The organism is Mesorhizobium quangtriensis (genome assembly GCF_040081925.1).
Classification (GTDB): Bacteria; Pseudomonadota; Alphaproteobacteria; order Rhizobiales; family Rhizobiaceae; genus Mesorhizobium_K; species Mesorhizobium_K quangtriensis.
Genome location: NZ_JBEBMF010000002.1, coordinates 1 through 54,744, shown reverse-complemented (window position 1 = coordinate 54,744; position 54,744 = coordinate 1). Strand labels below are relative to the sequence as shown.

Sequence of the window (54,744 nt, the reverse complement as noted above, 5' to 3'; positions counted from 1 at the left end):
GCCGCGCCGCAAGAGGGGGCTGCTCCGGAGGGCGAGGCGGCGCCCGGACTCGAGGGACTGGACCAGATCCAATAGCGGTTTTCCGCCGAGGTGGTACAAGAAGCCCGGCGCATGCCGGGCTTTTCTTTTGGGGCCGCGAGACTTAACTGTCCGTCTGAAGCGCCGCCGGGAATCCAACCATGCCGAACTACGACTACGACCTTTTCGTCATAGGCGGCGGTTCGGGCGGGGTGAGGGCGGCTCGCGTCTCGGCTGCGCTCGGCAAACGCGTCGCGATCGCCGAGGAATACCGGTACGGCGGCACCTGCGTTATCAGGGGCTGCGTGCCAAAGAAGCTCTTTGTCTATGCGTCGCAGTTTCCGGAGCATTTCGCGGATGCGGCCGGCTATGGCTGGACTGTTCCAGAGACAAGCTTCGACTGGCCGACGCTGATCGCCAACAAGGACAGGGAGATCGGCAGACTTTCCGGTCTCTACCAGAAGGGCGTCGAGGGCGCCGGCGGGGAGGCATTCCATAGCCGTGCAACGCTGGTCGATGCCCATACGGTGCGGATCGAAAGTGAGAACCGGACGGTGACGGCGGAGCACATCCTCGTTGCCACAGGCGGACGCCCGAATCCGCACGCGGCATTGCCCGGCCACGAGCACTGCATCTTCTCCAACGAAGCCTTCGACCTACCCGAGCTTCCGAAGTCCATCGTCATTGCCGGCGGTGGCTACATCGCGGTCGAATTCGCCAACATCTTCCACGGGCTCGGGGTGGACACGACGCTGGTCTACCGGGGCAAGGAAATACTCCAGAGGTTCGACATCGACCTTCGCCACAGGCTGCACGAGGAGATGGCGGCAAAGGGTGTACGCATACGCTGCCACACCATGTTCGAGGAAATCGAGAAGCGGTCGGACGGGCGCCTTGCTGCCATTGTGAACGGCGGAGAGGTGCTGGTGGCCGACCAGATCCTGTTGGCCATCGGGCGCATTCCCAATACGGAGAATCTCGGTCTCGAGACGGCCGGCGTGAAGACCGGGGTGAAGGGCGAAATCCTCGTCGATTCTTATTCGCGTACCAACGTCGAGAGTATCTGGGCGATCGGCGACGTCACAGATCGGGTCCAACTGACGCCGGTCGCGATCCACGAGGCGATGTGTTTCGTGGAAACCGCGTTCAAGGACAATCCGACAGAGCCGGACCATGACTGCATCGCGACCGCAGTGTTCTCCCAGCCGGAACTTGGCACCGTCGGGCTATCCGAGGACGAGGCGGGCAGGCGTTTTGCGAATGTCGAAGTTTACAGCGCAAGCTTCCGGCCGATGCGCCACACGCTATCCGGCCGGCAGGAACGCATGCTGACCAAGCTTGTGGTCGATGCTGACAGCCGGCTCGTGCTCGGCGCGCACATCCTTGGGCCGGATGCGGGTGAGATGGCGCAGTTGTTGGGGATCGCGCTCAAGGCCGGGCTGACCAAGGACGATTTCGACCGCACGATGGCGGTGCATCCGACAGCGGCCGAAGAAATCGTCACGATGTACAAGCCGACCTATCTGGTGAAGGACGGCGTGCGCCAGGCATAGTTGCCGTCAGGACGTCTGAGGCGTTCGCTTGAGCGCGGCCCGGCGCGAAATCTGCTGGTCGGCAAGCACGCCGATCAGGATGACCGAACCCATCACGGCGAAGTTCAGCGAACTCGGGATGCCAAGCAGGTTGACCAGGTTCTGCAAGACCTGAAGCAGTACCGTTCCAAGCACGACGCCGAGGATCGAGCCCTCGCCACCTCGCAGCGAACAGCCGCCGAGCACGGCGGCGGCGATCGCGTAGAGCTCATAAAAATTGCCATGCGACGAGGGCGAGATCGAGCGGGTATACATCGCGATGAAGATTGCTGCGATGGCGGTCAGGCCGGCACAGATGACATAGGCGGCGATGATGACGCGCGATGTGTTGATACCACTGTAGCGCGCCGCCTCCTCGTTCTTGCCAACCGCGAACAGATAGCGGCCGAACACCGACTTGTGCAGCACGATCCCCATGATGACCGTGATGATGATGAAGGCGATCAGGCTGTGCGGGATGCCATAGAAGCGGCCGGCCGTCAGCCATTCGAGCGTCGGGAAGCTGGCGCCGAACGGGAAGCCGGCGGTCGCGTCCTCCGTGTAATAGCGAGCGATGCCCCGGTAGATTAGCAGGCCGCAGAGGGTCACAACGAACGGCTGCAGGCCGAGCTTGGCGACGAGCACGCCGTGCAGCAGGCCGATGAGGCAGCCGATCGCGATCACGATGATGCAGGCGAGCGCCGGATTGACGGTTTCGGCGGCGACGAGGTCGATGAAGATGACGCCAAGGAGGGCGATGACGGAACCGACCGAAAGCTCGATACCGCCGGAGATGATGACGAAAGCCTGCGCGACGGCGAAGATTCCGAAGAGCCCGATCAGGTTGGCTGTGTTGGACAGGTTGATCGGCGAGAGGAAGCGCGGGTTGATGATCGCCACCACCGTGCCGACGACGATAATGAGTATCAGCAGCCAGAGGTCTTTTCGGTTGATCATCTGCCACGCTTTCCGTTGAAGGGCTTCATGCTGCGATCCTGCCGACGGCCAGCGACAGGATCGCCTTCTCGCTGAGTTCGCTGCGCTCGAGGAAGCCGGAAATCCTGCCCTCGTGCATGACGGCGACGCGGTCGCTGACGCCGATCACCTCCTCCATGTCGGAGGAGATCATGAGGATCGCGACCCCGTGGTCGGAGAGTTCGCGCATCAGTCGGTATATTTCGCTCTTTGCGCCGACATCGACGCCGCGCGTCGGTTCGTCGAAAATCAGCACACGCGGCGCCATCGAGAGCCATTTGGCCAGCACGACCTTCTGCTGGTTTCCACCTGACAGGGCTCCGGCCGCGGTTGTCATGCGCTTGGCACGGATGTCGAGGCGCTCGCGCTGCCGCAGCGCCTCAGCCTCTTCCGAGCCGACATCGATCAGACCGCGCCTTGCATGCGTGTCGAGATTGGGCAGCGTGATGTTGTCGCGGATGGGGAAGTCGAGGATCAGGCCGGAACGCTTCCGGTCCTCCGGTACAAGGTAGAGGCCCTGCCTGATCGCCACGCCTGGGGTGGACATCGCGGTTGCCGCGCCGTTAATCCTGATTTCGCCACCGCGCAGCCGGTCGAGGCCGAATATGGTACGCGCAAGCTCGGTGCGTCCCGAGCCGACAAGGCCGGCAAGGCCGAGAATCTCGCCCTGCCTGACGGCGAGGTTTACGGACTGCTCCGGCCGATAAGCGGTCCGGACGTCGATGAGTTCGAGGACGGGCTTGCCGGGTGGGTTTTGCGGGGGACGATAAAGCGTCTTCAGGTCGCGCCCAATCATGTGGCGGATCATCGTCTCGGCGTGGATGTCCTGCTTGGCAAGCTCAGCCACCCGCTTGCCATCGCGCAGGACAACGACCCTGTCAGCCGAACGCTCGATCTCTGCCAGCCGGTGCGAGATGAGGATGACGGCAACGCCATCTGCCTTCAGCCGCTCTATGATGATCAGCAGCCGCTCGGTCTCGGACGCGGTCAGGCTCGATGTCGGCTCGTCCATGATGACAAGCCGCGCATTGAGGGAGAGCGCTTTGGCGATCTCCACCAGCTGCATCTGGGCAAGCGAAAGCGTACTGACCGGCGTGCCCGGTTCGAAGTCCGCGCCGAGCTGTTTCAGATAGGGAGCGGCACGGCGGTTCAGTTCGGGCTCGTCGATCAGCCGCAAAGGCCCACCTTTCAGCGGCTCGCGGCCGATGAAGATGTTGGCAGCGACGGTGAGGTTCTCGAACAGGTTGAGTTCCTGATGCACGAAGGCGATGCCGCCGCGCATCGAGGCGCCGACCGTCAGCCGATCGGTCGCTATGCCGTCCAGTTCGATGGAACCGGCGCTTGGCGCGATGACGCCGCCGAGGATCTTCATCAGTGTCGACTTGCCGGCACCGTTCTCTCCCACGAGGCCGATGACCTCGCCGGCGCCGACGGAAAAGCTGACGTCGTCCAAGGCCCTGATGCCGGGGTAATCCTTGGAGATTCCCGTCACTTTCAGGAAAGCGTCTGCCATCTATGAACTTGCTGATGTGATTTTTCGGATGTTCGCTGCGCCGAACAGGCCGGCTGGGAGATCAGGCCGGCCTGTCCGCTTCAAGGCGTCAGCCGCCGCTGATGCGCGACTTCAATTCCGCCTCGAACGCGTCGACGTTGCCCTTGTCGATCATCTTCGTGGGAACGATGATCAGCTTGTTCTCGGGAATGACTGATTTGTCGCCCTCCAGGTAGCTGGCCATCAGCTTCATGCCCTGGTAGCCCCATTCGAAGGGATCCTGCACGACGGTCCCGGCGATGGTCCCTTCCTTGACGCCGCCCAGCGTGATCGGGTCTTCGTCGAAGGCGATGACGGTAACCTGGCCGAGCTTCCCGGACTCCTTCAGCACCTCGTAGATGCGCGGTGGGTTGTAGGAATAGAAGCCGACCATGCAGTCAATGTCCGGGTTGGCGGCGAGTGCATCCTCGACGTTGCGCTTGGCGCGCGTCATGTCGATGTCGTCGCCGCGCACGTCGATCAGTTCGACCTTCGAGCCTGCGATGGCGGACTTCATGCCTTCGATGCGCTCGCGGGCGTTGTCCGCACCTGGCAGTCCGACGAAGCCGACGCACTTGCCACCGTCCGGCAGCGCCTTGAGCGCGATTTCGCCCGCCTGTTTGCCGGCCTCGGTGTTGGAGGAGCCGATATAGGCGATGCGGTTGGTGTCAGGAGCATCTGAGTCCGTGGTGAAGAGCGGAACCTGCGAGCCGATCTTGTTCAGAGAATCCGTAGACGACTTGGGATCAACAGCGCTGACCATGATGGCGGAAACGCCGCCAGCGACGAGATCTTCCATCAACCGCTGCTGCACCGCGGCCGCGGCCTGCTCTGGATACTTCAGCGCCAGGTCGTAGTTCGGCAGTTCGGCCTGTGCCTTCTCGACGCCGGCCTCGGCCAGCTTCCAGAAGTCGGACGCTCCGTTGACGACGAAGGCAAGCTGCTTCTTTTCCTGCGCCATGGCGCCGGTCGCAAACAATGCGGCGGTGACCAACAATGCGCTTGCAAGACGAAGTTTCATGAATTTCCTCCCATGAAAGCGTTTGAGTTACGGAAACATGGCGGCAGCAGAGGACTGGGTCCGACGGGACGATGCTGAGAAGTATCCCCGCCTAAAGCCCGTCGCGCGCCCTCCAACGCGCAACCTCCAACTTCCGGCAGAATTCGAGTTTCCGGCTGCAAGCTAAGCGGACCTCCGAAGCAGAGTCAATCTATTGTCTGACAAATCCTATAATTCAGTCCTAAGGCTCTGAAAAAACAAAGCGTTCCCAAGCTGCACGGAAACATGCACCCGTTAGTTGTCAACAATGGGAGGCAGGCTTGAGGGGGACTTAGACGTAGATACCCCTGCCGTGGCAGGCACTTTGCACGGCGATCGTCTGTTCGGCTGTTCCGCCGAGATTGGAGACCGTAAAGCTGCCTCCGCCCAACGTGCCGATGAAGGGCGTGTCTCCCGAGCCGGCGTTGAAGTAGCCGCAGACGGTCACGACGCCAGTGGCATCGCGCTGCCCGATCATGGTTCGGAAGCTTGCGGAGGGCTGTCCGAGGCTGGCGCGGACGGATGTCTCGACGGCGGTGCGATCGGAGGGGGAGAGGGTTACTTCTCCGGCCGGGCCGCGGGAGCTTGCCGGGGCAGGGGTGTTCTGGGACTGGCCGGTGGATGAACAGGCAGTGGATATGGCGGCGGTAACCAGCAGTGCGAGCAGCGGAACCTTCTTCATGTCTTCCTCCCCCAAAGCAGATGGACCTGCGCCGTGCAGAACAAATTGAAGAAAACTACATGGACGAAAGCAACTGTATCACAGTGGAATGCCAGTGACAGTCTCGACGATCGCGAGACCCCAGACGATGAGGGCCAGGACGATCGAGATCAGGACAGCGAGCGACCCGCAGTCCTTGGCGAGCTGGATGTCGATGTCGAATTCGCGCGAGACGGCGTCGCAGGCTGCCTCGATTCCGGTGTTTAGAACCTCGACCACGATGAGAAACAATATCGAGCCGACCAGAAGCCAGTAGCCACGCCATGAGCTGGACAGGAACCACGCCAGAGGCGACGCCACTGCAAGCAGCGCGAGTTCCTGCTGGAAGGCTTTTTCGGATGTCGCCAGGCGGCGGAAGGCGCGCAGGGAATTCTGCCAGGCCTTGATCAGGCGTTCCATAAGGTCTCCGCAAGAAATGAAAGCGCGCGACGCTTAGCCCAAAATTCAAAGGAAAGCGATGCGCTTTTAGGATGCAGGCACGTTGCTAGTCGTCCGCGACCTTGATGTCGGGCGTCGAGCGAACGTATTGGGGAAGGCCGTCCGTGATATCATAGTAGTCGCCCTTGTCTGCGACAAAAATGTGGACTTCGCCCCGAAGCCCGCTCGGCGAGTCGAAGGCGCCGGCCATGACGGATGTTTCGTCGGATTCGTTGTGTTTCCAGAACAGCACGGACCCGCATACGGAACAAAATCCGCGCTTCGCGTAGGGTGAGGCCGTGAACCAGGTCAGTTTTTCGCCTCCCTCGACGGACAGATCGGCATCGACGACATTCGTGGCGGCATAATAATGGCCGCTCTGTTTGCGGCATTGCGAGCAGTGGCAATAGACAACGCCGCGCAAGGGGCCGGTCGCGGTGAAACGTACCGCGCCACAGAGACAAGAACCACTATTGGTTTTCTTCATCGATTACTCCCGCTCAACCTTTGCTGCCTAACGTATCTGCTTATCGTGGCAGGTCTTTTTTGATCTCTGCGCATCAATTTGCCGAAGCTATTTTAGCGCGCTCGAAGACACAGGTGCCATGGCCCAGCGCCTGCGTCCATCGGCTCGCAAGCCACTCGCAATTAAGGAAAATTTAGCGCGATATTCCCTATAGTCACTATGGCGAGGGAGTGCATGGGGGCACGCAGTTCCACGCAGCATATAATATTCCGACGCTATGCGTCCGCCGACAGCCTGTGCCTTAACCTGGTTCACGGACGATCCTGTCCGCGCATGATATGCAAGGTGGAACAAGAATGCAGACTGCTAGCGCTCCGGCCGACCGGGCAACAGATCTGGCCAGTTCCGTCCTTCTTACCATGCGCCAGATGGGTGTTGTCGCGCTTCCCCGGAACTACGAGATTTTCTACGAAGCCCTGTCTGGGTCGAACCATGAGTTGAGCCTCGAGGTGGTCGGACTGAGCAAGCGCCCAACACAGGACGACCTCGATCGTATTGCGCGAAAATACTTCGACAGCAGCAACGACAGCGCTGCGGTCGAGCACGCGCGCGAAACCGTTGCCAAGGAACTTGAGGAGATTGCCTCGATCCTGCGCAAGGAACGCAGCCATGTCGAGAAATTCGGCCGGGTTTTGGACCAGACCGCCGAGGGGTTGAACGGGCGTCTGGTGAGCAAGGATCTGTTGCAGAAGATCGTAGAAGTGATGGCCGTCGCTACCAGTTCGACAATCGACCACGGCAAGCAGGTGGCCAATCAGCTATCGGAAAAGTCGAACGAGTTGGAAACGGTCAAGTCGAAGCTTGAGGAATACAAGCGTCTGGCCAACACGGACCAGCTAACACAAATCTGGAACAGGCGGGCCTTCGACCGCGAGATTGCGGACATCTACAACAGCAATCGCGGCATTCTGTTCAAGGCGCTTATCCTTGCTGACATCGACCGGTTCAAGGAGATCAACGACCGCTTCGGACATCCCGTTGGCGACAGGGTGCTGCAGAGCATCGCGGACATCTTCCGCTCCTCGATCCGAGCCGACATGTTCGTGGCGCGCACCGGTGGCGAGGAGTTCGCGCTGATCGTGGACGGCGCCAGCGAGGAGGCTACGTTCGAGATCGCGGACCGCATCCGGATGCTGATCGAGCAGACGCCGTTCGTGAACCCACAGACCAACGCGAGCTACGGGTCGGTGACGATTTCGATGGGCATATGCATGGCTTCGGAGGCGGAAAGTCCCGAAGATCTCTATTCCAAATGCGATCGTACCCTTTACCGCTCGAAGGTGACCGGCCGGAACCGGGTGACGCGCTTCTCGACGCTTTCGGAGCGCGCCGGCAAGAGCTGGATGCTTTACCGCAAGGACTGACCTTCACCGGGATATGGGCTATAAAAAGGCGTCGCAAGCGACGCCTTTTTTATTATCCGAAGCTGGGTCGCTACTCCGCGGCCACCGTATGCACCTGGTTCGAGTTCTTCTTCAGAAGCTCGGAAACCAGGAAGGCAAGCTCGATCGCCTGGTCGGCGTTGAGGCGCGGGTCGCAATGGGTATGGTAGCGATCCTGCAGTTCATCGTCGCGGATGGCGCGGGCGCCGCCCGTGCATTCGGTGACGTTCTTGCCGGTCATCTCGATGTGGATGCCGCCCGGATGCGTTCCTTCGGCGCGGTGTACCTCGAAGAAGGTCTGTACCTCCTTGAGGATACGGTCGAAGGGCCGCGTCTTGTAGCCGGCCGCCGTGATCGTGTTGCCGTGCATGGGATCTGACGACCAGACGACCTCGCGGCCTTCCTTCTTCACGGCGCGCACCAGCTTGGGCAGGTGCTCGGCCACCTTGTCGGAGCCGAAGCGGGCGATCAGGGTCAGCCGGCCCGGCTCGTTCTCCGGGTTCAGCGTGTCGATCAACTCCAGCAGGCCGTCCGCCGTCATCGACGGGCCGCACTTCAGGCCGAGCGGGTTCTTGATGCCGCGGCAGTATTCGACATGGCCATGGTCGGGCTGGCGCGTGCGATCGCCGATCCAGATCATGTGGCCCGACGTCGCGTACCAGTCGCCCGAGGTGGAATCGACGCGCGTCAGCGCCTCCTCGTAGCCGAGCAGAAGCGCCTCGTGGCTGGTATAGAAATCCGTCTCGCGTAGCGCGTAGTTGGTTTCCGACGTGATGCCGACGGCCTTCATGAAGTCCATCGTCTCGGAAATCTTGCTGGCGAGCGCCTCATAACGGTCGCCCTGAGGGCTGTCGGCGACGAAGCCGAGCATCCAGCGATGCACGTTTTCGAGGCTTGCGTAACCGCCCTGCGCGAAGGCGCGCAGCAGGTTCAGCGTGGCTGCCGACTGGCGGTAGGCCATCTCCTGACGCGCCGGATCGGGCACGCGCGACTTTTCATCGAACTCGATGCCGTTGATGATGTCGCCCCGGTAGGAGGGCAGGGTGACACCGTCCTTGGTTTCGTTGTCGGACGAGCGCGGCTTGGCGAACTGGCCGGCGACGCGGCCGATCTTCACCACGGGCTGGGCGCCGGCATAGGTCAGCACGACTGCCATCTGCAGGAAGACACGGAAGAAGTCGCGGATGTTGTCCGCGCCATGTTCGGCGAAGCTCTCGGCGCAATCACCGCCCTGAAGAAGGAATGCATTACCTGCGGCGACCTGGGCGAGCTGCTTCTTCAGCTTGCGCGCCTCACCTGCAAAAACCAGCGGCGGAAAGGTCGCAAGGCGGGCCTCGACATCACCCAGCGCGGCGGCGTCCGGATAAGCCGGGACCTGCTGGATTGGCTTTGCTCTCCAAGAATTCGGCGACCATTTCGTCATTGTTCTGGTTCCAGTAGCTAGCCGGCATCACCACGCGCCGGCATTTTTGCTCTCCCGATATGGGGATCGCGGCTCCTAACACAAACATTGCCCGCTATTCTAGCCGGAATCCCGCGGAAAACGAACCGCCGAATCCGTCGGGGAGTGCCGGGAGGGAGTCGCAATCCGCCGATCCAAGGTGCCGTGGCATGCGTCCACGCTAACCGCCTGAAAGGCTTGATTAACCTTATGTGACTACCACTCGTTAACGGTATATATTGTTTAACGAGGCGGCCGGGACGAGCCTCCCGGCGCACGGACAAGCGAAGCGAAGGCACCATGATGGTTCCAACTGCAGGACGGAAAGGCAATTCTGGCGGCTTTTTCGCGATTGTTGGCGCGCTTCTGGTTCTGGCAGGCCTGCTGTTAGTTCCGACGCATGCCTTCGCGCTCGATGCACATGACTTCAAGATGGCCGGCGATGCGACGCACACGCGGATCGTCGCCAATTTCGACAAGGAGCCCGAGCCGCGCTGGTTCATGCTGCGCGGACCACACAGGCTCGTCATCGACCTGCCCAAGACACGGTTTGCCATCGATCCCAAGGAACTCAAAGCGAGCGGGCTTGTCACCAACGTGCGCTATGGCGATCTTAGCGGTCAGGCCTCCCGTTTGATATTGGAGGCGAAAGGCCCTTTCCTCATAGACCGCCTTGAGATCATGAAGAATGAAAAGGCGCCAGGCTATCGTCTCGTCGCCGATCTCTCGGCGTCGTCGCAGCAGGCATTCGACGATGCGCTGGCCGAGCAGGCCGCCACAACCGGTTCGACCGAGGCGACGCCCAAAAGCGAACGCCTCGGCCTGCGGACCGGGCGCGAGGGACAGCGGTTCACTGTCGTGATCGACGCTGGGCATGGTGGCGTGGATGGTGGGGCGGCTGGTCCGAGCGGCACGGCGGAAAAGGATATCACGCTGACATTCGCCACCGAATTGCGCGACAAGCTAAAGGCTGACGGCCGCTATAGCGTCTTCATGACGCGCGATAAGGACGAGTTTTTGCGGCTCGACGATCGCGTCAGGATCGCCCGTGAACATGACGCGGACCTTTTTATCTCGATCCACGCCGACACGATCCGCCTCAAAGGCATTCGTGGAGCGACGGTCTATACCGTGTCCGAAAAGGCCTCGGATGCTGACGCCCAAGCGCTCGCGGACCGTGAAAACCTGTCCGACCAGCTCGCTGGCATCGTGGTCGAAGAAGAAAACCACGAGGTGGCGGATATCCTTGTCGATCTCATCAAGCGCGAGACCCACAGCTTTTCGATCCGCTTCGCCCGTAAGCTGGTGGGCGAACTGTCGCCGACGATCGGGCTGATCAACAATCCTCACCGCTTCGCGGGCTTCAAGGTGCTGAAGGCGCCCGACGTTCCTTCGGTGCTGCTGGAGCTTGGCTACCTGTCCAACGTCAAGGATGAGGAGCAGTTGATGAGCGCGGAGTGGCGCGACAAGGCCGCGACGAGCATCGCAAGGGCTATAGAGATGTTCGCAACCTCGACCGACAACGCAGGCGGCTGAACTGCCGGGGCGACGTGAAGCGGCCGTCCAGTGGTATCGCGCCGCCAAATCACGTATTATTTTCGCGCAACGGGATGAATGATGTCATGCCGCCGCAATTTGTACACATCGGCGGACCAAGGCTTCGCGAAGTCGGGATGGACCTTTCCATGCGCCGGGAGCACGCGTTTGGTGTTGTGCAACGGTCCTCCGATCTGGCATTGGAGCGGGTATGATTCGACTTATCGGCTATTTCTTCGGCATAGGGACGGCACTTGCGCTGCTGGCCGCGGCGGGCGTGTGGATCGTCATCGGCAGTATCACCAAGGATCTGCCGGACTACGAGGTGCTGTCGAAGTACGAGCCGCCGGTCACGACCCGCGTCCATGCATCGGACGGAGCGCTGATGGGCGAGTTCGCGCGCCAGCGCCGTCTCTATCTGCCGATCCAGGCCGTCCCTGATCGCGTCAAGGCCGCATTCCTGTCGGCTGAAGACAAGAACTTCTATAAGCATCCAGGCATCGACATCCAGGGACTGATCCGCGCCGTCGTCAACAATATCCAGACGGGTGGCCGCCAGGGTGCTTCGACGATCACGCAGCAGGTGGCAAAGAATTTCCTGCTGTCCAAGGACCAGACGATCGAGCGCAAGATCCGGGAAGCCATCCTGTCGTTCCGTATCGAGCAGGCCTTTTCCAAGGACCGCATCCTCGAGCTATACCTCAACGAAATCTTCTTCGGCCTGAACGCCTATGGTGTGGCGGGCGCGGCTCTGACCTATTTCGACAAGTCGGTGAACGAGCTGACTGTTGCAGAAGCTGCTTATCTGGCCGCGCTGCCAAAAGGCCCGTCGAACTATCATCCGTTCCGCAACACCGAGCGCGCCATCGAGCGGCGCAACTGGGTGATCGACCAGATGGTCGAGAACGGCTACGTCTCGCGCGAGGAAGGCGACAGGGCAAAGGCCGAGCCGCTCGGCGTCAAGCCGCGCCGGTCTGGCAACTATCTGTTCGCGGGCGAGTATTTCACCGAAGAGGTGCGCCGCGAGATCATCTCCCGCTACGGCGAGAATGCGCTTTACGAAGGCGGTCTGTCGGTTCGCACGACGCTGGACCCGAAGCTGCAGCTCATCGCCCGCAAGGCAATGCAGAACGGGCTGCTCAAGTACGATACCCTGCGCGGTTTCCGTGGACCTGTGACGACTATCGACGTCGGCTCCGACTGGGGGGTGGCGCTGGGCGCGGTCAAGGCGCTGGACGACATTCCCGAGTGGCGGCTGGCAGTCGTGCTGGAAAGCTCCGCGGAAGGCCTCTCGATCGGGCTGCAGCCGAAGCGTGAAGTCTCGGGCGCGCTGTCTGCCGACCGCGAGACCGGGACGGTCGCCTTGGACGACATGAGCTTCGCGATGCGCCATATCGTCAATGGCGAGCGCGTCCGCGCCAAGTCTCCAGCCGATGTGCTGAAGCCCGGCGACGTGGTCTATGTCGAGCAGAAGGAAGGCAGCGCCTATCAGCTGCGCCAGGTGCCCGGCGTTTCGGGCGGTCTGGTCGCGATGGACCCGCATACGGGCCGCGTGCTCGCCATGGTCGGCGGGTTCTCGTTCGCGCAGTCCGAATTCAACCGCGCGACGCAGGCGATGCGCCAGCCGGGCTCGTCGTTCAAGCCCATCGTCTATGCAGCCGCTCTCGACAACGGGTACACGCCGGCCTCCGTGATCATGGACGGGCCGATCACCATCACCTCGGGCAACACGACCTGGACGCCGAAGAACTATGACGGCAAGCCGGCCGGCCCCTCGACGCTTAGGGCTGGCATCGAGCGGTCTCGCAACCTGATGACCGTGCGCCTGGCGCACGACATGGGCATGAAGATCGTCTCCGAATACGCCGAGCGCTTCGGTGTCTACGATCATCTCATGCCCTACCTGCCGATGGCTCTGGGCTCGGGTGAAACGACCGTGATGCGCATGGTCTCGGCCTATTCGGTGATGGCCAATGGCGGACGCCAGATCAAGCCGTCGATGATCGACCGCATCCAGGACCGCTACGGCAAGACCGTCTACAAGCATGATGAGCGGGGCTGCGAAGGCTGTGTAGCGACGGACTGGAGCAACCAGGCGGAGCCGGAACTGATCGACAATGCCGATCAGGTTCTCGATCCGATGACCGCCTACCAGATCACCTCGATGATGGAAGGCGTTGTCCAGCGCGGTACCGCGACCACGCTGCTGGAGCTTGGCCGCCCGATCGCCGGCAAGACTGGCACGACCAATGACGAGAAGGACGCCTGGTTCATCGGCTTCACGCCGAATCTGGTTGTCGGCCTCTATGTCGGCTTCGATCAGCCGCGGACGCTCGGCAAGGGTACGACCGGCGGCGGCCTGGCCGCGCCGATCTTCAAGGAGTTCATGGCCGAGGCGCTGAAGGACACGCCTCCGACTGAATTCCAGGTGCCCGAGGGCATGACGCTGATCGCGATCAACCGCAAGACAGGCATGCGCGCCAACGAAGGCGAAGCCGGCACGATCATGGAAGCTTTCAAGCCGGGCACCGGTCCCGCCGACAGCTATTGGGTCATCGGCATGGACGGCGGCGGTGCGGTGGGCGGCGACCTGTCGCCATCTGCCAGCAGGGCAATCGAGACCGGCGGCGGCGGGCTCTACTGATCCTGACAATCCTCTTTCGACACTGATACCCGGAAGCCGTTCGGCGGCTTTCGCGCCGGTGTCGACACGTTCTCAGGCAGCGGGGATGGGCGGACCTCAGGGTTCGCCCATTTCTCCTTTTTCGTAGCTTTACAGGCGGGGGCCGCATGCCTATGGTCCGCGCCGATTCAAAGGCCCATCACAGGAAGTCCGATCCAGCCATGCGCGCGGAAACCGAAAAGCTCGTCGACGAAATCAGGCAGGCCATAAGCCTGCTGAGGAGGCATCTTTGACTGGGATCAGGCGCTGAAGCGACTTGATTACCTGAACATGCGCGCGGAAGATTCCTCCCTCTGGAACGACGCGCAGGAAGCCCAGAAACTGATGCGGGAGCGGCAGTCGCTGGAAGACGGGGTGAAGGCCGTTCGTGGTGTCACTCAGGCGCTCGAAGACAATATCGGCCTGATCGAACTCGGCGAAGAAGAGGGCGACCAGTCGGTCGTCAACGAGGCCGAGGCGTCGATCCGTTCGCTTGCAGGCGAGGTGAGGGCGCGGCAGATCGAGACGATGCTGTCGGGTGAGGCCGACGCAAACGACACTTATCTCGAAATCCATGCCGGCGCGGGCGGCACCGAAAGCCAGGACTGGGCCAACATGCTTTTGCGCATGTACACGCGCTGGGCCGAGCGGCGGAAATTCAAGGTCGAAGTGCTGGAAATGCATGACGGCGAAGAAGCCGGCATCAAGTCCGCCACGCTCCTGATCAAGGGCCACAACGCCTACGGCTGGCTGAAGACGGAATCCGGCGTGCACCGGCTGGTGCGGATTTCGCCCTATGACAGCAATGCGCGGCGTCACACATCGTTCTCGAGCGTCTGGGTCTATCCTGTCGTCGACGATTCGATCGAGATCCAGGTTAGCGAATCCGATGTGCGCATCGACACCTACCGGTCGTCCGGCTCGGGCGGACAGCACGTCAACACGACCGATTCCGCTGTTCGCATCACCCACCTCGCAACCGGCATAGCGGTCGCGTGCCAGGCCGAGCGTTCGCAGCACAAAAACCGGGCCAAGGCCTGGGAAATGCTGCGCTCAAGGCTCTACGAGGAGGAGCTGAAGAAGCGCGAGGCCGTCGCCAACGCGACCGAGTCGGCGAAGTCCGACATCGGCTGGGGCCACCAGATACGGTCCTATGTGCTTCAGCCCTACCAGCTCGTGAAGGATCTGCGCACGGGCGTCGAAAGCACCAGCCCGTCCGATGTGCTGGACGGCGATCTCGACGGCTTCATGGAAGCGTCGTTGTCGCAGCGCATCGAGGGTGGAGCAGGGCAGCCGATCGCGGACATCGAGTAGGGCCGTTTGCCTTACCGGCCATCGTTAAGAAATCGTTAACCATGTGGGCGCAGCATTTTTTGCACGCGGACCACTGGTGCGGCTGCGACATTGTGCACTGCAGCATAAATCTTGCGCCAGCGAAAGAATCGCTCCAGAGTTGTGGGTATCGGAGGACGAAAAGCATTCAGGCCGGACGCGGCGTATCTGCGGCTGACGAGCCGGCGAACGGGAAGACAACGTTCCTTGGACGGGCAAGCGAAAGCTTGAATAAACCCGTTTTGACAGGAATGAGCCATGTCTTACTCAGCAAGTACCGCAAAACCGGCTACACATTTCCTCCGCATCGCTTCTGCGGCTTCCCTCGCTTTGACGCTAGGGGGAGCGTCGGGTCTTTCCACACCGGCTGCCGCGCATGACGCGAAGCCAACGTCGGCCAAGCCGCAGGGATGGAAGTATCCCTTCTCCTGCTGCTCGGGCTACGACTGCCGGGAGGTCTCGTCGGCCAAGATCAGCGAAAAGCCGGAAGGCTATGTGATCAAGGGGACGGGCGAGGTCGTTGCCTATTCAGACACGCGACTGAAGGATTCACCTGACGGCGAATATCACTGGTGCTCAGTCGCGGGCGCGGATGATTCCCGGACGATCTGCCTGTTCGTTCCGCCTCGTTCCTACTGAAACCAGACGCGCGTTCCACCAGGAACGCGAGCGCCGGGCTACGATACTTCCCTTTGACGACGTCGAAGGAAACGGTGATCGTCCGCACCCTCCGGACCATCGGAGCCCCGCGGGCGGGCAACATCGCGCCGTGACATTTCCATCGCCGCAGCGTCGGCTTTTTGCCGCATTTCGTGGTACAAGGAACCAACGAAGGCGGGATTACCGGAATGTCGCCGCGACGTGTGAGAGGGAACACCTGATGATGAAACGAATTGTCGCCGTTGTGGCGGCCGTGGCGTTTGTGAGCGCCTGTTCGACCGATCCTTTCACCGGTGAGCAAAAGGTTTCCAACACGGCGGGAGGGGCCGCTCTTGGCGCTGGCCTTGGTGCTTTGGCGGGAATGGCGGTCGGCGGCAGCAGAAACGCGCAGCGCAACGCGGTTCTCATCGGCGCCGGCGTCGGTGCGCTGACTGGCGGCGCGATCGGCGCGACCATGGACCGGAACGAAGCCGACCTTCGCCGCCAGTTGCAGGGTACGGGCGTCAGCGTCACGCGCGTCGGCGACCAGGTTGTTCTGAATATGCCGTCCGACATTACCTTCGACACCGACAAATACGCGATCAAGCCTAGCTTCCGCGAGACGCTGAACTCAGTGGCCATCGTGCTCAACCGCTACCAGCAGACGGTTGTCGATATCTTCGGCCACACCGACTCGACCGGCAGCCTTGCCCACAACATGGACCTCTCCGAAAGGCGCGCTCTTTCGGTCGCGAACTATCTTGCGCAGCAGGGAGTCGATTCACGCCGCTTCGCGGTTACCGGTTTTGGACCGAACAGGCCGATAGCCACGAACTCGACCGCCGAGGGCCGCGCGCTCAACCGGCGCGTCGAAATCCAGCTTTCGCCGCTCACCTGAGGGACGAAGGCTCCGTAAAAGCAAAACGGCCCCAGGCGGGCCGTTTTTCGTTTCAGGAGGCTGGCTAAAAGGTCGCTCAGACCTTCACGGCGATCTTCATGAAGGCCGGCATGTCGTCGCCGAAACCGACGGTGCCGTCGTTCAGGTCGTCGTTGGAGCGGTTGTGCCGCCTGTCATCGCGGCGGGATTGATTGCCGGTGTTACCAGAACGGGTGCCTCGGCTTGCGTTGTCCGACTTGATTGCATCCTTGCGGGTGCGCCGCTCCTCGGCGATATCGGTCACTTCTGCTGGGGCCTCCTGCACTTCGGCAGGTTTGGCCTCGACGACCTCTTCCTTTCGCTCGCGCTTGTGATCGCGCTTCCGCTCGCCATCGCCCTTGCGGCCGGCGCGTTTCGGAGCCCCACGGCCACGACGCGGCGCGTCGTCTTCCTCGGTGGCGGGCGCGAGCGTCGACAGGTCGCCGTCGTGCCATTCGATATTCTGTCCGGTCAGCTTCTCGATCGCGTCTAGGTGCTTCGTGTCGCCACGGGTGACGATGGTGAAGGACTTGCCCGAACGTCCGGCGCGGCCGGTGCGGCCGATGCGGTGTACGTAGTCCTCGGCGTGGATCGGCACGTCGAAGTTGAAGACGTGGCTGACGTCGGGAATGTCGAGGCCGCGCGCTGCGACATCGGACGCCACCAGCAGCTTGAGGCGGCCGGAGCGGAAGTTGTCGAGCATCATCATGCGCGCCCGCTGGTCCATGTCGCCATGCAGCGCGCCAACGTCGAACTCATGCTTCTGCAGCGATTTGAAGAGGTCGGAAACCTCGATCTTGCGATTGCAGAAGATGATCGCATTTTTGAGCGAGTCACCCTCGGCGCGGATCAGGTTACGAAGCGTCTCGCGCTTGTCCCATGGCTTCGAGCCGGACTTCACCAGACGTTGCGTGATGTTGATGCTGGTCGACGCTGCGCGCGAGACCTCTACGCGCACAGGCGCGTGCAGGAACTGCTCGGTCAGCTTGGTGATTTCCGGCGGCATAGTCGCCGAGAAGAACAGCGTCTGACGCGTAAACGGGATCAGCTTGCAGATACGCTCGATGTCGGGGATGAAGCCCATGTCGAGCATGCGATCAGCCTCGTCGATGACAAGAATCTCGACGCCGGTCAGCAGAAGCTTGCCGCGCTCGAAGTGATCCAGCATGCGGCCCGGCGTTGCGATCAACACGTCTGCACCGCGCTCCAGCTTCTTCTCCTGCTCGTCGAAGGAGACGCCTCCTATGAGGAGCGAAATGTTGAGGCGGTGGTTCTTGCCGTACTTGATGAAGTTTTCCTCGACCTGCGCGGCGAGTTCGCGCGTCGGTTCAAGGATCAATGTACGCGGCATACGCGCCCGAGCACGACCCTTTTCAAGACGCGTGATCATCGGCAGCACGAACGCGGCCGTCTTACCGGTGCCGGTCTGGGCGATGCCGAGAACGTCCTTGCCCTGAATGGCGTGGGGAATGGAGCCAGCCTGGATCGGCGTCGGCGTCGTGTAACCGGCGTCGGTTACGGCGGAAAGAACCTTCGGCGAAAGGCCGAGGTCTGCGAAGGTCAACGCTTCTTGGGCGGTCGTGGTGTCTACGGACAATTGCCTGGCTGCTTTTGGATGGTTGCGGCGCCGCTCCCCAGAGAGCTGCGGCAAGCGCCGCGCGCCTGCTATTTTGTGCATTGCGAGATATGCGCAACCCTGCGGAATGTCAACTTAAATGCCCGTAATGTTAAGGGTCGGGCAAGGTTTATGCTTATCGGCTAACGTTAATTTCGCAAGGATCAGTAGCGGAATTGCTCGGCAAGGATGCGCTCGTTCCAAGAATAGCCTGGATCGAAAAGCAGCGTTGCCGTCTTCGATTTGGACTCCCTGACCGTCACCGAGATAACCGACTTGACCTCCACATGGTCGGCCGCCGCGTTGACGGGCCGTTTCTCCGGTTCGAGCATGTCGAAGCGCACGGCGACCTTGTTCGAGACCAGCGCACCGCGCCAGCGACGCGGGCGGAAGGGGCTGACGGGCGTCAAGGCCAGCAGTGGCGCGTCCAGCGGCAGAATCGGACCGTAGGCCGAGAGGTTGTAGGCGGTAGAGCCGGCAGGCGTCGCCACCATGACGCCATCGCAGTTCAATTCGTCGAGGCGCACCTTGCCGTCGATCGAGATCCTGATCTTGGCCGTTTGATACGACTGCCGCCAGAGAGAAACCTCGTTGATTGCGAGCGCGCTCGAGCGTTCGCCATCTGCAGTTACGGTTTCCATCTCGAGCGGCCGGATGGTTTCGGGCTGTGCCGCCGCTATGCGTTCGGCCAGTCCGTCCTCGCGGAACTCATTCATCAGGAAACCCACGGTGCCCCGGTTCATGCCATAGACGAGCTTTCCCGTGCTCATGGTTTCGCGCAGGGTTTCCAGCAGGAACCCGTCGCCTCCGAGCGCGACCACGACATCGGCTTCTTCGACCGGGTTTTGCCCGTAGCGTGACACGAGCGCGTCGGCCGCCTTGCGGGCATCCTCGGCGTCGGAGGACACAAAAGCCAGTTTGCGAGGTTTGCTCATCTTGGGTGTCGGCGTCCGTTGGCGGCGGTGGCACGTAGCACGGCGAGATTGTGCCGCAAAGGGAAGGAGGCCCGCTGGCGGTCAGTCGACGTGGCAGTTCTTCACGTTGCCGTCCATGGTCAGGGTCGCGCCCTGGCCCTTTGTCCAGAACTCGATGTTGTTGGCGGCATACCGGCCGCCGTCGGCGGACATAACCTGCGGCAGGGTCACCTGTCCGGCGTCGGCGAAGACGAGAACCACGCTTCCGGGCGATACGCCGGGATCGGAGAAGGTCGCGTGGACCTTTTTTCCTCCTGAGCAGGTGAAGTTTGCCTCAACGGCGGCCGCTGGCCCGACGACGGCAATCGAGAGGCCAAATGCCGTCGCGGCAGACTTCATCGACTTTTTCATTGGACTTCCTCCGAACCGACCTGCACGCATAACGACCGCGAGAGCGATGCACTATCGTGACAGACCGGTCCTCTGACAAGTCCGGTGATGAACGGAAAGCGCCTGTGGCAGGCATCGGCTGGCCCTTGCCATTCGGCTGCGCCGACGCCATAAGCGAGGAAACGACGCCTTCCGGCGACGAGGAATCGATGAAGAAGTTCTGGACGCAGTTTTTCACCTGGTGGAACAGCCAAACCATCGGCACCCGCTTTTTCACATGGCGGTTCGGCAAGCGCGTAGGCGAAGACGAGTTTGGCAATGTCTACTACGAGGGCGGCACTAACTCGGATGGCCAGACGCGTCGCTGGGTGATCTACAACGGCTATTCTGAAGCTTCGGCCGTGCCGCCGGGCTGGCATGGCTGGATTCACCATCGAACCGATATGCCGCCGTCCGCGGAAACATACAAACCGCGCGACTGGCAGAAGCCGCATATCCCGAACCTGACCGGCTCGCCAGCTGCCTACCGGCCGCCGGGATCTATCCTGAGCGGCAGCCACAGGCCGCAGGTGACCGGCGACTACGACGCGTGGACTCCGGGTAACTGAGTACTGGGCAATCGAGCATTTTGAGAATTGGACATTCCGCGTACGGCGCGCTTCTTTTGTCGCCACAATTGCTGGTTAGTCGCGTGAGAAGTTCCTCAATCTGCGAATGGTCCGCGCGTATCGGGCCAAAAGCAATTTCCGGTGTTTCGCGCATGTCCTTCCACCCGACCCTGGTCAAAGCCTGCTGCGGTGCTGTCGCGGCGCTGACGTTCGGCCTGATGCCGGCGCACGCTGAGCGCATCAGCAATCCCGTCGCGGAGTTCACCGGTGTCGACAAGATCACCGGGCGCATCATCACCTTCGATGTCTATATCGACGAGACGGTGCAGTTCGGCGCGCTGCAGGTCACTCCCCGCGTCTGCTATTCTCGGCCCATCACCGAGGAGCCGAAGACGGACTCCTTCGTCGAGGTCGACGAGATCACGCTGGACCGGAAGATACGCCGCATCTTCACGGGCTGGATGTTCGCCGAAAGCCCGGGCCTTAATGCGGTGGAACACGCGGTCTATGACGTCTGGCTGAAGGCTTGCAAGCAATCGTCCGACGTGCCGGCGCCAGAGACAAATTGAGCGGAATGCCAGTCATTTCCGTGTCGGGGATTTCCGCAGTGGCGCGCGCATTTGCGACCCTGTTCATTCTGGCGCTCGCCGTCGGTCCGGCTCGTGCCGACACGATCTGCACGCTGCTTGCCGATGCATCGACCGGGAAAATTCTTCATCAGGACGGCGAATGCGACTTGGCCATGCCGCCTGCCTCGACCTTCAAGATACCGATCGGCTTGATGGGCTACGATTCCGGTTTCCTAAAGGACGAGACGACCCCACTGCTGCCCTTCAAGGAAGGCTATCCGGATTGGCGCAAGGAGTGGCGCACCGACATCGACCCGACGACATGGATGAAGGAGTCGGTCGTCTGGTATTCGCAACTGATTACGCAGTCGCTGGGCGAGGACAAGTTCAGCGCCTATGTCCGGGCGTTCGACTATGGAAACGAGGACGTATCCGGCGACAAGGGCAAGAACAACGGTCTCACGCGCTCCTGGCTGAGCTCGTCGCTGCGCATCTCGCCCCTTGAACAGATCGCCTTCGTCGGCAAGATCGTGAACCGGCAGTTGCCCGTCAGCGGACATGCCTACGAGATGACCGAAGCCATCCTCGGTCGGTATGACCTGCCGAATGGCTGGGTCGTGCGCGGCAAGACAGGTGCGGGATTTTCGGTGAACGCCGATGGCACGCCAGACCGGCAGCGGCCGTTTGGGTGGTATGTCGGCTGGGCGGACAAGGGCGACCGGACCATCCTGTTTGCGCGTCTCGCCGTGCACGCCAAGCCGCAAAAGATGAGCCCCGGCATGGGAACGCGCGACGAACTGCTGGAACAGTTGCCTGCGCTGCTCGAAGAGAAATCGGCCGTCACGGACTAAAGCGGGCGTCGCCCTTCAAGGCTTCTTCCAGCAACTTTTCATATTTCGCGCGCGGAACGTCGACCGCGCCGAAGCGCTTCAGGTGTTCGGTCGTGAACTGGGTATCCAGAAGCACGAAACCGCGACCGCGAAGCCTTTCGACAAGATGCGCCAGGCAGACCTTGGAGGCATCGGTCTCTCGCGAAAACATGCTTTCGCCGAAGAAGGCGCGGCCGAGCTTCACGCCGTAGAGGCCGCCGACCAGACGCCCTTCTCGCCATGCCTCTACGGAATGGCAGTGCCCGAGGCGAAACAGCTCGATATACGCCTCGCGGATGGGCGCATTGATCCAGGTGGACTGCCGTTCGTCGCGCTCCTCGGCGCAGGCGTCGATAACGCCGGCGAAATCGGTGTCAGTGCGAATGTCAAACAGGCCGTGGCGGATGACCTTCTTCAGGCTTTTGGGGACGTGGAAGGCATCGAGGGGGATGACGCCGCGCATTTCCGGGCGGACCCAGAAGACGTCCGGGTCGCTGGCGCTTTCCGCCATGGGAAAGACGCCTGACGCATAAGCTTTGAGCAGGAGGTCGGTCGGGATGCGATAACCGGGCGCGTAGGGGCGTGTCATCGGCACGCCCCTTCTTGGCTACTCGGCCGTCTCGGCAAGGTATTTTTCCAGCCAGTGAATGTCGTAGTCGCCATTGGCGATATCCGGATTGCCGACGAGGTCGCGGAACAGCGGCAACGTCGTCTTGATACCGTCAACCACGAATTCGTCGAGAGCGCGGCGAAGGCGCATCATGCACTCGACCCGGTTGCGGCCGTGTACGATCAGCTTGCCGATCAGGCTGTCGTAGTAGGGCGGGATCTTGTAGCCGGAATATACACCGGAATCCACGCGAATGCCGAGACCGCCTGGTGTGTGAAAATGCGTGATGGTGCCCGGTGAGGGCGTGAAGGTACGCGGGTCCTCGGCGTTGATGCGGCACTCGATCGCGTGGCCGTGGAAGCGGATGTCTTCCTGCCGCACGGAAAGCCCGCCGCCCGATGCAACACGGATCTGTTCGTGCACGAGGTCGATGCCGGTGATGGCTTCGGTAACCGGGTGCTCGACCTGCAGGCGGGTGTTCATCTCGATGAAATAGAACTCGCCGTTCTCGTAGAGGAACTCGATCGTACCGGCGCCCGAATAGCCGAGATCGGCAATCGCCTTCGCACAGGTCTCGCCGATCTGCGAGCGCTGTGCCGCGTTAAGGGCAGGGGAATTCGCCTCTTCCCAGACCTTCTGGTGCCGGCGCTGCAGCGAGCAGTCGCGCTCGCCAAGATGAACGCCGCGGCCCATGCCGTCGCCGAACACCTGAATCTCGATGTGGCGCGGCTTTTCAAGGTATTTCTCGATGTAGACCGCGTCGTCGCCGAAGGCGGCTCCGGCCTCCGACTTGGCGGTCTTCAGCGCTACGTCGAGGTCTTCCTCATTGCGGGCTACCTTCATGCCGCGCCCACCGCCGCCGGCCGACGCCTTGATGATGACCGGGTAGCCGATCTCGGCGGCGATGCGGCGCGCTTCCTTTTCATCGGAAACAGCCCCATCGGAACCTGGCACGACAGGAATGCCCAGACGTTTGGCGGTGCGCTTGGCCTCGATCTTGTCGCCCATGACACGGATATGGTCGCCGGACGGGCCTATGAAGGTGATGTTGTGGGCCGCCAGGATGTCGGCGAACTTTGCGTTCTCCGACAGGAAGCCGTAGCCGGGATGCACGGCGTCGGCGCCGGTGATCTCGCAGGCAGCGACGATCTGGTGGATGTTAAGGTAGCTGTCGCGTGACGGCGGCGGGCCGATGCAGACGCTTTCATCGGCGAGACGGACATGCATCGCGTCGGCGTCGGCGGTCGAATGCACGACGACCGTCTGGATGCCAAGCTCGCGGCAGGCGCGCAGGACGCGCAGGGCGATCTCGCCACGATTTGCTATGAGGATCTTCTGGAACATGGCGCCTGCTTTCCCGGCGCTATTCGATCACGACCAGCGGCATGCCGTATTCGACAGGCTGCGAATCCTCGATCAGGATCGCCTTTACGGTGCCGGAGCGCGGCGACGGAATCTGGTTCATCGTCTTCATCGCCTCGATGATGAGCAGCGTCTGGCCTTCCTTGACCGACTGGCCGACCGTGATGAAGGGCTGCGCATCTGGAGCGGGCGCGAGATAGGCGGTGCCGACCATCGGCGAGGGCACCGCGTTCTTGGAGACATCGGCCGGAGCGGCAGCGGCTGGCGCTGGAGCAGCGTGCGCGGCAGGAGCCGGCGCAGCGTAAACAGGTGCTGGCGCAGCGACGGCATGCACGGCGGCCGCCTGGCGCGAGACTCGAACCTTGAACGCGTCGAGCTCGACCTCGATCTCGGTCAGGTTCGTGTCGTTGAGGATGCCTGCAAGGTCACGAATGAGCTGCTGGTCGATACCGGTCTTCTTGGTGGTCATTTCAAAGCCTTCTTATTGTCCGGTCTGTCAGATTCTTGCTGCAAGAGCACGCAGCGCCAGCGTGTAGCCGAGAGGTCCGAAGCCGGCGATCATGCCCACCGCATGCGGCGCGACCTTTGACACATGCCTGAACGGCTCGCGTGCATGGATGTTGGAGAGATGCACTTCCACCACCGGCAACGGGGCGATGGCGCGGATGGCATCGTGGATGGCGATGGAGGTGTGCGTGTAGGCGCCTGCGTTCAACACGATACCCTTGGCATTGTCTGCGGCTTCCTGGATCCAGTCGACCAGCACGCCTTCGTGGTTCGACTGGCGGAAATCCACCTTCAATGACAAGGACTTGGCGGCCTTCTTGCAATCGGCCTGAATGCTGTCGAGCGTCGCCGTTCCGTAAATGCCCGGCTCCCGCTTGCCGAGCATATTCAGGTTGGGGCCATTCAGGACGAAGATTGTTGTCACGCAGCGGACCTTGTTTCGCGCCGGCGCTATCGACGCGGCGCAACCTCTATAGTTGGGTTGATCGTCCTCGAAAAGAGCGCAAATACCCGGCTCCGCCATGCCTGTATCATGGCTGGCAAGCCTTCAGCACCCCGGATAACCTGCTTATTTGTGCAAAATTGCAACATCATGCGGGATCGGAGCGACTAGGCGCTTCTTGGCGCGGCCTCGCATTTTCGGTGATGACGCTCGGAATCCGTTGCTAATTTCTAGTTCCGGCGGAATGAACGTCGTCCGTTGCGTCCAAATATTGCGTCAGCGCAGTGACGAGGTGGTAGAAGATGCTGGCAGGAACGTCGGTGGCGATCGAGCGCCCCCGTTCGTCGATCCGGTCGATCCACAGACCTGTGGGAGCCGGGTCGATGTGCCAGCGGAACAGCCTGCCGACCCTCTCCTCGATTTCCGGTTTGAGGTCTGGCCCGCCCGTTCCGTCAAGCGCGATTGCAGCCTTGATGGCCTCCGCCTGTGGCCAGCTTCGGGAAACCCGGTCGAGCGGGATGCCTTCTCTGGACACAGCACCGTAGGCGAGGCCGGTCGCTCGGTTGAGGCCGTTGGCAATAGCCGACGCGTACAGTTTGCGCGCATAGCACATCAGGTCGTGTTGCCGGCCGCTGCTGCTGTCAAAGTCCATCAGCAGCGACGCCCACTCGAAATGATGGCCGGGTTCGGTCCAGCTTCCGGCCTCGCCAGCCTCCGGCTTCCAGGTCTCGTCGAAGAACTCGCCGAGGGTCCAACTGTTCGGGTCAAAGAAGGACGTCCTGAAAAGGTCGATGAGCCGGGATGCCCTTCGCAGGTATGTGCGATCGGCGGTCACCCTGTGCCAGGCAAGGAACGCTTCCAACATGTGCATGTGCGGGTTGGAGCGCCTAGAGCCGACGCCTTGCGCGTTTTCGAGGAAGCCGATCATGCGCTCATCTTCGAGATGAGCGTCCAGAAACGCGAAGGTCTCCTCACCAAGCCGCAGCGCATCCGGGTTGCCGCACGAATGGGCCCATGCCAAGGCAAGCAGCACGCAGCTCTGGTCGTAGGCGTCTTCCACGGGGTCGGCGACGCTGCCGTCAACGTTCAGCGTGCGTACCCAGCCGCCGCGATCCGTGCGACCGGCACGCTGCATGAAGGCCAGTCCGTTTGAGATCAATTCGTCGGCCGGTCCGTCCCAGCCGCGCGCACCTGCGACGGCGAATGCGTAGACCTGCCGCGCCATTGTGCGCATTCGCTTGGGTTTCAGCCGGGGTCTGCCGTCGAACCCAAGCGCTTCGTGGAAGCCGCCATGGACTTGGTCGACGCCCTTCGTCGACCAGAGTGGAAGGGTCTCCTCGAACAGCCAGTGATGAACCCTGCGGCGCCAAGCGCCGCTGGTTAGAACCCTGTCGGGCGCTGGTGTGAAGCGCGTCTCGAGACGGCCGCTCTTCTCAAGCTGTTCGACAATTTTCCTGACGTTCTGGCTATGGCTGACAGGCGCGACGAAGGTCGCGTCAGACGTCGATACGACGGCCATGTTGCGCAGACCGATCGCCGAGACGAGGCCTCCTTCGCTGCGGAAGTACGAATTCTCGCAGTCGATTGCCACGACATCGCCGATGGTCACGTTGCCATTCTGGTCGACGGGTCCAACGTCGAGCAAGGACTGCCAGGAGCCGAGGTCGTTCCACCTGAAGCCGGCCGGCACCATGGCTATCTGCTCGGCCTTTTCCATGATCGCATAGTCGATCGAGGTGGATGGGATGTCCGTGTACTCGTCGAGAGGCAGATAGAGGCCGGACAGGTCGCGCTCGGCGGCTGAGAATGCGAGCTCCGCCGCTTGCCAGATGTCCGGACGATGCTTGCGGAAGGCATCGCGCATCGCGCCTGCGCGAAACAGGAAGATGCCGGTGTTCCAATAGAAGTTTCCGGCCTCGACATAGTGCTGCGCGGTTGCCAGGTCGGGTTTCTCGACGAACCGCGAGACATCGCGAATCGTGTTTCCATCGTAGGCCACTTCGATATAGCCATAGCCGGTTTCCGGCGTTGCCGGGCGCATGCCGAACACCACGATTCGGCCATCCATGGCGGCGGCTAGGCCATCTTCGACGGTGCGCCAGAACTGCGCGTCGGTCGATATCTCGTGGTCGGACGGCACAACCAGCATCACTGAATCGCCGTGCGCGTCCAATGTTTGCATGGTTGCCACAGCCACGGCGGCGGCCGTGTTGCGCCCGACCGGCTCGAAGATCGCGCCGCCTCCCGATACATTGACGGAAGCCAGATCAGCGTGGACACGGCCCGCGTGCTTTTCCGCCGCGATCAGATATATCGGCGTATCGCCTTTCGGCCGCGCAGCCAGACGTCGCAGCGTCTTCGCCAGCATGGAGCCGTCGCCGGAAAAGTCGTGGAACTGCTTGGGATTGTCCTCCCGCGACAATGGCCACAGCCGGGAGCCGACCCCGCCACTTATCACGAAGCCGACGATCTGGCAATCCATCTGCCAATCCGTCTGCGCCGAGGCCCGTTGCATGATGGAAGACAATTTGCCGAACCTCTAGAAGGCCTGCTTGCGGCCCAAAACCTCGACCAGGATCACATCCTTGGACAGAAGCCAGATGAACCGCGGAGAGGTCGTCAGATATCGCTTCCAGAGGCGGCGGGGCTCGCTTGCCAGCCGGTACAACCATTCGAGGCCATAGCGATGAACCCAGGCTGGCGAAGGTCGCACGATGCCGGCGTTGAAGTCGAACGCGGCGCCAACACCGATCATCATCGCGTCGACGCGCTTGACGTGCGAGGCCATCCAGCGCTCCTGCTTGGGACAGCCCAGGCCTACAAACACCAGGGATGCGCCTGACGCGGCGATGTTGCGGACAAGGTCCTCATCTTCCTGTGGAGTAGGGGCCCTGAATGGCGGCGAGAATGAAAACGCGATGCGCAAGGCAGGAATCTGCGCCTTGAGATTGGCCGCCAATGTGTCCAGAACGCCATCATCGCGGCCGCCGATCAAGGCGATGGGGACGTCCGCCGCGGCCGCCCGACGGCAGAGTTCGAGCATCATGTCCGCGCCCTTCATCGTAGGACGGAAGGGCTTTCCGTAACGAAGGCTGCGCGCGCGCTGCAAGATCACGCTGTCGGGAATGACGAAATTGGCGCGATTGACGAGCGTCCTGAACTCAGCGTCGTCGTGAACAAGAACGCACTGATGGACATTCGTTACGCAGCAATAGCCAGCCCTGCGGTTGCTAGCCATATCGATAATGTCGTCCAGATATGCGGAAGGGACAATGTCATCGAGCATCATGCCAAGCATGTTGTCGCGGCGTGAAGAGGCCTCACGCTCAACCACTTGCTCCACAAGAGTCATGCCTTGGATGCCTCGGGAACGTTGCGTCCGATTTGCCGCTCGATCCATTCGTAGGTCTTTTCAAGCCCGGCATAGAGCGACTTCGTCGGCTTCCAGCCGAGCTTCTGCTCGATCAGCCGATTGTCCGAATTGCGTCCCCGGACACCCGTAGGGCCTGAAATATGGTTCTTGTGGATGGTCTTGCCGGCAATCTCGGACACCATGTCAACCAGGCGATTGATGGTGACCATTTCCTGGGAGCCAATGTTCACGGGCCCCTCGAACCCGGATCTCGTCAGCCTGATCGTGCCTTCCAGGCACTCATCGATATAGAGGAACGAACGGGTCTGGAGCCCGTCGCCCCATATCTCGATCTCGCCGCCATTTTTGGCATAGGCCACCTTCCGGCATATCGCGGCAGGAGCCTTTTCCTTGCCCCCGGTCCATGTGCCCTCCGGGCCGAAAATGTTGTGGTAGCGGGCGACCCGGTTGCTCATCCCGTGATTGCGGTTGTAGGCCAGGAACAGCCGCTCGGAAAACAGCTTCTCCCAGCCATATTCGCTGTCCGGGGCGGCCGGGTATGCTGAATCTTCCGAGCACTTCGGATCGTCAGGATTTTCCTGATTGTATGCTGGGTACATGCACGCGGAGGACGAATAGAAGACGCGCTTGATGTTGCGCTTCATACAACGGTCGGCGACGTTCAGATTTATGGTCGCCGAATTGTGCATGATGTCGGCGTCATGCTCGCCGGTGAAAATATAGCCCGCGCCGCCCATGTCCGCCGCCAACTGATAGACTTCGGTGAAGCCCCTATCGATGACGCGGTCGCAAACCTGCTGCTCGCGCAAATCTCCGACCACGAAATCGTCGGCGTGCGTTTCCGAAAATTCCGGAAACTTCATGTCGACCGCGCGGACCCAAAACCCTTCGCTCTTGAGACGCTTGACCAGGTGGCTACCGATAAAGCCGCCCCCACCGCAAACCAATGCTGATTTCATCGTTTCTTATTCCTGTTCAAGAGACGAGCCGGGCAGGGTATTTCGCTGGAATATCCCTTTCAGCAATGCCGTTTTCCGATCTGCCCAGGGAAAGCAGGCGCTCAAAGTACGAGACAGTCCGTTTGAGACCCTGACGGAGATTGATGGTCGGCCCCCAGCCCAGATGGTGCTTGGCAAGCGAGATATCGGGTTTCCTCTGTCGTGGATCGTCTTGCGGAAGCGGACGGAAGTCGATCGTCGATTTGGAGTTGGTAATCTCGATCACGAGGTTGGCCAGTTGCGCAACCGTGAATTCGGAGGGGTTGCCGAGATTGATCGGCCCGGTGATCTCGGCCGGGGTGCGCATCATGCCCAGCAGCCCTTCTACCAGGTCATCCACGTAGCAGAACGAACGCGTCTGGCTCCCGTCGCCGAAAATTGTGATGGGCTGGTTTCTCAGCGCCTGGACTACGAAATTTGAGACGACCCGGCCGTCATTTGGATGCATGCGAGGACCGTAGGTATTGAAAATGCGGACCACTTTGATGGCCAGGGAATGTTGCCGGTGATAGTCAAAGAACAGTGTTTCGGCGCAACGCTTTCCCTCGTCGTAGCAGGAGCGCGGGCCGATGGGGTTGACGTTGCCCCAATAGGCTTCGGTCTGGGGGTGAACCTGCGGGTCTCCGTAGACTTCCGACGTCGATGCCTGAAGGACCGGAATGCGCAAACGCTTGGCCAGCCCGAGGACATTGATGGCGCCCATGACGCTGGTTTTCGTCGTCTGAACGGGGTCGAACTGGTAGTGCACCGGCGATGCCGGGCAGGCCAGGTTGAAAACTTCGTCCACTTCCGCATTGATCGGTATCGTCACGTCGTGACGCAGGAATTCGAAGGCAGGGTTGCCCAGGAGATGAGCAATGTTGGCCTTCCTGCCCGTAAAGAGGTTGTCGAGGCACAAAACCTCGGCACCTTGCTCCAGAAGCCGTTCGCACAAATGGGAGCCGATGAAGCCGGCTCCGCCCGTTACAAGGACCCGCCGGTCGACAAATTTACTAGGCATTCACTCAACTCCAAACGCGGTACAACCAGGATTCAGGATCCCGTGCCGCCCCTGAACTCGATCCAGATCGTTTTCAGGATCAGTTTAATGTCCAGCCAGACGCTGTAGTGCTCGACATAGTATAGGTCAGCTTCTATGCGCTGCACAGCGAGATCGGCGTCCACGGTCGGTCCGCGAAGTCCATTCACTTGCGCGATGCCGGTCAGGCCGGGCCGCACCAGATGCCGATCATGGTATTGGGGAACCAAAGCCTCGTATTGCACACCGCCCGCCAACATCCCGATGGGGTGGCATCGAGGCCCAACCAGGGACATCGTCCCCTGAAGAACGTTAAAAAGTTGCGGCAATTCATCAAGATTTGACTTGCGCAGAAATGTTCCGACCCGTGTAATGCGGGGGTCGTTGGCCACGGTCTGAGTCACGCCGGAGGCGTCACCTTGGTCGATTCGCATGGTCCGGAACTTGTAGACGTCGATCGGGCGCTGATTTCGTCCCCAGCGCTTCTGCACGAATATTGCCGGCCCGGGAGATTCAAGCCGAATGACAACCCAGAGGGCAAGCAACACGGGTGAAAGCACGATGAGCGCACCTGCCGACAGGACGATATCCATGAGACGCTTCAGGGCGCGCTGTGCGAGGGGCTTTGGCTGGAAGCCGCGCCTGGTGACGGGGTGAATGCCGACAACGGGACGGGCTTCGCCCGCGGTCCCATAGATTTTACTTCCACTCGAAAGCGAAATGAATGCCATGCCCACCACCACAAGGACTGTCCGCGCTTCAAGGCGAACAATCGAACTTTCGATAAGGTGGAACTTCTCGCCCCCGAGCAGACCCACAACCTTACACAACCGCACGTTTACTCTTTGTTAAACAAAGTGGTCAAGATAAGGTGGCGCACACTCAGCTCGAACTTGAAACAAGATTAACGAGGGCGATGCACACCCTGGCCTTCGCAATCCCGTGTCTATGTTTTGGCGTGCTGGTCGGCGTCCGTGGGCAGGTAGTGACCTGGACGATTGCTTCGGCGACGATAGCGGCGGTGGTGTTCGTTTTACTTTTGTCTGCGGCCTTCTCAGAAGCCGGCTTTGTAATGGGTTCTTACGTTCTGGGTCTATCCGGCGGCCTTTTTTTCCGCCGATAGGCGGCGGGTTGACGCAGCTACCGCTCTCCATGAGGCGATGTGTCCCAACCCTTGCCCTGCGCCGCTGTTTGCACTAGCGAAAACCGAACGATTTCCGACACGCAGGCAGTTATGTCCCTTATCGATACCCGCACGCCCGACCCCAAGCGCCTCATCCCCGGCGCGACAGGTGATTGGGAGGTTATCATCGGCATGGAAGTCCATGCGCAGGTGACGTCAGAGGCGAAGCTGTTCTCCGGCGCATCGACGTCATTCGGCGCCGCGCCCAACGCCAATGTCAGCCTCGTTGATGCTGCCATGCCGGGCATGCTGCCTGTCATCAACGAGGAATGCGTCCGCCAGGCGATCCGGACCGGGGTCGGCCTCAACGCGCAGATCAACCTGAAATCCGTCTTCGACCGGAAGAACTATTTCTATCCTGACCTGCCGCAAGGCTACCAGATTTCGCAGTACAAGCAGCCCATCGTCGGCGAGGGCACGGTCACCATCTCGGTTGGCCCCGACAGGCAAGGACAGTTCGAAGATGTCGAGGTCGGCATCGAGCGACTTCATCTGGAGCAGGACGCGGGCAAGTCGATGCACGACCAGCATCCGACCATGTCCTATGTTGACCTGAACCGCTCCGGCGTCGCGCTGATGGAGATCGTCTCCAAGCCCGATATTCGCTCGTCGGACGAAGCGAAGGCCTATGTGACCAAGCTGCGCTCGATCCTGCGTTATCTCGGCACTTGCGACGGCAACATGGATGAAGGTTCGCTGCGCGCGGACGTGAATGTCTCGGTGCGCCGGCCGGGCGAACCGTTCGGCACGCGCTGCGAGATCAAGAACATGAACTCGATCCGCTTCATTGGCCAGGCCATCGAATACGAGGCGCGCCGCCAGATCGCCATTCTGGAGGACGGCGGTTCGATCGACCAAGAAACCCGGTTGTACGACGTTGCCAAGGGCGAAACGCGTTCGATGCGTTCCAAGGAAGAGGCGCACGACTATCGCTACTTCCCCGATCCCGACCTGCTGCCGCTGGAGTTCGACCAGGCCTATGTCGATGCGCTGGCAAAGGACCTGCCCGAGTTGCCTGATGTCAAGAAAGATCGGTTGGTGAAGAGCCTTGGCCTGTCGGCCTATGATGCCTCGATCCTCGTCTCCGAAAAGCCGATTGCCAACTATTTCGAAAAGGTCGCAAGCGGCCGCGACGGCAAGACGGCCGCCAACTGGGTCATCAACGATCTGCTCGGCGCGCTCAACAAGGCCGGCAAGGACATCGAAACCGCGCCGGTAGCGCCTGACCAGATCGGCGCCATCATCGACCTGATCAAAGAAGGCACGATTTCGGGCAAGATAGCCAAAGACCTGTTCGAGATCGTCTGGAACGAAGGCGGCGATCCGCGCCAGCTCGTCGAGAGCAGGGGCTTGAAGCAGGTCACTGACACCGGTGCGATCGAGAAGGCGGTGGACGACATCATCGCCGCCAACCCGGATAAGGTCGAGCAGGCCAAGGCTAAGCCGACGCTCGCCGGCTGGTTCGTCGGTCAGGTGATGAAGGCAACCGGTGGCAAGGCCAACCCGCAGGCCGTCAACGACCTCGTCAAGGCAAAACTCGGGATCGAGTAGGCGGCGCTTACTGCCCGCCTTCGAGCGAAACCGGCTGACCGTTGTCGTCCCAGAGCTGGCCGACAACGCAGTCCTGGATATAGTCGCGGTATTGCGTGTCGCACCGGAGCGCGCCCGCTGCCAGCGCCGCTTCCCGCGAAGGCCAGCCACAGCTGTATTCGCTCCAGTGGATGCCTTCCTTGTGCAGGACGCCGACGGCGACCGACCATCCCGAGGGAAAGCACCATGCGACGGGCGCGCAGTCTTCAATGCTGCCGGCCTCCTCGGCGCATTTCTGGCGCGCGCATTCGATGGTGGCCGCCGGGTCCTGTCCCGAGCACATGCCGCTGCCCTGCTCAGGCGCGTAGGCGAAAGCGATTCCGTCGGGACCCTCCTGGGCCGCCGCCGGCAGGGCAAACAGGATTCCCGCCGCGATCAGCGACACGCAGCCACGAAAGAGATCAAGCATCCGCACACCTCCGACGGTCGCGGAGAATGTCTCCGTTCCGCCGATGCTGCGCAAGTGCTCGGGCTGGCTATTTACAAACCATCTTGACGCGTCCCTCGACCGCCTTGTTCTCGCAGGCGATGTTGCCGGAGCCCGATTTGACGACGGGCGGGCGCACCTTTGTGCGCGAGCGATGGCTTTCGGCTTCGGGAGGGGGCGGGAAGTTCGCCTCGTAGCTTTCAGGCTCGGGTCGCTTGCGCATCCAGCCCGGCACAAACTCCGGGGTCTTGGGAGCGAGATTCAGGCCCGGCATCTCCATGGGCATGTTGTCGGCGACAATCGTGCCGTCGGACGTGCGCGAACACGCAGTCAGGCACAAGAGCGTGCTGCCCGCCGCCATCGTCACACCGATCCTGCGCAAACCCTTCATCGGATAATCCAATTTCCGCCACGTCCGTGTCAGGAACATCATGGAGATTTTGCGGCAAAATGTTTAAGTTCTTGTGGCAGTTGAGAGATTGAAGCGCCGATTTCCGTTTACGAGCTTTGCCTGAGAGCAATCGATTCCAGACGGCATACTGACGGACAATGCTCCTGCAACGCACATTGCGCGTTATCCGGGGTTGGTGTCGATTTGTTGAAAGGTAGAGATGTTCATTGACAATGCGATTATCGTCGCCTCCTGGGCTCGGGGCATGCCGGTCGGAAGGAATTGGGGCGACAAGCTGAATCCGGTCCTGATCAACCAGCTGAGCGGATCACCTGTCGTGCATGAGAAAAGCGTTCTCGGTTGGGAAGATCGCCCCGTCTTCAAGGTGGTCGGCAGTGCGCTCGGTGGAGCGCGCGAGAATGATATCATATGGGGCATGGGGTTTATCAACTCGACAGCCGTTCCACCCCAGGTACCCCTGTCCGTGACCGCGGTTAGAGGCCCCAAATCCAGGGACCGACTGCTGGAAAACAATGTGCCGTGCCCGGAAGTCTACGGTGATCCGGCCATACTCTATCCGCTGATATACGCCCCGAAGTCCGATGTTCAGTACGAGTATGGGATCATCCATCATTTCAGGGAAAATGACGCCATTCCGCCGGCGAAGATCAGGAATGAAAAGTCGGTACTATACATCGATGTATTTGGAGACATAAATACGTTCGTCGACCAGATACTGTCGTGCCGGGTCGTGGTGTCGAGTTCCCTGCATGGCGTCATATGTGCGCATTCCTACGGGGTTGACGCCCTATGGATGAAGGCGAGCAACCTTCCTCTTGGCGATGACTTCAAATTCTTCGATTATTTTTCGTCCATAGGCTACCCGGACGTCGTTCCCGTGAAAATCGACGATCAGGGGTTTGTTGTCCTTGACGGCCATGATGCGTCCGCGTTCGTACCGCGTATCGACGGCGACCTTCTCATTGAACATTGTCCGTTTCTGTCGAAAAGGAAGAAGCGCGATTGGCAGCGCAAGCGACTGCGTCTCGCGAAGGCAGGCCAGCGGGGAACGATTTTCAGCGCGGATATACCGGAAATACCCGCTCGAGGCGGCAAAATACGTAAGTGGCTGAGGGGAAGATGAGTTTTCCTGGTGCCGGTTGAGGGGATTGAACCCCCGACCTTCGGTTTACAAAACCGCTGCTCTACCGCTGAGCTAAACCGGCACGGGCGCCCGGTTAGCACATCTGGCGCGCCAGTAAAGTCAAAACTCGACCATCGATGCGACATGCGCGGGCCGTGAAATCGACGCGATGAATTCCTAGATAAGTTGTACGGCTGCTTGGAGCCGCAGGAGAAGATGGCGGGATGATCAGGTTTGTCGTGATTGCGCTGATCGTGATCGTGGCGTGGATCGTGATCCTGAAGCTGACGCGCGAGATCAGGACTGCCAATGTCGACTGGAAGGGCTGGGCCTTCATCGCCGGCTTTATCGCGCTGGCGTTCTATCTCAGCCACGTCACTGGCATCGGCGGCTTCTAGGGGCTGAAAAAATCTTGAACCGGCGTCGAACCTTATTCGATGCCGGCGCGACTGATGGTCATGAGGCGGATGGACGCCTCCCAACATGACCAGGAGATCATCATGTCGCTCAAGACCAGAATAGCCTCAACCCTTCTCTCTTTGACCGTGCTCGCCGGCGCGCTTGGCGGCACAGTCGCCCAGTCGGAAGCCAACAAGCTCTCGAAGGATGAGGTCGCCGCGATCGCCGGCGTTGGAGGCGTGCTGCTTGGCCTCGGCATCGCCAACGCCAATCGCGGTCCGGATTACTACGGCTATTCCAATTCTTGGGATGCCCATGTCCAGCGGTGCTTCGCCCGCTACCGCAGCTACAACCCGTATACCGACACTTACGTCGGGTATGACGGCTACGAGCGCCGCTGCCGCCTTTAAACCTCCGTGCAGTCACATGGGAAAGGAGGTGATCGCGACGCTTTCAGGGCTTTCATGGGGAGGGGCTTTGTCCCTCCCTGTCGTTTGCAGGGCTATTTGAGATATTTTCGCGCCGCGTACATCGCCACGGCCGCTGCGTTGGAAACGTTGAGAGAATGGATCGCACCCGGCATATCGAGCCGCGCCAGCGCGGAGACGGTTTCCCGCGTTTTCTGCCTCAGCCCCTTGCCCTCGGCTCCCAGCACGAGAGCGAGGCGTTCACCCGAAAAAGTCGTTTCCATTTCCGCCGGGCCTTCCGAATCGAGGCCGATCGTCTGGAAGCCGGCGTCGTGCAGCTTGCCGAGCGCATCGGCGAGGTTTCGCACCTCGATCATGTCGATATGCTCGAGCGCGCCGGAGGCAGACTTGGCGAGCACGCCCGATTCTGTCGGGCTATGCCGCGACGTCGTCACCAGCGCGCCGGCGTCGAAGGCGACTGCCGACCGGATGATGGCGCCGACGTTGTGCGGATCGGTGACCTGGTCGAGAACGACCACCAGCCGCGTGTTGCCAAGCGCATCCAGCGGCTTCGGCGTCAGCGGCCGCGCCTCGATAAGAACGCCCTGATGGACGGCCTCGCTGCCGGTAATGCGATCGATGTCCTTCGGTTCGACCAATTCGGCTGAAAAGGGAAGGGCGGATAAGTCGGAAAGCCCAAGCCTCTCCGCGGCATTACGGGTGACCAGCATTCGCGCGATCTTGCGTTGCGGATTGTCGATCGCGGCGCGTACCGTGTGCAGACCGTAGAGCCGCACCAACCCGTCCGGCGCAACCTCCCCGGGCGGCATCTGTGGGCGCGGACGGAACCCTTGCTGCTGGCCCGGCGCTCCTGACTTCTGGTCGCGATGCGCGCGGCGCAGGCGTGCGTAATGCTGGTCCTTGGGTGTGCCGGATTTTTTTTCGTCGGTCATGGCGGTTCTATATCGAGAAGACCCGCGCTTGCCTATGGCGGCAGGAAGGCGCTGCGCGGCAAAATGCTTCCTGGGAAATTATCGCGGCGCGCCCGCTTGTCGCGGTTGACACTGCCGAAGCGCGCGGCCATAAGGCGCTTCGCTGATCCGAGGGCTGTGCCGCAAGGCCGTCCCGAAGATCAGCCGAATGCCTCGTTGCATGGCTCCGGCGGCAGTACGGAGAGGTGCCCGAGTGGTTAAAGGGGACGGACTGTAAATCCGTTGGCTCAGCCTACGTTGGTTCGAATCCAACCCTCTCCACCACTGCCGGACCGGAAGCCACGCATAGCCCCGAAACCGCGCTTGCTTTAGAAGCTCGATTTTCGGCGGCGGCTGTGCCACAAGGGACAGGTCGCCGGACGGCACGGTGCGGGTGTAGCTCAATGGTAGAGCAGCAGCCTTCCAAGCTGAATACGAGGGTTCGATTCCCTTCACCCGCTCCAGCAGTTTTACAGCAGCGACCTGAAATTACGTGGTCCGGCTTCTGTGAATTTCACCCAATTGCCGAGACTTTAAGTTAGCTTGGCGTTGCAGTGTACATTCGACAGAGCAGTCGAACTGATGCGCCTCGACCATCCCGACCATCGCAACGAAAGATGAGTCAAGCTCGGAAGTAATCTGATCTCAGCTGGTTTGGTGTGCAAGAATGCATCATCTGGCTCGGTCGGATGTTTATCTACCTTGCAGGAAGACCCAAAAACCATGATTGTACATGGTCGATTGGGGCGAGCCGGAGATGTTCGCGGACTTATACGAGCTTCTGGAAATCAGTCCGAACGCAAACTCGGATACGATCGAGCGCATATTCCGTCATTTTGCCAAGCGTTATCATCCGGACAATCCGGAAACTGGCGACGTCGAGCGTTTCAATGAAATAGTCGAAGCCCACGATACGCTGAAAGACCCAGTGAAGCGGGCGAAGTATGATGTCCTTTACCGAAGCTTTGTTGAACTTCACCGCGAGACCGTCGCTGAGGCCAGCAAGCCGGGAACGATCGAACGGGACGTTGTTTTACAGGACAGACTGCTTTCGCTGCTCTATGTCAGACGGCGGCGGGACGTGAACAGCCCCGGCATCGGAGACTCCGAACTGGAAGCCCTTTCGGGCTGCCCGCGCGAACATCTGGAGTTCCATCTCTGGTATCTGAAGGCCAAGGGCTGGATCGCAAAGACCGAGAACGGACTTTACGCGATCACCGTGGAAGGCGTCGATCGCGCCAATGCCGAATTCCAAACGGTGCCGGCTACCAACTTGATTACGCGTCCCGGATTTACAGACTGAAAGCCGGGAGCCGTACTCAGACGCGCTGACGGAGCCTGTGTAGAGCTAATGCGGGCTGGTGCGTGCGATGTCGCTTACGATCGATATCAACTGAAGCACGAGTACCACAATCAGGGCTGCCGAGATCGGCACTCCGAACGGCACCACGCGCTTTCGTTCGAGATGCTGGATGTAGTGGCGAAAAAGGCCTTGAGGCAGAAGGATCGGATGTCTGATGACAAGCGCCGTAATGGCCGCGGCAATCAGCAATGCGATTGCGAAGTGGAAGAGGTTCTCACCGCTTGCGATCAACGGCGCCATGGCAAGGTACTTCACATCGCCAGCGCCCACTTTCCCGAACGCCCAGAATGGAAAAAGGAGCACAAACATGATCAGGGCGGCGGCAAGCGTCATGCCGATATGAACAGGATCGGCGCCATGCAGCCATGCTGCGAACAGGATCGCCGCGGCGAGCGCCAGCACGACGAGCAAGTCCGCGTTGCGAATCTTCTGCTCGGTGAAGTCGATAATGGCTATCCGGCAGAGCAGCGCGATCAGTGCGAGCTTGCCGCAGATCAGGAATGCGACGACCATCTAGCGCCCGATACTATTGACGCTCGACGCGAGCAGCTCGAGGTTATTCTTCACGGTCGGATCGTTGGGCGCCAGTTCGTATGCCTTCAGGAAGTTCTTGCGGGCGTCCTGCAGCTTGCCGCGCAGCAGATAGGAATAGCCCAGGTTGTTGTAATATTCTGGCGTGGCGCCAACAAAGCGCAGAGCCTGCCGATAGGCCTTGTCGGACAGGTCGAAGCGTCTGATGCGGTCGCAGGACGCGGCAAGACCCAACCAGGCGACTCCATCATTGGGGGCCAACTGAACGGCCTTGTAGAACAACGCGCCTGAATTGCCGTAGTTTTCGGAGCGGAACTGGTTCATGGCCTCCGCGACGGCCTGATCCGAGGCGTAATACTCGACAGGTGCGATCGTCTGAAGACCCTTGAAGGTGTCGCCGAACGCCGTGAATTCTGATGGGCTCGGCTCGTTTGTTCGGATGATGCCGTCATCCCCGGCCGTCGACTGGCAGCCGGCGAGGACAAGAACCGCGAGGACCGTTGGTAGCCACTGCCACATCGGACCCGACCTGGCATTCCAGGGACTTTTTCCCATTCCCCACCTCATTGCGCCACATCCCCGTCGTGACTGTCTAGAAGAAAACACCCTTCATGCGGATGATTACGGGCAGCATCACGATCATCAACACCACCGGAAAAACGCAGAGTCCGAGCGGCAGCACCATCTTGACCGGCAGCGCGTTCGCCTTTTCCTCGGCCCGCAGCACGCGCTGCGTGCGCATCTCGTCGGAATAGACCCGAAGCGCGTCGGTCAGGCTCGTTCCAAGTTCCTCCGACTGGCGAAACAGGACCGCCAGTGATCGCGCCTCGTCGATGCCGACACGGTCTGCGAGTTCGCGCAGCGCGTCGCGCAGCGGCTTCCCGGCGCGCATCTGCAACGTCATGATCGAGAGCTGAATTCCCAGTTCCTTGTGCGTGCCGGCAAGCTCGTTGCTCACCCGCTCCACCGACGCTTCCAGGCTCATTCCCGCATCAGCGCAGGTCAGCATCATGTCCATGAAATCGGGAAAGCCCCGACGGTATTTCTGCTTCACCGCGTTCTCGAACCGATCGAGCGCGATGCTGGGGATGACGATACAGGCAAGCCCGAACAGGAATGCGCCGCCAAATGCCAGGAAGGCCGGCAGTTGCGGCGGCAGCAGCCGCGACAGCAAGAGGTAGCAACCCAGGAAACCGACAGCGACGGCGGCAATCCTGATCAGGTTGTAGAGCGCCGGCGCGCTCCTGTGATGGAAGCCGGCGCGGAACAGCTTCGCCTCCAGCGCGTCCGGATTGCGGGATTCCTTCTCGACCGCCTTGAAATAGGCTTCGACCGGTCGCCGCGCGGCGATCCTTGTCAGTTCCGACTGCGCTTCCAGCGAGCGGCGGCCCTTCAGGCCCTGGGCATGAAGTTGCTCGCTAATCTGGCGCCTGGTCTGGAACACCGGCATGAGAACCGCCACGACGGCAAGGAACATCAGCGCGGTTGCGCTGAAGACTGCCGCCGAGAAGAGGAAGCCGGAGCCCAGATTTGAGAAGAGTGCGTTGATCGGGATCACCTCAAAAATCGAAATTGACCATGCGGTACATGATGAAGTCGCCGAGCAGCATCCACAGGCCGAACATCGTGAAGACCGGCAGGATTATGGGATTGCCCCAGACGTCGCCGTAGTAGGACGGCGCGATCAGCGCGAGGATGCCGAACATGACGAACGGGAAAGCCGAGATCATGATCGCCGACAGGCGGCCCTCCGCCGATAGCGAACGGATCTTCATCCTCAGCTTGCGACGCTCGCGCAGCACGCGGGACAGATTGGCGAGGATCTCGGTCAGATTGCCGCCGGTCTTGGCCTGGATGGACAGAGACACCGAAAGCAGGTTGAGGCCCTCGAAGCCGACGCGCTCCGTCAGCTTGCGCGCCGCCTGCTCGAGGCTGAGGCCGAAGGTGATCTCGTCCGACAGGATGCCGAACTCGGTCCCGATCGGGTCGGGCATCTCGCGCGCCACCAAGGCGACGGCGACGGTGGCAGGATGGCCGGCGCGCAGCGAGCGAACGATCATGTCGAGCGCATCGGGTAGCTGCGCCTCGAACTTCAGGATGCGTTTTTTGCGCTTTCGCCGGAGCCAGAGCAGCGGCAGGCACACGGCGACGAAAAGAAACACCAGCAGGACGGCCACCAGCGAGAACGTGAACACCACCCGCATCGCCACAGCGACGAGAGCGCCTGCGGTGAGGAAAACCAGCCCGAACGCAAGTGGGCTGCCGGTGATGCCCGACTGGGTGTAGAGCTGGTTCAACCAGACGATGCCGTAGGCAAAGTCGCCGTCGGCGGTCAGGCCGCGCTCGCGCAGCAGGTTTTGCAGCGTCTGCTCGGCCGGCGTCTGGTCGGCAAGCTGCCGGAGCCGGCGATTGATCGTTCCGGATCTTTCGCGCCGGCCGGCATAGGCGACATAGACGGCTTCGATTGCCATGATGGCCGACGCCGCGGCCAACGCCAGGACGAGATAGAAGAGCACCTGGCCGGAGGGCATCACAGCACGACCTGAGGGTTGAAGGCGTCCTTTGCGAAGTGCAGCCCGAGCGTCGCCGCCTCCTGCGCGAAGCGCGGGCGCACGCCTGTGGCCCGGAACTCGCCGATGATCGTGCCATCCGTCGCTACGTCGCGACGGATGAAATGGTAGATCTCCTGCAACTGAACCACGTGGCCTTCCATGCCGGTCAGTTCGGATATCGAGACGACGCGGCGGCCGCCGTCGGAGAGACGCTGCGTCTGGACGATTATGTCGATCGCAGATGCGATCTGGCCGCGAATGGACTCCTGCGTCATAGCCGTGCCGGCCATGCCCACCATTTGCTCCATGCGGCCGAGCGCATCGCGCGGTGTGTTGGCGTGGATGGTGGTCATGGAGCCTTCGTGACCGGTGTTCATGGCCTGCAGCATGTCGAAGGCTTCCTCGCCGCGCACCTCGCCGACGATGATGCGGTCGGGCCGCATGCGCAGCGCGTTCTTGACCAGCTCGCGCTGGCGCACCTCGCCCTTGCCTTCGACGTTGGGCGGGCGGGTCTCCAGGCGTCCGACATGCGGCTGTTGCAGTTGCAGTTCGGCCGCGTCCTCGATGGTAATCAGCCGCTCCCTGGGGGAGATGTAGTTCGAGAGTGCGTTGAGCAGCGTCGTCTTGCCGCTGCCGGTGCCGCCCGAAACCAGGATCGACTTCTTCGCCTGCACGGCAATCCGCAGCAACTCGATCATCGGCGGGCGGATCGAGTTGAACTCGACCAGCCGCTCCAGCGAGTAGGGCCTGCGCGAGAATTTGCGGATGGAAACCAGTGGCCCGTCGATCGAGATCGGGCGCACCGCGACGTTGACGCGCGACCCGTCGGCGAGGCGCGCATCGACCATCGGCATGGATTCGTCGACGCGGCGTCCGACAGCCGCGACGATCTTGTTGACGACGCGCAGCAGATGCGCCTCGTCGCGGAAGCGGATGCCGGTCTCCTCGAGCACGCCCCGCCGCTCGATGAAGACCCGCCGGTGCGTGTTGATCAGGATGTCGGCGATGGAGTCGTCCTTGAGCAGCGGCTCGATCGGCCCGAGGCCGAGCATCTCGTCAGCGGTGTCGAGGGTAAGCTGGTCGAGTTCGCGCGCGTTGATCGCTACGGCGGCCGTCCGGACGAAGTCGCGCACGATCGGCCGGATATCGTTGAGGATCTGGTCGCGGGTTGCGGTTTCGAGGACGGCGAGGTTGAAACGGTCGATCAGGTGGCTGTGAAGCTCAACCTTGAGGTGGAGCATTGGATCGGCCGGCATCTCCTGCGACGCGATGTGCGTGATCCGCGGAACGGGCTCCGCCTCAACCTGCGGTTCTATCCGCACGTCCACCTGGCTATTGGTGAATCTTCCAAACATATGCGCAGCCCACCCATTGCGCCCAGCCCAGATCAGCCTCACGCATTTTGCGCCGCCGTGCAACTGTTGGTTAACCGTAAAGTTAATACCGGTTGTGGGAAGTTGAAAAGCTTCAAGTCTGAAACAATTGAGACGACAATGCTCTACCAGCCAACAGTTCGGGACCGCACATGTTGCAAAAACTGTTTGTAGAACGGTCGCTTACTCGGACGAAAAATGCATTTCGAAAGCAAAGATATATGATGTTATGTGTAGTTCGAAAGATGACTACTTTACTCAACTCATTTCATCAACGGGTTGTGGCATTTTGGTTAAGGCGTCGAATTGAGAAATATTTTCAGTGGCTTGACCGAGCCGGTCGACACCTGAGGCGCGCCGTTCCATCAGCACGAAATGTTTAAGCAATCGTTAAGACGTTGACTTGCCACGTCAGGTTGCACACGATTGTGTCTGACGAGAATTACCTCGTCTTGTTTTGGGGTAAAGGGGAAGTGGGAATGCGTAAGATTATTGAATTCGCAAACCGGTTCCGTCGCGAAGAAGACGGCGCCGCCATGATCGAATACACGGTTCTGCTCGGCATCATCACCGCTGCGGTGATCGTGACCATTATTGCCGTGGGCGGATGGGTCTCGGGCCAGTGGGGTAACCTGAATACTCAATTGCAAACTGTCCCAGCCGGCGGCACAGGCGGCGGCTCCGGCAGCGGCTCCGGCACCTGATCGCATCAACTAATCACGTCGAGCCCGGGACTGACCCGGGCTCGACGGAACCTGGAACGGAAACCATCCCGGGGGCTTGGGATGCGTGGCAACACCATCGTAATGATCCTGCTGGCCGCCGTCTTCGGCGTTGCGGCCGTTGTGCTCGCCAATATGTGGCTCGCCGACCAGCGAGGCGCCGTGGCGGCCGCCGCGCCGGATGAGCCGCGCGACACCATCGTGGTCGCCCGCGTCCCGCTGAAGTTCGGCGACACGCTGACCACGGACAATCTGCGCGAGATCGCCTGGCCGTCCGGCGCATTGCCGACCGGCGCCTTCAAGACGCGCGCCGAGGCGCTCGCCGGCGACGGGCAGCGCCAGGTGCTGACTCCGATCGGGATCAACGAACCCGTGCTGACCTCCAAGATCACCGGTCCCGGCCAGCGCGCGACGCTTTCGGCCGTGCTGACCGAAGGCATGAAGGCCATATCCATCCGCGTCAACGACGTGCTCGGCGTCGCCGGCTTCGTGCTGCCGGGTGACCGCGTCGACATTCTCCTTTCGCGCAACATCCGCAACGTCGAGGGCGGCGAAGAGGCCTTCGTCGACGTGCTGTTGCAGGGCGTGAAAGTGCTGGCGATCGACCAGGTAGCCGACGAGAGCAAGGAAAACCCGACTGTCGTCAAGGCGGTGACGCTGGAGGTATCCACGAAGGACGCCCAGAAGCTGACCCTGGCCGCGGGCATCGGGCAGTTGTCGCTGGCGCTGCGCGAGATTGCCGCGCCCGGGAGCGAAAACACCGACCGCGTGACGACCGCCGATCTGGTTGCACAGGGCGCGACGGTCGTCGAACGCGTCGAGCCGGTTGCGGTCGCGGAGCCGGTGGCGGCGATCACCCCGCCACCGCCGGTGCGCTCGAGCGTCACCGTCTACAGGGGTGTCGAGCGGGAAGTCTACGACGTCCCGCGAACCAGATAGAGGGACTTAGAGGAAAGCGGCGAGGTGCATGGAATGGAGACGGGCGGGCGAGGCAGATCGGTTTCCGGGCTTGGGGCGGCTTTGGCCGCAGGTGCACTGGCGTTGCTGGCGCTGGCGACGGGCGCTGAGGGAGCCGACCGCCGGATCGATGTCTCCACGGCGAAGGTCCACCGCATCTTCCTTCCGATGTCGCAGTCGGTGACCGTGGAACTGAACCGCAACATGGGCGACATGGTTGTGGCCGACGCCAAGATCGCCGACGCGCAGCCGATGACCGACCGTGTGCTCTATGTCATCGGCAAGGGTGCCGGCACGACGACCGTGGCGCTCTTCTCCGAAGACAGGCGATCGCTGGGCGTGCTGGAAATCGAGGTCGGCGTCGACATAGACGACATGGCCCAGGCGATCCGGCAGGTCGCGCCGAAATCCAAGGTGACGGTCGGCTCGGTGAACGGCAAGGTGCGCCTCGGCGGTCGCGTCAAGGATGGCGCCACTTTGGCTGCCATCATGGAGGTCGCGCAGCAATACGGGCCGGACTCGGTCATCAACTCGGTGACGGTCGAGGACAGCCAGCAGGTGAACCTCGAAGTGCGCGTGCTGGAAGTGTCGCGCAATGCCGGACGCGAGATTGGCGTGGCCTGGCAAGTCGGCAAGAAGGGAGACAATATCGCGAACAGCGTCCTTCCGAACGACCTTGGCGGGCAATCGGTCAAGGGACTCGTCGGCAACGCCATCGGCGCCCTTGCAACGGGCAATACACCGTTTGCCACGGTCATCGCCAATGTGATCGATGCCGGCGTCAACGTCGATGTCATCATCAGGGCCCTCGAGGACAAGCGGCTGGCGCGCCGGCTGGCCGAGCCGAACCTGACCGCGCTCTCGGGCGAAACGGCCAGCTTTCTGGCCGGCGGCGAGGTGCCCATTCCGGTCGCCCAGGATAATGACGAGATTACCATCGAGTTCAAGGAGTATGGCGTGAAGCTGAACTTCACGCCGATCGTGCTCGAAGACAGCAAGATCAACCTCCGCCTCAATCCGGAAGTGAGCGAGGTCGACCCGACAGTCACCGTGCGGACAGACCGTATCGAGATCCCGGCCTTCGTCACGCGCAAGGCCTCGACCGTGGTGGAGCTCCGCGACGGCCAGAGCTTCGCCATTGCGGGCCTGCTGCAATCGCATAACCGCAAGCTGCAGAGCCAGGTTCCGTGGCTCGGACAGGTGCCGGTGCTCGGCGCGCTGTTCCGCTCGTCGAGCTACATCAAGAACGAGACGGACCTCGTCATCATCGTGACGCCGCGTCTGGTGCGGCCCGTCAGGCCGGGCGAGCAGCTTGCGACGCCGCTGGACAAGACGCGGCCTTCCAACGACCCGGAATATTTCCTGCTCGGCGAACTGGAAGTGACCAAGGACATGGTGCGCTCCTATGAGCAGGGCGCAGACGTGGTCGGTCCCTACGGGCACATGCTCGACGTCAGGTCGAAGGATCAGATGACCTATGTCAAGAAATAGCGCGCTTCCGCTGATCATCGGCATCGGCCTGCTTTCCGGCTGCGCCGACTATTTGAACCGCTACGACACGGTGACGCTGGCGGCCGGCGACGCGCAGAAACACAACGCCCTGCTGCAGACGAAGGATTCTTTCAATCCGGCTTCGGACAACACGGAAATCGACACGGATGGCCAGCGCGCAAGCGACGCGGTGGTCTGGAAATACAGAAAATCGGCGGCGCCGGGAGCGCCTGCGCCGAACATTACGGTCAACGTCGGGGACATCAATAGTATCGGCTCGAACTGAGGGCCGACCGACGACCGGGAGGGGGCTCCCGGCAATAGTGGGTGAAGGTCATGCTACGGGTGGTCAAGGCATTCTGGCGAGACGAGCGCGGCATAGCGCTCATCCTCGTCAGCATCATGCTGCCGGCGATCGTCGGCTTCGCGTTGCTGGCGATCGACATGAGCCGCGCTAACAATCTGCACAACGACCTGCAGAAGGGTGCGGACAGTTTTGCGATTGCCGGGGCGGCGGAGCTGGATGGGAAGACTGATGCCCACAGCCGCGCTATTCGGGCGCTGGGAAATCTGGTCGACAACACTCACAACTTTTCCACCTCTAACGCGCAGACACTTTTGACCTCGGCAGGGATCTCCTGGCGCTTTCTCAAGAGCATTCCCGCAAGTGACGCGACCGTCTTGAACCCCACGACCGGGGTTGACGCGAATGGGATCGATCACAATTCGGCCGGACCTGACGAGACGAAGTTCATTCTCGTCAACGTCAGTCCGACCGGCTTCGCGACGATCTTTCCCGCGTCTTTCCTCTCCGGCGACGCCGCGGACAACGCAATGAATATCGGGGCCACCGCGGTTGCCGGATTCGGAAGCGCCGTGTGCGACTTCACGCCGGTGTTCATTTGCAATCCCTACGAAATGGTCGGGGGTACGAACAATGCCGGCGGCATCACCTTGCAGGAGGCAGCGGCATCCCGCCAATACCGCCGGAGGCTGATCGAGTTGCGCAAGGTCGGCAACGGCGCCGCCGCCGGTCCCGGCAACTTCGGTTTCCTCGAGCCTCCGCAGGGTGTCGGCAACGGCGCTCAGGCCCTGGCGCAGACGATCGCGACCTCCCAGCCTGTCGGTTGCTACGGCGGCAACTCCGTTACAACCAAAACAGGCCAGAACGCAGGCCCGGTTCAGGACGCCTTCAACGTGCGCTTCGGCATCAAGGCGAATGGAAACCACTTCAACTCACCGCTCTACGGCCCGGCGGCAAACGTGCGCAAGGGCGCGATCCAGACGAAGGGCTCAGCCAATCAATGCCCTGCCTTCAATCAGATCACGTTCAACCTGGCAGGCACGGCCGGCTTTCCGCGTGACACGAGCTGGCCCTACATGGGCGGTCGGATGGGCAGCGGCGCCTGGAGTATCACGAATTACTGGAACACGAACTTTGGCGTCGGGACCAGTTATCCGACAAGTTGGACCACCGACCCGCCGAGCCGCTATGAACTTTACCGCTATGAAATCGACCACGGCATGGTCGGAACGACATCGCCCGGCGGAGAATCTGGAACGCCCGATCCCGATTGCCAGCCGCCGGTCACCACGGTCGACCGCAGGATCCTGTACGGGGCCATCCTGAATTGCCAGTCGCTGACTGCGCTCGGCCACAATCTTTCCGGCAAAAGCGAGGATTTGCCGGTCGAGGCCTTTGCGAGCTTTTTCCTCGCGGAGCCGGTGCCTTCCGCCGCTGATGACGCGTCCGTCTTTGTCGAATTGATCGACATCACCACCGGCGGACAGGGAACTTTGGCGAAGTTCCTGCGCGACGATGTTCAACTGGTCAGGTGACAAGATGGCCTGGGTCGAACGTTTCCGAAGTGATGAAAAAGGTTCCGTGTTGGTCGAAATGACCCTCATCACACCGTTGATGATCGCCCTGTCGGCTGGGGTATTCGAGTTCGGCAACCTCATTCACCAGAAGCTGATGATCGAAGCGGGACTTCGCGACGCCGCACGCTATGCCGCGCGTTGCACCGATGCGGTCACGGGTGTCAATTGCCTTGCGAATGCCCGCGCGATCGCAGCTTTCGGCTCCGTCGCAGGGACAACCGAGCGCGTTTCCGGTTGGGATAGCGCTGACGTTTCAATCACGACCTACACGACTGCCAACAACGTGGACGCAATCACCGGCTTGCAGGACTACCGGGGAACCACAGCGCAGGTCACTACGGTCAGGGCGACAGCCTCGGTTCCTTACGTGCCGGTGGGGCTGCTGGCCGCCATCGGGATTGGGAGCATCACGTTGAACGCCGCTCACGAAGAACGTTTCATCGGCTACTGACATGAAATCGTTCTCGAGCTTCAGACGCGATGAACAGGGCGCCGTCATGGTCGAGATGACCATCGCGATCGTGCTGCTTTTGACGCTGACGCTGGGGTTCGTGGATTTCGGCAACGCCTACTACCAGTGGAACGCGGCGACCAAGGCGGTTCAGGCCGGAGCGAGGATGGCATCGATCTCCGACCCGATCGTTCCGGCAGTCTCACAGGCCGGACCGGCTACGAGTCCGGGTGCAGCGGTACCGGCCGGCTCCTATGACTACGTCTGCAACGGAGCGACATCAGCCTGCGTCTGCACCGGAGCAAGCTGCGCCAACGGAGCTTGGGTAGCGGCCAACTTCAGCCGCATCTTTTTCGGCGACGACGGCGCCTGCGGGCCCGTGGCCGGCAGCCGCCCCGGCATGTGCGACTTCTTTCCCCGGCTTGAACCGGAAAACGTCGTGGTCCGCTACACCGCCACCGGGCTTGGCTACCAGACACGTCCCAGCGGCTCGATTCCCACCATCACCGTCAGCCTGCAAGACGTGAATTTCCAGTTCTTCTTCCTGAGCGGCCTGCTCGGGTTCGACGATATCACCATGCCCTCGATGCTGAGCACAGTGACGGGCGAAGACATGAGTAGCACCGCGCCATGAACGCTATCAGCCAAAAGGTCCTCCCAACTCGGCGCAAGCGCATCGCGCTCTATTCGTCGGATCCACAGTTTCGTCGTGAGGTCGCAACCAGGCTGGAATCGCTTGCGATCTACGACGTGCAGGTCGCCGATGCTGCTTCCTTCCTGCAGGGGGCCTCTTCCGACGCCAAACCTTCGGTGATCATCTTCGACGTCGGCGACGGGGAAATCCTTCTTGAACCCGCGGTTTCGGCCGCACGCTCCAGTTGGTCGACGGTTCCGCTCATCGCCGTATCTGCCGAACTCGCGCCGGAGCGCATGCGCAATCTGGTGCGCATCAATGCTTCCGACTGGCTGCGCAAGCCGCTGGATGGCAAGGACCTGCTGAACGCGGTGACCTACCATGACAGCGGGAGCCATGCTTCGAGAAGCCGGGTGGTCACCTTCATCGCGGCAAGCGGTGGCGCCGGTGCGACCACGCTCGCGCTATCCGCCGCCAAGCATCTGGCCGACAAGTCGCCGCAGCATGCCGCCTCGACATGCCTGGTCGACCTCGACTTCCAGAGCGCCAACTGCGGCGGATACCTCAACCTGTTCAATCATTTCGACCTCGAGAGCATTGTCGGCCAGCCGGACCGCCTCGACGTCGAACTGATGGATGTCATCAAGCTGACGCGCGACCCCGGCTTCACAATCTATTCCTTCGAGCGGCCGGCCCTGCCGTTCGAATCGACCGGTCGGGAATTCGTGCTGAAACTGCTCGACCTGATCGCCTACCGCTTCGAAAATGTCGTCGTCGACCTGCCCAATCTCGAAACGCCCTGGCATGACTCGGTGCTTTCGACCAGCGACGAGATATTCATCGTCTTCGAACTGAACGTGGCGTCGCTTCGCCAGGCCAAGAAGCTCTACACGCGCATACGCGAATTGAAGGGCAATTCCAGCAGCGTCACGCTGATTGCAAACAAGCACAAGCGAAAGCTGTTCGGGAACCACTTCTCGGGCAGCGAACTCGAAAAGATCTTTACCGCCAAGCACATCAAGTCGGTGTCGTTCGATCCTGATTTGATGTCGGATTGCCTCAACAGGGCGATGCTGCCGGACGAGATCGACCGGCGTGCCAGGTTCAACCGCGACCTGAAGGTCGTATTCGAGGACCGCATAGATGCGTCCTGACGCAAATGGCGCTTGCGCGATTGTCGCGCTTGCCACGCTGCTGACAACGGCGACGCCCGTTTTCGCCCTGGAGGCGCAGCCTACCTTCGTGGCCGCAAAGTCACGCCCGAAGCTGCCGGCCATGGGCCCCTCACTCCGTGAAACAGTCAAGTTCGACAGTGTCGAAGTCGCGGGAACGGTGATCATCCGAAAGGACACCAAGAGCCTCTATCTCGTGACGGCCCGGGGACAGGCGCTGCGCTATCGGATCAGCGTGGGACGGGAAGGCTTCAATTGGACCGGCGAGGTAAGAATTGGAGCCAAGCAGGAATGGCCAGAATGGCGTCCACCCGCCGAAATGCGGATTCGGCAGCCCGAGTTGCCCGCGATGGTTCCGTCCGGCCCCTACAATCCTCTTGGAGCGCGGGCCATCTACCTTCATCGCAACGGATCAGACACGCTCTATCGTATCCATGGAACGAACGATCCGATGGGCGTCGGCTTCGACGGGACATCGGGATGTTTCCGGTTGACCAACACCGACATCGTGGACCTCTACAAGCGTGTCGAAATCGGCGCGAAGGTGGTGGTGGAATGACCGAAATCCTGAACAAACCAGACCAGAAGGCCGCAGAACCTCGCCTGGCCTTTCCGAAGGATTTGCTGTTCACGCCGGCGCTCGTGCTGGCGATCGCAGCGGCGATGCTGACTTTTCTGAACATATCGGCAGCAATCTACAGCTATCGTTCGATGCGCGATCTTATCGCAATCGAGACGCGGCTTGGGGAACTAAAGGCTTTCGAGGATCGTGTCGTTGGTCGGCTGGATATGATGAACAATGGAATTCAGAGTAGGCTGGAGAACCTCCAGGGCGATGTCCGCGGGCATCTCGCCGACCTTCATCACGATCAGGCAGCGCCCGTACCAACTCCGTCAGCAGTGGATGAAGCCGCAAACAGCGCCGATGTCGATGTTCTGGTCACGGTTCCTGAATCTGAACCTTTGGATTCTGCGATAGTCCAAGAGGAACTCTACGCAGGAGAAGTCGCATCCACATCAAGACGCGATTCAGGCTCAAAGCCGGCTGGGAGGAAGACAGCTTATGAGAGGATACAGTCGCAAGACGGCAAGGTCTATTATCGCAAGGTGCAGTAGGCTCTTCTGTTCAAAGCCTACGGCATTTGCCGTCGCCGCGATCTTGTTCATTGCTACGTCTGAAACAATGGCGGAGCCGCGTTGCCTACGCGTCGTCAACGTCGACTTCTGGGACGTGCTTTATATACGTGCAGAGGAGACGCACAAGGCGAAGGCGGTTGGCGCCATCGCGCCCGATCACGAGAGCGTCATTCAGCTCACCGGTCCATGCATACCGGCCGGTCAGTCGTCAAAGCGGCAATGGTGCCCGGTCAACTACTTTCCACTACCGGGCGTTCAGATCAGCGGCTACGTGAAGGCGTATTTCGTAGCGCCTTTACCGTGTCCTAGGGATTTTTCTGGGGGCACTTAACTCGCGTCGCCACCAGCGCATCGCGACGTTTCAAATGTCGCAGCACCGCCACGTGGCAAGCCAAGCAACTCATGAGTCCCGCCAGTAGAATGAAAAATTGAAACGCGGAGATCTCCGTCACCCATACCAGGGCCCAATGGCCCGAAGAGAGAAAGCCGGCGCCCAGACTAGAGACTTTGGACTGGTTCCCGATCAGACAGAAGACCACGGCCAGGATAAATGCCGCGTGGTTTGTCAAGAACATGTAGGATGGCCAACTCCGCGACTTCGCGGTCGCTGCGACGACGAGCGCAACAAGGACGATCCCAATCAGATGGGTAGACGCGGCGCCACCGATCACCGCTTCGAGGGCCTGCCACGACCGGCCAACGCCCGCATGGAGATTCAACCACAACATCCAGGTCATGTCATTGGCGGGAAACGCGCCCAGCGAGAGCAACGCACTTCTTTCCGTGGCCATGACGGCAAGGAGCGAGAGAGGAAATGCTGTTAAAAAAACAGGCGCAATCCGCATTGCTGCAATTTGCGCGCTTCGCGTTAACAATAGTCTAACGGCAGCGCTTTTGACGCATGTCTTTCGAAGTGGCTGTCGTTCCGAGCACTCTAGCCAGAGGAGACGAAAGCCAGAAGCAGTCCACGGTCGCTGGCGGGTGCCTTCACCATGCTCAGTTGAGCGCGATGGACTCGGTCTGCAGCGGCAACGACAAAGCCGGTCAGAATCGGCTCGTCGTTGCGGGCTATGCGCGATCGTATCTCATCGACGCTGATATCGAGGCCAATCTTCAGTTGATCCGGGAAACCGGTCTCTTTTGCGCCAAGCAGATTGCGCCGAACGAACTGATGGAACGCCCGGTTGAAGGTTAGGATGACTTTTGACGAGTTCAGAGCCAGGGCCGGTGACGGGCAAGCTTCCAGCACCGAGCTGAGCGCTTTCAATGATGCGAGTTGGCGAAGCACCGTGTTTTCGTCCGACAGCCAACGCACGCAGGCCACCCGAATCGCCGACGTGAGATTGTGGGACTCCGGATGCAATCGCGAAATTTCTTCGACGGCCTGGCCAAGAGTTAACTTGCGGCTTTCGGCCAATCCCTTCAGCGTCTCCCAAAAGCGATGTTCCATCCGGACGCCACGCCTATTTCCTCCCCGAACAACGACTCGGAATTCAGGCTCCAGGTCCTCGGCCGAACAATATGGTTCAGGGACAATACCTTGGGTCATCGCTTGAGGCTTGGCCCGTTTACCGGCCTTTCGAGAGCACGAGGAAATACCGAAGCTTCGCGCATCCTTCGCGGAGCAGCAATTATGCTGCGGAAAGACCACATTGTAGTCCCCACCCCAAAAGTCCCGAGATGTATTCTCGGGAGCCCCACGTCAGTCTAGCACAAGAGCAAGTCAGTTGGCCAATCTGGATATTCGGATTCGTATTTCAACTATTCTACTCGGCTACTCGCCCGGACACGCATGCCCGCCGCCCGATCGGTTCCTATCGAGGACCGCTTCCCGCGCGTTTGCTTCAGTTTGTTTCTGACTCCGGTATCAGCCCAGCCTGATCCAGGCAGGTGCGTGATCCGAGGCTCCGGGACGGGCACGGACGTCCTTGTCCACCCCTGCATCGACGAGCCTTTCGGCAATGGAAGGCGAGAGCAGGAAATGGTCGAGGCGCAGGCCCGCGTCGCGTTCCCAACGCTGCCGTTTGTAATCCCAGAATGTATACATTCGGTCGCCTTGATGGACGGCGCGCAGCGCGTCGGTCCATGAACGGCCGACGATCCGCTTGAAGGCGGCGCGGCTTTCCGGCTGCACGAGCGCATTGTCGGCGTAGGATTTGCTGGGATAGATGTCGAGGTCTGTCGGCACGACGTTGTAGTCGCCTGCCAGCACGACCGGCGCGCCCGTCTTGCGCAGCGCGTTTGCGTGGAGGCGCAGCCGATCCAACCAGGCGAGCTTGTAGTCGAATTTGGGGCCCGGCTGCGGATTGCCGTTCGGTGCGTAGATCGAGGCGACGAGCACGCCGTTGACGGCGGCCTCGATGTAGCGCGCCTGATTATCGGACGCATCGCCGGGAAGGGCGGTGCGCGTCAGGATGGGCTCTGCACCCCGCGCCAGGATGGCGACGCCGTTCCAGCTCTTCTGTCCCTGCCAGACGGCGCCATATCCAGCGCCGGACAGTGCATCCTTCGGAAAGCTTCGCTGGTCGGCCTTCAACTCCTGCAGGCAGACGACATCCGGCTTCCGCTCCGCCAGCCATTCAACAAGATTGGCGAGGCGGTTGTTCACGTTGTTGATGTTGAAAGTCGCGATCAGCACGGCCGTCACAATAGCTGGATGGCGCGCCAGGCCAAGATGGCTTGGCCGACGGCGTGATCGCGTTATGTGACGCAACGTCAGTCTGTCCTAGATTGCGCGGCATCCGCCAACGGACGAGGACAGATGGCAATGGAAGAGCTGATTGCCTACCATGCGGAAACCGGACCGGGCACTATGTTCGGCTTCAACGGCTTTAACGACAACATTCTCCTTTCGCTGCCGCTGCCTGCAGGGCGTTACGTCGTACACGCGCGGCTGGGCATCGGCAATTCGGACAGCGATGACCAGGCTATGTCTTGCTCCATCAAGGTGCGCGGCACACTGCAGTACGTCGACCGAGTGCATTATCGGCTGGCTGACTGGTCCCAGCCGATCGGGTTCGCATTGCAGGGTGTGGTCGAACTCTATGAGAGCGGCGATGTGCTCGACCTCACGGCGGGCACCTACAAAGGATATGTGTCCGAACCCCGCATCCTCGCCTTCAACGTCAACGCCATCGTTCCGCCGGTCTGAACTGGCCGCCTCAAGCGCCGGGCGGCGGCGGAACGAGTATCTGGGCGCGGCTTCGGTTGGAGGCCCAGCCTTCGCCACCTATATGTCAGTCACACTCCATCCGTGGGAACGGGATCGGTCGTAAGGCGGGCGGGCGGCGGGTAGAACACACTTGTGTTTTCCGGCCTTTGTCGCTAATCGCCCCGCATTCGAACCCGTCCCGTCTTGCTGCTTGTAGGAAAGGTCAAATGGCAAAAGGTAAATTTGAGCGCACCAAGCCTCATGTGAATGTTGGCACGATTGGTCACGTTGACCATGGCAAGACGTCGCTGACGGCGGCGATCACCAAGTATTTTGGCGAGTTCAAGGCGTATGACCAGATTGACGCTGCGCCTGAGGAGAAGGCTCGCGGCATCACGATTTCGACGGCGCACGTCGAGTACGAGACGGAGAACCGTCACTATGCGCACGTCGACTGCCCCGGCCACGCCGACTATGTGAAGAACATGATCACGGGTGCGGCGCAGATGGACGGCGCGATCCTGGTAGTTTCGGCTGCCGACGGCCCGATGCCGCAGACGCGCGAGCACATCCTGCTCGCCCGCCAGGTTGGCGTTCCGGCGATCGTGGTGTTCCTGAACAAGGTCGATCTGGTCGACGACGCCGAGCTGCTCGAGCTGGTCGAGCTCGAGGTTCGCGAGCTTCTGTCGAAGTACGAATTCCCCGGCGACGACATTCCGATCGTCAAGGGTTCGGCTGTTGTTGCGCTGAACGACGGCGACAAGGAGATCGGCGAGAACGCGATCCGCAAGCTGATGGCCGAGGTCGACGCCTACATCCCGACGCCTGAGCGTCCG

At 61.1% G+C, this 54,744-nt stretch carries 58 protein-coding genes and 3 tRNA genes (1 of these 61 only partly in view); 30 read left to right on the top strand and 31 right to left on the bottom strand.

The features are described from left to right. Positions 1 to 75: the 3' end of a DUF2059 domain-containing protein gene (locus ABMA32_RS08875; protein WP_349013423.1), read on the top strand. It extends 444 nt beyond the left edge of the window; 75 of the gene's 519 nt are visible here — the last part of the coding sequence; its start codon lies beyond the left edge, outside the window; the stop codon is at positions 73 to 75. A gap of 104 nt (positions 76 to 179) precedes the next feature. After that, positions 180 to 1,571 (top strand): glutathione-disulfide reductase, encoded by a 1,392-nt coding sequence (gene gor, locus ABMA32_RS08870; protein WP_349013422.1) that lies wholly within the window; start codon positions 180 to 182, stop codon positions 1,569 to 1,571. A gap of 6 nt (positions 1,572 to 1,577) precedes the next feature. Here the strand turns inward: gor and ABMA32_RS08865 are convergent, their stop codons facing one another. The 6 genes from ABMA32_RS08865 to ABMA32_RS08840 all read right to left on the bottom strand — a co-directional run bounded on the left by ABMA32_RS08865 (position 1,578) and on the right by ABMA32_RS08840 (position 6,759). Then, positions 1,578 to 2,543, bottom strand: a complete 966-nt coding sequence (locus ABMA32_RS08865; protein ID WP_349014691.1) for an ABC transporter permease — start codon at positions 2,541 to 2,543, stop codon at positions 1,578 to 1,580. Between the two features lie 28 nt (positions 2,544 to 2,571). Next, the gene (locus ABMA32_RS08860; protein WP_349013421.1) at positions 2,572 to 4,077 is read right to left on the bottom strand and encodes a sugar ABC transporter ATP-binding protein; all 1,506 of its coding nucleotides are present in this window, start codon (positions 4,075 to 4,077) and stop codon (positions 2,572 to 2,574) included. Positions 4,078 to 4,165: 88 nt separating this feature from the next. Beyond that, positions 4,166 to 5,116, bottom strand: a complete 951-nt coding sequence (locus ABMA32_RS08855; protein WP_425475507.1) for a sugar-binding protein — start codon at positions 5,114 to 5,116, stop codon at positions 4,166 to 4,168. 310 nt (positions 5,117 to 5,426) lie between these two features. Next, positions 5,427 to 5,816 carry a hypothetical protein gene (locus ABMA32_RS08850; protein ID WP_349013420.1) on the bottom strand — a complete coding sequence of 130 codons (390 nt, stop codon included), beginning with the start codon at positions 5,814 to 5,816 and terminating at the stop codon, positions 5,427 to 5,429. Between the two features lie 78 nt (positions 5,817 to 5,894). Next, a complete protein-coding gene (locus ABMA32_RS08845) occupies positions 5,895 to 6,254 on the bottom strand; it encodes a diacylglycerol kinase (RefSeq protein WP_349013419.1) in 360 nt (119 codons plus the stop codon). An 85-nt stretch (positions 6,255 to 6,339) separates the two neighbouring features. Continuing rightward, positions 6,340 to 6,759, bottom strand: coding sequence for a GFA family protein (locus ABMA32_RS08840; protein ID WP_349013418.1), 420 nt, complete (start codon positions 6,757 to 6,759; stop codon positions 6,340 to 6,342). Positions 6,760 to 7,094: 335 nt separating this feature from the next. Between ABMA32_RS08840 and ABMA32_RS08835 the strand changes: the two genes are divergently transcribed. Beyond that, positions 7,095 to 8,162, top strand: coding sequence for a GGDEF domain-containing protein (locus tag ABMA32_RS08835; protein WP_349013417.1), 1,068 nt, complete (start codon positions 7,095 to 7,097; stop codon positions 8,160 to 8,162). Positions 8,163 to 8,232: 70 nt separating this feature from the next. Here ABMA32_RS08835 and ABMA32_RS08830 read toward each other — a convergent pair whose 3' ends face one another. Then, positions 8,233 to 9,603, bottom strand: a complete 1,371-nt coding sequence (locus ABMA32_RS08830; RefSeq protein WP_349013416.1) for a class II 3-deoxy-7-phosphoheptulonate synthase — start codon at positions 9,601 to 9,603, stop codon at positions 8,233 to 8,235. Between the two features lie 318 nt (positions 9,604 to 9,921). On the opposite strand from ABMA32_RS08830, the gene ABMA32_RS08825 reads away from it, so the two are divergent. The 5 genes from ABMA32_RS08825 to ABMA32_RS08805 all read left to right on the top strand — a co-directional run bounded on the left by ABMA32_RS08825 (position 9,922) and on the right by ABMA32_RS08805 (position 16,688). Then, complete coding sequence (locus ABMA32_RS08825) at positions 9,922 to 11,157, top strand: N-acetylmuramoyl-L-alanine amidase (RefSeq protein ID WP_425475506.1); 1,236 nt, start codon at positions 9,922 to 9,924, stop codon at positions 11,155 to 11,157. A gap of 211 nt (positions 11,158 to 11,368) precedes the next feature. Beyond that, positions 11,369 to 13,801, top strand: a complete 2,433-nt coding sequence (locus ABMA32_RS08820) for a penicillin-binding protein 1A (RefSeq protein ID WP_349013415.1) — start codon at positions 11,369 to 11,371, stop codon at positions 13,799 to 13,801. A gap of 200 nt (positions 13,802 to 14,001) precedes the next feature. After that, positions 14,002 to 15,133 (top strand): peptide chain release factor 2 gene (gene prfB / locus ABMA32_RS08815; RefSeq protein WP_349013414.1). Its coding sequence is split into 2 segments (ribosomal slippage): positions 14,002 to 14,067 and positions 14,069 to 15,133, totalling 1,131 coding nucleotides; the frame shifts between segments, so codons are not numbered across the junction. 276 nt (positions 15,134 to 15,409) lie between these two features. Further along, entirely contained in the window at positions 15,410 to 15,790 is a 381-nt protein-coding gene (locus ABMA32_RS08810; protein WP_349013413.1) for a hypothetical protein, read from the top strand. Between the two features lie 241 nt (positions 15,791 to 16,031). After that, positions 16,032 to 16,688, top strand: coding sequence for a YiaD family glycine zipper/OmpA-like lipoprotein (locus ABMA32_RS08805; RefSeq protein ID WP_349013412.1), 657 nt, complete (start codon positions 16,032 to 16,034; stop codon positions 16,686 to 16,688). Between the two features lie 76 nt (positions 16,689 to 16,764). Here ABMA32_RS08805 and ABMA32_RS08800 read toward each other — a convergent pair whose 3' ends face one another. From ABMA32_RS08800 to ABMA32_RS08790, 3 genes are all read right to left on the bottom strand, one after another. Continuing rightward, positions 16,765 to 18,303: a DEAD/DEAH box helicase gene (locus ABMA32_RS08800; protein ID WP_349013411.1), complete on the bottom strand. Its 1,539-nt coding sequence runs from the start codon at positions 18,301 to 18,303 to the stop codon at positions 16,765 to 16,767. 182 nt (positions 18,304 to 18,485) lie between these two features. Beyond that, a complete protein-coding gene (locus ABMA32_RS08795; protein WP_349013410.1) occupies positions 18,486 to 19,256 on the bottom strand; it encodes an NAD kinase in 771 nt (256 codons plus the stop codon). Between the two features lie 81 nt (positions 19,257 to 19,337). Further along, positions 19,338 to 19,646, bottom strand: a complete 309-nt coding sequence (locus ABMA32_RS08790) for an MliC family protein (protein WP_349013409.1) — start codon at positions 19,644 to 19,646, stop codon at positions 19,338 to 19,340. 188 nt (positions 19,647 to 19,834) lie between these two features. On the opposite strand from ABMA32_RS08790, the gene ABMA32_RS08785 reads away from it, so the two are divergent. The 3 genes from ABMA32_RS08785 to blaOXA all read left to right on the top strand — a co-directional run bounded on the left by ABMA32_RS08785 (position 19,835) and on the right by blaOXA (position 21,653). Further along, entirely contained in the window at positions 19,835 to 20,233 is a 399-nt protein-coding gene (locus ABMA32_RS08785; protein WP_349014688.1) for an NADH:ubiquinone oxidoreductase subunit NDUFA12, read from the top strand. Between the two features lie 152 nt (positions 20,234 to 20,385). Continuing rightward, the gene (locus ABMA32_RS08780; protein ID WP_349013408.1) at positions 20,386 to 20,802 is read left to right on the top strand and encodes a DUF2155 domain-containing protein; all 417 of its coding nucleotides are present in this window, start codon (positions 20,386 to 20,388) and stop codon (positions 20,800 to 20,802) included. A gap of 5 nt (positions 20,803 to 20,807) precedes the next feature. Beyond that, positions 20,808 to 21,653 carry a class D beta-lactamase gene (blaOXA, locus tag ABMA32_RS08775; RefSeq protein WP_349014687.1) on the top strand — a complete coding sequence of 282 codons (846 nt, stop codon included), beginning with the start codon at positions 20,808 to 20,810 and terminating at the stop codon, positions 21,651 to 21,653. On the opposite strand, the gene aat is transcribed toward blaOXA, so the two are convergent. From aat to ABMA32_RS08730, 9 genes are all read right to left on the bottom strand, one after another. Further along, entirely contained in the window at positions 21,643 to 22,260 is a 618-nt protein-coding gene (gene aat, locus ABMA32_RS08770; protein ID WP_349013407.1) for a leucyl/phenylalanyl-tRNA--protein transferase, read from the bottom strand. The two genes, blaOXA and aat, sit on opposite strands and share 11 nt — an antisense overlap. A gap of 18 nt (positions 22,261 to 22,278) precedes the next feature. Beyond that, on the bottom strand, positions 22,279 to 23,625 hold the full coding sequence (gene accC, locus ABMA32_RS08765; protein WP_349013406.1) for an acetyl-CoA carboxylase biotin carboxylase subunit: 1,347 nt from the start codon (positions 23,623 to 23,625) through the stop codon (positions 22,279 to 22,281). 19 nt (positions 23,626 to 23,644) lie between these two features. Continuing rightward, on the bottom strand, positions 23,645 to 24,112 hold the full coding sequence (gene accB / locus ABMA32_RS08760) for an acetyl-CoA carboxylase biotin carboxyl carrier protein (protein ID WP_349013405.1): 468 nt from the start codon (positions 24,110 to 24,112) through the stop codon (positions 23,645 to 23,647). A 27-nt stretch (positions 24,113 to 24,139) separates the two neighbouring features. Further along, positions 24,140 to 24,574, bottom strand: coding sequence for a type II 3-dehydroquinate dehydratase (gene aroQ, locus ABMA32_RS08755; protein WP_349013404.1), 435 nt, complete (start codon positions 24,572 to 24,574; stop codon positions 24,140 to 24,142). Between the two features lie 241 nt (positions 24,575 to 24,815). Further along, positions 24,816 to 27,074, bottom strand: a complete 2,259-nt coding sequence (locus ABMA32_RS08750; protein WP_349013403.1) for an AGE family epimerase/isomerase — start codon at positions 27,072 to 27,074, stop codon at positions 24,816 to 24,818. 57 nt (positions 27,075 to 27,131) lie between these two features. Beyond that, entirely contained in the window at positions 27,132 to 27,830 is a 699-nt protein-coding gene (locus ABMA32_RS08745; protein ID WP_349014686.1) for a WecB/TagA/CpsF family glycosyltransferase, read from the bottom strand. 110 nt (positions 27,831 to 27,940) lie between these two features. After that, on the bottom strand, positions 27,941 to 28,924 hold the full coding sequence (locus tag ABMA32_RS08740) for an NAD-dependent epimerase/dehydratase family protein (protein ID WP_349013402.1): 984 nt from the start codon (positions 28,922 to 28,924) through the stop codon (positions 27,941 to 27,943). A 16-nt stretch (positions 28,925 to 28,940) separates the two neighbouring features. Continuing rightward, the gene (locus tag ABMA32_RS08735) at positions 28,941 to 29,963 is read right to left on the bottom strand and encodes a UDP-glucuronic acid decarboxylase family protein (protein WP_349013401.1); all 1,023 of its coding nucleotides are present in this window, start codon (positions 29,961 to 29,963) and stop codon (positions 28,941 to 28,943) included. A gap of 32 nt (positions 29,964 to 29,995) precedes the next feature. Continuing rightward, on the bottom strand, positions 29,996 to 30,718 hold the full coding sequence (locus ABMA32_RS08730; RefSeq protein ID WP_425475532.1) for a sugar transferase: 723 nt from the start codon (positions 30,716 to 30,718) through the stop codon (positions 29,996 to 29,998). A 497-nt stretch (positions 30,719 to 31,215) separates the two neighbouring features. On the opposite strand from ABMA32_RS08730, the gene gatB reads away from it, so the two are divergent. Continuing rightward, entirely contained in the window at positions 31,216 to 32,715 is a 1,500-nt protein-coding gene (gatB, locus tag ABMA32_RS08725; protein ID WP_349013400.1) for an Asp-tRNA(Asn)/Glu-tRNA(Gln) amidotransferase subunit GatB, read from the top strand. 7 nt (positions 32,716 to 32,722) lie between these two features. On the opposite strand, the gene ABMA32_RS08720 is transcribed toward gatB, so the two are convergent. Together ABMA32_RS08720 and ABMA32_RS08715 are read right to left on the bottom strand one after the other, a co-directional pair. Beyond that, a complete protein-coding gene (locus tag ABMA32_RS08720; protein ID WP_349013399.1) occupies positions 32,723 to 33,163 on the bottom strand; it encodes a hypothetical protein in 441 nt (146 codons plus the stop codon). Positions 33,164 to 33,230: 67 nt separating this feature from the next. Then, the gene (locus ABMA32_RS08715) at positions 33,231 to 33,572 is read right to left on the bottom strand and encodes a hypothetical protein (RefSeq protein ID WP_349013398.1); all 342 of its coding nucleotides are present in this window, start codon (positions 33,570 to 33,572) and stop codon (positions 33,231 to 33,233) included. Positions 33,573 to 33,792: 220 nt separating this feature from the next. On the opposite strand from ABMA32_RS08715, the gene ABMA32_RS08710 reads away from it, so the two are divergent. Next, on the top strand, positions 33,793 to 34,716 hold the full coding sequence (locus ABMA32_RS08710) for a polysaccharide pyruvyl transferase family protein (protein ID WP_349013397.1): 924 nt from the start codon (positions 33,793 to 33,795) through the stop codon (positions 34,714 to 34,716). A gap of 7 nt (positions 34,717 to 34,723) precedes the next feature. On the opposite strand, the gene ABMA32_RS08705 is transcribed toward ABMA32_RS08710, so the two are convergent. Next, positions 34,724 to 34,798: transfer RNA gene (locus tag ABMA32_RS08705), tRNA-Thr, on the bottom strand. A gap of 142 nt (positions 34,799 to 34,940) precedes the next feature. Between ABMA32_RS08705 and ABMA32_RS08700 the strand changes: the two genes are divergently transcribed. Both ABMA32_RS08700 and ABMA32_RS08695 read left to right on the top strand, forming a co-directional pair. Continuing rightward, positions 34,941 to 35,114, top strand: a complete 174-nt coding sequence (locus ABMA32_RS08700; protein WP_349013396.1) for a hypothetical protein — start codon at positions 34,941 to 34,943, stop codon at positions 35,112 to 35,114. A 102-nt stretch (positions 35,115 to 35,216) separates the two neighbouring features. Further along, a complete protein-coding gene (locus tag ABMA32_RS08695) occupies positions 35,217 to 35,525 on the top strand; it encodes a BA14K family protein (protein ID WP_349013395.1) in 309 nt (102 codons plus the stop codon). Positions 35,526 to 35,617: 92 nt separating this feature from the next. On the opposite strand, the gene ABMA32_RS08690 is transcribed toward ABMA32_RS08695, so the two are convergent. Next, positions 35,618 to 36,475, bottom strand: coding sequence for a TrmH family RNA methyltransferase (locus ABMA32_RS08690; RefSeq protein ID WP_349013394.1), 858 nt, complete (start codon positions 36,473 to 36,475; stop codon positions 35,618 to 35,620). 218 nt (positions 36,476 to 36,693) lie between these two features. Here ABMA32_RS08690 and ABMA32_RS08685 point away from each other — a divergent pair. From ABMA32_RS08685 to ABMA32_RS08675, 3 genes are all read left to right on the top strand, one after another. Beyond that, positions 36,694 to 36,778, top strand: a tRNA-Tyr gene (locus tag ABMA32_RS08685). A gap of 105 nt (positions 36,779 to 36,883) precedes the next feature. Next, positions 36,884 to 36,957, top strand: a tRNA-Gly gene (locus ABMA32_RS08680). A 269-nt stretch (positions 36,958 to 37,226) separates the two neighbouring features. After that, positions 37,227 to 37,796 (top strand): J domain-containing protein, encoded by a 570-nt coding sequence (locus tag ABMA32_RS08675; RefSeq protein ID WP_425475505.1) that lies wholly within the window; start codon positions 37,227 to 37,229, stop codon positions 37,794 to 37,796. Between the two features lie 45 nt (positions 37,797 to 37,841). Here ABMA32_RS08675 and ABMA32_RS08670 read toward each other — a convergent pair whose 3' ends face one another. From ABMA32_RS08670 to ABMA32_RS08650, 5 genes are all read right to left on the bottom strand, one after another. After that, positions 37,842 to 38,369, bottom strand: coding sequence for a prepilin peptidase (locus ABMA32_RS08670; protein ID WP_349013393.1), 528 nt, complete (start codon positions 38,367 to 38,369; stop codon positions 37,842 to 37,844). After that, positions 38,370 to 38,906 (bottom strand): tetratricopeptide repeat protein, encoded by a 537-nt coding sequence (locus tag ABMA32_RS08665; protein WP_349013392.1) that lies wholly within the window; start codon positions 38,904 to 38,906, stop codon positions 38,370 to 38,372. Positions 38,907 to 38,979: 73 nt separating this feature from the next. Further along, complete coding sequence (locus ABMA32_RS08660) at positions 38,980 to 39,945, bottom strand: type II secretion system F family protein (RefSeq protein ID WP_349013391.1); 966 nt, start codon at positions 39,943 to 39,945, stop codon at positions 38,980 to 38,982. Position 39,946: 1 nt separating this feature from the next. Next, positions 39,947 to 40,918: a type II secretion system F family protein gene (locus ABMA32_RS08655; protein WP_349013390.1), complete on the bottom strand. Its 972-nt coding sequence runs from the start codon at positions 40,916 to 40,918 to the stop codon at positions 39,947 to 39,949. Continuing rightward, entirely contained in the window at positions 40,918 to 42,294 is a 1,377-nt protein-coding gene (locus ABMA32_RS08650; RefSeq protein ID WP_349013389.1) for a TadA family conjugal transfer-associated ATPase, read from the bottom strand. Before ABMA32_RS08650 ends, ABMA32_RS08655 begins: the two co-directional genes overlap by 1 nt. Positions 42,295 to 42,791: 497 nt before the next feature. Between ABMA32_RS08650 and ABMA32_RS08645 the strand changes: the two genes are divergently transcribed. From ABMA32_RS08645 to ABMA32_RS08600, 10 genes are all read left to right on the top strand, one after another. Continuing rightward, on the top strand, positions 42,792 to 43,016 hold the full coding sequence (locus tag ABMA32_RS08645; protein WP_349013388.1) for a Flp family type IVb pilin: 225 nt from the start codon (positions 42,792 to 42,794) through the stop codon (positions 43,014 to 43,016). Positions 43,017 to 43,097: 81 nt separating this feature from the next. After that, positions 43,098 to 43,973, top strand: a complete 876-nt coding sequence (gene cpaB, locus ABMA32_RS08640; protein ID WP_349013387.1) for a Flp pilus assembly protein CpaB — start codon at positions 43,098 to 43,100, stop codon at positions 43,971 to 43,973. 81 nt (positions 43,974 to 44,054) lie between these two features. Then, complete coding sequence (locus ABMA32_RS08635) at positions 44,055 to 45,482, top strand: type II and III secretion system protein family protein (RefSeq protein ID WP_349013386.1); 1,428 nt, start codon at positions 44,055 to 44,057, stop codon at positions 45,480 to 45,482. Next, positions 45,469 to 45,768, top strand: coding sequence for a hypothetical protein (locus tag ABMA32_RS08630; protein ID WP_349013385.1), 300 nt, complete (start codon positions 45,469 to 45,471; stop codon positions 45,766 to 45,768). Before ABMA32_RS08635 ends, ABMA32_RS08630 begins: the two co-directional genes overlap by 14 nt. Positions 45,769 to 45,818: 50 nt before the next feature. Further along, complete coding sequence (locus ABMA32_RS08625) at positions 45,819 to 47,321, top strand: TadE/TadG family type IV pilus assembly protein (protein WP_349013384.1); 1,503 nt, start codon at positions 45,819 to 45,821, stop codon at positions 47,319 to 47,321. Between the two features lie 4 nt (positions 47,322 to 47,325). Next, on the top strand, positions 47,326 to 47,814 hold the full coding sequence (locus ABMA32_RS08620; protein WP_349013383.1) for a TadE/TadG family type IV pilus assembly protein: 489 nt from the start codon (positions 47,326 to 47,328) through the stop codon (positions 47,812 to 47,814). A gap of 1 nt (position 47,815) precedes the next feature. Further along, a complete protein-coding gene (locus ABMA32_RS08615; RefSeq protein ID WP_349013382.1) occupies positions 47,816 to 48,448 on the top strand; it encodes a TadE/TadG family type IV pilus assembly protein in 633 nt (210 codons plus the stop codon). Beyond that, positions 48,445 to 49,602 (top strand): CpaE/TadZ family protein, encoded by a 1,158-nt coding sequence (locus ABMA32_RS08610; protein WP_349013381.1) that lies wholly within the window; start codon positions 48,445 to 48,447, stop codon positions 49,600 to 49,602. The genes ABMA32_RS08615 and ABMA32_RS08610 overlap by 4 nt, the downstream gene beginning before the upstream one ends. Beyond that, on the top strand, positions 49,592 to 50,179 hold the full coding sequence (locus tag ABMA32_RS08605; protein ID WP_349013380.1) for a L,D-transpeptidase: 588 nt from the start codon (positions 49,592 to 49,594) through the stop codon (positions 50,177 to 50,179). The genes ABMA32_RS08610 and ABMA32_RS08605 overlap by 11 nt, the downstream gene beginning before the upstream one ends. Next, the gene (locus ABMA32_RS08600; protein ID WP_349013379.1) at positions 50,176 to 50,736 is read left to right on the top strand and encodes a hypothetical protein; all 561 of its coding nucleotides are present in this window, start codon (positions 50,176 to 50,178) and stop codon (positions 50,734 to 50,736) included. Before ABMA32_RS08605 ends, ABMA32_RS08600 begins: the two co-directional genes overlap by 4 nt. Before the next feature lie 326 nt (positions 50,737 to 51,062). Here ABMA32_RS08600 and ABMA32_RS08595 read toward each other — a convergent pair whose 3' ends face one another. The 3 genes from ABMA32_RS08595 to xth all read right to left on the bottom strand — a co-directional run bounded on the left by ABMA32_RS08595 (position 51,063) and on the right by xth (position 53,395). Next, positions 51,063 to 51,602: a hypothetical protein gene (locus tag ABMA32_RS08595; protein ID WP_349013378.1), complete on the bottom strand. Its 540-nt coding sequence runs from the start codon at positions 51,600 to 51,602 to the stop codon at positions 51,063 to 51,065. An 89-nt stretch (positions 51,603 to 51,691) separates the two neighbouring features. Continuing rightward, positions 51,692 to 52,306 carry a ribbon-helix-helix domain-containing protein gene (locus ABMA32_RS08590; protein ID WP_349013377.1) on the bottom strand — a complete coding sequence of 205 codons (615 nt, stop codon included), beginning with the start codon at positions 52,304 to 52,306 and terminating at the stop codon, positions 51,692 to 51,694. A 318-nt stretch (positions 52,307 to 52,624) separates the two neighbouring features. Then, positions 52,625 to 53,395, bottom strand: coding sequence for an exodeoxyribonuclease III (gene xth, locus ABMA32_RS08585; protein ID WP_349013376.1), 771 nt, complete (start codon positions 53,393 to 53,395; stop codon positions 52,625 to 52,627). A 129-nt stretch (positions 53,396 to 53,524) separates the two neighbouring features. On the opposite strand from xth, the gene ABMA32_RS08580 reads away from it, so the two are divergent. Together ABMA32_RS08580 and ABMA32_RS08575 are read left to right on the top strand one after the other, a co-directional pair. Continuing rightward, positions 53,525 to 53,908 carry a hypothetical protein gene (locus ABMA32_RS08580; RefSeq protein ID WP_349013375.1) on the top strand — a complete coding sequence of 128 codons (384 nt, stop codon included), beginning with the start codon at positions 53,525 to 53,527 and terminating at the stop codon, positions 53,906 to 53,908. 227 nt (positions 53,909 to 54,135) lie between these two features. Then, on the top strand, positions 54,136 to 54,744 hold a 609-nt coding region (locus ABMA32_RS08575; protein WP_349013374.1), incomplete at its 3' end, for a GTP-binding protein.

What these genes read in the sequence shown, in the direction of transcription:
- gor (WP_349013422.1), top strand. Translation starts at nt 180, where the DNA reads ATGCCGAACTACGACTACGACCTTTTCGTCATAGGCGGCGGTTCGGGC.
- ABMA32_RS08860 (WP_349013421.1), bottom strand. Translation starts at nt 4,077, where the DNA reads ATGGCAGACGCTTTCCTGAAAGTGACGGGAATCTCCAAGGATTACCCC.
- ABMA32_RS08855 (WP_425475507.1), bottom strand. Translation starts at nt 5,116, where the DNA reads ATGAAACTTCGTCTTGCAAGCGCATTGTTGGTCACCGCCGCATTGTTT.
- ABMA32_RS08850 (WP_349013420.1), bottom strand. Translation starts at nt 5,816, where the DNA reads ATGAAGAAGGTTCCGCTGCTCGCACTGCTGGTTACCGCCGCCATATCC.
- ABMA32_RS08845 (WP_349013419.1), bottom strand. Translation starts at nt 6,254, where the DNA reads ATGGAACGCCTGATCAAGGCCTGGCAGAATTCCCTGCGCGCCTTCCGC.
- ABMA32_RS08840 (WP_349013418.1), bottom strand. Translation starts at nt 6,759, where the DNA reads ATGAAGAAAACCAATAGTGGTTCTTGTCTCTGTGGCGCGGTACGTTTC.
- ABMA32_RS08835 (WP_349013417.1), top strand. Translation starts at nt 7,095, where the DNA reads ATGCAGACTGCTAGCGCTCCGGCCGACCGGGCAACAGATCTGGCCAGT.
- ABMA32_RS08830 (WP_349013416.1), bottom strand. Translation starts at nt 9,603, where the DNA reads ATGACGAAATGGTCGCCGAATTCTTGGAGAGCAAAGCCAATCCAGCAG.
- ABMA32_RS08825 (WP_425475506.1), top strand. Translation starts at nt 9,922, where the DNA reads ATGATGGTTCCAACTGCAGGACGGAAAGGCAATTCTGGCGGCTTTTTC.
- ABMA32_RS08820 (WP_349013415.1), top strand. Translation starts at nt 11,369, where the DNA reads ATGATTCGACTTATCGGCTATTTCTTCGGCATAGGGACGGCACTTGCG.
- ABMA32_RS08810 (WP_349013413.1), top strand. Translation starts at nt 15,410, where the DNA reads ATGTCTTACTCAGCAAGTACCGCAAAACCGGCTACACATTTCCTCCGC.
- ABMA32_RS08805 (WP_349013412.1), top strand. Translation starts at nt 16,032, where the DNA reads ATGATGAAACGAATTGTCGCCGTTGTGGCGGCCGTGGCGTTTGTGAGC.
- ABMA32_RS08795 (WP_349013410.1), bottom strand. Translation starts at nt 19,256, where the DNA reads ATGAGCAAACCTCGCAAACTGGCTTTTGTGTCCTCCGACGCCGAGGAT.
- ABMA32_RS08790 (WP_349013409.1), bottom strand. Translation starts at nt 19,646, where the DNA reads ATGAAAAAGTCGATGAAGTCTGCCGCGACGGCATTTGGCCTCTCGATT.
- ABMA32_RS08785 (WP_349014688.1), top strand. Translation starts at nt 19,835, where the DNA reads ATGAAGAAGTTCTGGACGCAGTTTTTCACCTGGTGGAACAGCCAAACC.
- ABMA32_RS08780 (WP_349013408.1), top strand. Translation starts at nt 20,386, where the DNA reads ATGTCCTTCCACCCGACCCTGGTCAAAGCCTGCTGCGGTGCTGTCGCG.
- blaOXA (WP_349014687.1), top strand. Translation starts at nt 20,808, where the DNA reads ATGCCAGTCATTTCCGTGTCGGGGATTTCCGCAGTGGCGCGCGCATTT.
- aat (WP_349013407.1), bottom strand. Translation starts at nt 22,260, where the DNA reads ATGACACGCCCCTACGCGCCCGGTTATCGCATCCCGACCGACCTCCTG.
- accC (WP_349013406.1), bottom strand. Translation starts at nt 23,625, where the DNA reads ATGTTCCAGAAGATCCTCATAGCAAATCGTGGCGAGATCGCCCTGCGC.
- accB (WP_349013405.1), bottom strand. Translation starts at nt 24,112, where the DNA reads ATGACCACCAAGAAGACCGGTATCGACCAGCAGCTCATTCGTGACCTT.
- ABMA32_RS08750 (WP_349013403.1), bottom strand. Translation starts at nt 27,074, where the DNA reads ATGGATTGCCAGATCGTCGGCTTCGTGATAAGTGGCGGGGTCGGCTCC.
- ABMA32_RS08745 (WP_349014686.1), bottom strand. Translation starts at nt 27,830, where the DNA reads ATGGCTAGCAACCGCAGGGCTGGCTATTGCTGCGTAACGAATGTCCAT.
- ABMA32_RS08740 (WP_349013402.1), bottom strand. Translation starts at nt 28,924, where the DNA reads ATGAAATCAGCATTGGTTTGCGGTGGGGGCGGCTTTATCGGTAGCCAC.
- ABMA32_RS08735 (WP_349013401.1), bottom strand. Translation starts at nt 29,963, where the DNA reads ATGCCTAGTAAATTTGTCGACCGGCGGGTCCTTGTAACGGGCGGAGCC.
- gatB (WP_349013400.1), top strand. Translation starts at nt 31,216, where the DNA reads ATGTCCCTTATCGATACCCGCACGCCCGACCCCAAGCGCCTCATCCCC.
- ABMA32_RS08720 (WP_349013399.1), bottom strand. Translation starts at nt 33,163, where the DNA reads ATGCTTGATCTCTTTCGTGGCTGCGTGTCGCTGATCGCGGCGGGAATC.
- ABMA32_RS08715 (WP_349013398.1), bottom strand. Translation starts at nt 33,572, where the DNA reads ATGAAGGGTTTGCGCAGGATCGGTGTGACGATGGCGGCGGGCAGCACG.
- ABMA32_RS08710 (WP_349013397.1), top strand. Translation starts at nt 33,793, where the DNA reads ATGTTCATTGACAATGCGATTATCGTCGCCTCCTGGGCTCGGGGCATG.
- ABMA32_RS08700 (WP_349013396.1), top strand. Translation starts at nt 34,941, where the DNA reads ATGATCAGGTTTGTCGTGATTGCGCTGATCGTGATCGTGGCGTGGATC.
- ABMA32_RS08695 (WP_349013395.1), top strand. Translation starts at nt 35,217, where the DNA reads ATGTCGCTCAAGACCAGAATAGCCTCAACCCTTCTCTCTTTGACCGTG.
- ABMA32_RS08690 (WP_349013394.1), bottom strand. Translation starts at nt 36,475, where the DNA reads ATGACCGACGAAAAAAAATCCGGCACACCCAAGGACCAGCATTACGCA.
- ABMA32_RS08675 (WP_425475505.1), top strand. Translation starts at nt 37,227, where the DNA reads ATGGTCGATTGGGGCGAGCCGGAGATGTTCGCGGACTTATACGAGCTT.
- ABMA32_RS08670 (WP_349013393.1), bottom strand. Translation starts at nt 38,369, where the DNA reads ATGGTCGTCGCATTCCTGATCTGCGGCAAGCTCGCACTGATCGCGCTG.
- ABMA32_RS08665 (WP_349013392.1), bottom strand. Translation starts at nt 38,906, where the DNA reads ATGTGGCAGTGGCTACCAACGGTCCTCGCGGTTCTTGTCCTCGCCGGC.
- ABMA32_RS08655 (WP_349013390.1), bottom strand. Translation starts at nt 40,918, where the DNA reads ATGCCCTCCGGCCAGGTGCTCTTCTATCTCGTCCTGGCGTTGGCCGCG.
- ABMA32_RS08650 (WP_349013389.1), bottom strand. Translation starts at nt 42,294, where the DNA reads ATGTTTGGAAGATTCACCAATAGCCAGGTGGACGTGCGGATAGAACCG.
- ABMA32_RS08645 (WP_349013388.1), top strand. Translation starts at nt 42,792, where the DNA reads ATGCGTAAGATTATTGAATTCGCAAACCGGTTCCGTCGCGAAGAAGAC.
- cpaB (WP_349013387.1), top strand. Translation starts at nt 43,098, where the DNA reads ATGCGTGGCAACACCATCGTAATGATCCTGCTGGCCGCCGTCTTCGGC.
- ABMA32_RS08630 (WP_349013385.1), top strand. Translation starts at nt 45,469, where the DNA reads ATGTCAAGAAATAGCGCGCTTCCGCTGATCATCGGCATCGGCCTGCTT.
- ABMA32_RS08625 (WP_349013384.1), top strand. Translation starts at nt 45,819, where the DNA reads ATGCTACGGGTGGTCAAGGCATTCTGGCGAGACGAGCGCGGCATAGCG.
- ABMA32_RS08620 (WP_349013383.1), top strand. Translation starts at nt 47,326, where the DNA reads ATGGCCTGGGTCGAACGTTTCCGAAGTGATGAAAAAGGTTCCGTGTTG.
- ABMA32_RS08615 (WP_349013382.1), top strand. Translation starts at nt 47,816, where the DNA reads ATGAAATCGTTCTCGAGCTTCAGACGCGATGAACAGGGCGCCGTCATG.
- ABMA32_RS08610 (WP_349013381.1), top strand. Translation starts at nt 48,445, where the DNA reads ATGAACGCTATCAGCCAAAAGGTCCTCCCAACTCGGCGCAAGCGCATC.
- ABMA32_RS08605 (WP_349013380.1), top strand. Translation starts at nt 49,592, where the DNA reads ATGCGTCCTGACGCAAATGGCGCTTGCGCGATTGTCGCGCTTGCCACG.
- ABMA32_RS08600 (WP_349013379.1), top strand. Translation starts at nt 50,176, where the DNA reads ATGACCGAAATCCTGAACAAACCAGACCAGAAGGCCGCAGAACCTCGC.
- ABMA32_RS08595 (WP_349013378.1), bottom strand. Translation starts at nt 51,602, where the DNA reads ATGCGGATTGCGCCTGTTTTTTTAACAGCATTTCCTCTCTCGCTCCTT.
- ABMA32_RS08590 (WP_349013377.1), bottom strand. Translation starts at nt 52,306, where the DNA reads ATGACCCAAGGTATTGTCCCTGAACCATATTGTTCGGCCGAGGACCTG.
- ABMA32_RS08580 (WP_349013375.1), top strand. Translation starts at nt 53,525, where the DNA reads ATGGAAGAGCTGATTGCCTACCATGCGGAAACCGGACCGGGCACTATG.